The following is a 57145-nucleotide window of genomic DNA, read 5'->3' on the forward strand; positions in this document are numbered from 1 at the left end:
CAACAGCAACAGCAACAGCAACAGCAACAGCAACAGCAACAGCAACAGCAACAGCAACAGCAACAGCAACAGCAACAGCAACAGCAACAGCAACAGCAACAGCAATAGCGATAGCAACGGCAACGGCAACGGCAACGGCAACGGCAACGGCAACGGCAACGGCAACGGCAACGGCAACGGCAACGGCAACGGCTAGTTGTATGGGACGATTTTATTATCGCCCTGGCCATGGCTCATCCTCTGCCAGCCCTGGTGAATCGTCGTGCTCGTTCGTTCATGTAAAAAAGCGGCGGATAAGCCGCGATCACGCCTAGGACGAACGGACACGCCATGACACTTCGCAACCAGTCAATTCCCCTTGCCCAGATGTTACGCCTAACCTTGCTAGGCATTGCTCTCTGGCCCCTTGCTCACCAGCCCGCCCTGGCAGCTGATCAGGTGCAGACGATCTCCTTCGACATCGCCCCCGGCCCACTCGGCAGCATACTGAACGAATACGCCCAGCGCGCCGCCATCTCGATATCGTTCGAGCGTACCGCCCTCGCCGGCCTTCGTTCAAACGGCCTGCAAGGACGCTATGGCGTATGGGAAGGTTTAAATCACCTGTTGCAAGGCACTGACCTGCGCCTTAGTCGCGACACCAACGGTGGCTACCTTGTGCTCCCACCTGCCCCAAGCACCAGCGGGGCGATGGAACTGACCGCCCTGAGCATTTCCGGCAAGGCCCCCGGCGCACTTACCGAGGGTTCGGGCGCCTACACCACCGAATCGTCCAGCAGCTCTACGCGCCTGAACCTGTCACTCAAGGAAACCCCACAATCGATCACGGTTTTGACGCGCCAGCGCCTGGACGACCAGAAGCTCGATACCCTCACCGACGCACTGGACGCTACCACCGGCATCACCGTCATTCGCGAAAGCCTGGGGGCCGACAGCACGGCGTACCTGTCCCGGGGCTTTGCCATCCGCAACTTCGAGATCGACGGCGTCCCCACGTCGGCGAACATGGACAACTACACCCAGAACACAGCCATGTACGACCGCGTGGAAATCGTGCGCGGCGCCACAGGCTTGATCAGCGGCATGGGCAACCCATCGGCCACCATCAACCTGATCCGCAAACGCCCCACCGTTGATCCTCAAGTGCAGTTGAGCGCAGAGGCCGGAAGCTGGGACCGCTACGGCCTGGGCGTTGACGTGAGCGGCGCGCTCGATGAAAGCGGCAGGCTGCGTGGCCGCCTGGTGGCCGATCACAAGGACCAGCACGCCTGGATCGACCGCTTTGACCAACAGCTCTCGACCCTTTACGGCATCACCGAACTGGACCTGGGCGACGAGACCCTGCTGACGGTGGGCCTCAGCCATCAGGTCACCCACAGTACCGCACCCATTCGCACCGGCTTCCCGCTGTTCACCACGGACGGGGCGCGCACGCATTTCTCCCGCTCGTTCAATACCGCGCCAAACTGGAGCTATTACGATCGGCAGCAAAGTACCCTCTTCACCTCGCTAGAACATCAGTTCGCCAACGGCTGGAGCGGCAAGGTGGAGTACAGCCATGCGCGCAACGACTACGACTCCGTGATCGCCTACGTCGATGGCGAAATCGACCCAACAACCGGTGCCGGGGCTACGATCAACCCGACCCGCTGGAAGGCCGCGCCCACCCAGCACAGCCTGGATGCCTACCTCACCGGCACCTTCGACGCCCTGGGACGCGAGCACGAAGTGATCGGCGGCGTGACCCTGTCACGGACCGAGGAAAGAGGCACATCCAACTTCGGCGGCTGGCAGAGTGCCCGAACGGGCTACGACGACACCATCGACAACATTTTCAACTGGAACGGATCGTCCCCCAAGCCGGTGTTCACCCAAATCGGCACCACCGACATGACCGAAACCCAGTACGCAGGCTACCTGACCTCGCGGCTGCACCTGAGCGATGCCGCCAGGCTGATCCTCGGGGCGCGGGTGGTCGACTGGAACAGGGTGAACAAGAGCGCGCTCTATACCGGCTCGCGTCAACGTACCGAGCGGACCGAAAACGGTGTAGTGATCCCCTATGCTGGCCTGGTCTATGACCTGAACGATACCTGGGCTGTCTACGCCAGCTACACGCAAATCTTCAACCCGCAAGGTAACCAGATTCGCGACGTCAAGGGCTCGCCCCTTGACCCGCAAGAAGGCACAGGCTACGAAGTGGGGTTGAAAGCCGATCTGCTCGACAAACGCCTGACCGCAAGCCTGGCCCTGTTCCGGGTGGAGCAGGACAACCTGGCAATCGCCGATGGGCGCTTGCTGCAGCCCAACGGGTTTCAGGCGTATCGCGCCGAGAGCGGCACCACCAGCGAAGGTGTTGAGCTTGAGCTCAACGGTGAGCTGGCCGAAGGCTGGCAGGTCATGGCGGGCTATTCCTACAACGTCAGCTTCGATACCAACGACCAGCGCATCGTTACCGAGATTCCGCGCAATAGCGTGAAGCTGTTCACCACATACCGCCTGCCGGGCGAGCTGGACAAATGGACTGTCGGCGGCGGGATCAACTGGCAAAGCGAAACGGGCTATGCCCTGAGCTACGCCACCACCCAGAGCAGTTATGCGCTGGTCAACCTGATGACGCGCTATCAGGTGACGCCGCAGCTATCAGCCAGCGTGAACGTCAACAACCTGTTCGACAGGCACTACTTGACGACCACGGCAGGCGGGATCTACGGCGCCCCACGCAACGTCATGACGACGCTGCGCTACAACTTCTGAGGCCCATACCCGTCGGCGGATAAGCGGGCCCGTCAATGACGGGCGCCGTTGTCACGCCAATTCTCCCTCCCAGGGATGCTCCAGCAGCAGCCGCAAGGTCAACGACAGTGTCAGCTGACGCTCGGCCGCGCTGCGCTCATCGGCCAGGTTACCCACGGCCTCGAGGATCTGCTGCTCGGTCATACCTTCCTGGCCCTGCAAAAGCCCCTCGAGCCGGACGTGATAGGGCTGGTTCAGCGTCTCGTACTCGCCCGCATACGAAGTGCGCAGAAAATCGATCCAAAACGTGCGCTGCAGCAGCGAATCGGCGATCCGCGCATTGCTTTCTGCAAGCAGAATGCTGCGCGCGGCATCACGTAGACGCACATCGTTGACGTCGGAAAATACCCGGTGATACATGTAGCGCGACTGAGCCGGCAGCCCCAACGGCCGGACCAATCCTGCCCGGTACGCAAGATGTATCTCCACTTCATCAATCAGTCCGTAGGGGTTGATGGCCCGCTCCCTGGAAATGTGCTGGGCTGCGACGCGATCCACCTCATCGAGGCGATAGAGCTCGCGACCAATGCGCACCAGAGCAGGCGCCATGTCTGCGGCGGCAAGCCCTGCGGTGCGGGTCGTGACCAGGGCACGCACCTCGAACAGACTGAGCATCAGCAGCATCTGGTCAGCACAGGTGCGCGGGCCTGCTGCCTGTTGGAAGACAGCTTCACGGACTTGCGAATTTTCAACACAAACCTCGATCAACGCCCAGATACGCCTACGTAGATCGATGCCTTGAAAGTCATAATCGTTCGAACGCCCGAGGTCGTTGAAAAACCGCATCAGGTCATCACTGCCAGGTTCGTCGGTCAGCGCCGTCCAGTGCTCGGAGCGGATCACACGCTCCTCAGGGCTAGAGTCCGCCAACCAGCGTTCAAGGGATTCTTGCCCGCCAGGGCCATGACGGCGCAAAGGCAACGCCGTTGCCCCGGCCTCGCCCAGAGTGCTGCGCAGCGCGGTCTGGGTGGGTTCGGGTACAGGGTTATCGTGCAGGCTCAGCCCAGCCAGACGCCGGTGGGAGTGAGCAAGGGTCGGGCTCATGTCCGCGATACGGTTGTCGCGAAGGTCGATGTCCTCCAAGGCAGGGTGCATATAAAGCTCTACTGGCAACGCCTCCAAGCCCGTGTCACGCAAGTGCAGACGCTGTAGATCCAGCAGTCGAACCAGGGGTGGCAGTTGCCCGATCGGGTTGTGCGACAGGTCAAGCACGCGCAATTTGGTCAACGCGCTGAGCCTGGCAAGGCCTGCGTCGTCGATCACGATCTGGTTACGCGTCAGGTGCAGCTCGGTGAGCTGCGTCAGTGTCTGGATGCCCTCAGGGACACTGGTCAGCATGTTGTGGCTCAGGTCCAGTGTGCGCACATTAGGGAACCGCTGGAGAAACCCCTCAGTGATGCTCGACAAGTGTGCGCGGCGCAGTGTCAGGTGGGTGACGTGATCGAATGACGCTTGCTCAGGCAGCAGCGGAAGGCTATCGATGCGCTCGCTGTCAATGACCAGGCGGTATTCGCCGTTGGCATCGGGTCGCTTTCGCCGCCAACATTGGCGGATGCGACGGGCAATCTGTCGACGGCGCTCGGGCAAAGGCGCAGTGGTGGCTTCTCGGCGCCAGGCTGCCAGGTTGTCACCCAGATCGACAAGGCACTGCTGCAATTGGCGCAGATGGTCCCACGGTTGCTCGCCCTGCAAGCGCACCCGCTCAAGATACACTTCGATTTCCATGTCGCTCAGCGTCGGGAAGATCTGCTGGTAGCCGCGAAGCATGGCCTGCCGCGACCCTTCCGGTCGGCCACTGAGCACGTAGCCGATGCGTCCATCGCCAAGGCGCATCGGAGGCCTTGGCTTGCCAACCGGTGTCATGCCCAGGAGCCGCGCAGCCTGAGTCCGGTCTGCAAAAGCACGGTCTGCCAGCGCGCTGGCAAGATCGGCGGGCGCCTTTGAGGCGACCCCCATCGCAACGCGCTGCTCTGGGTCAAGGGTGCGCAGCAATGCCTGGAAAAATCCGTCATTGGCCACAGCACCGGGCAAGGGACGTCCTGCATGATCGGTTGCCAGATATCCTTGTGCCGTGTGAATCACGCAGCGGGTCTCGGGTGCCATGTCAGCGCCCACGCTGGCTCGCCTAGCGCCACCCAACTGCGCCTCGTGCACTTCTATCTTGACTGACGCAGCCCAAGGCCAGTCGCGGTGCAGCAATGCCAAGGCCAACCGCTCGGTATCGCTGTCAACGGCGTTGGGCTGCTCGAAGCCGGCACATGCACGGTCCAGGCGTGCGTCATGCAGCGCCCATCGCGCCCGCTCGGCCAGTGCAAGCGGCACTTTGCGTTGCTCCAGCAACTGGCTGAGCTCGGTATCGCTGGCGGCCGCGAGCAACTCCCGGCCAGCGCGCGTGGAAAGCCCCGGAAAATCCCGGTGCAGCGGCTCTGCCGCAAGCGCGGGGACTCCCTGGGCCTCATGCCATTGCGCTTCGAAGGCTTGTCCACGCAGGCGGGGGAACGCGCGATGCAGCTCGTATCTTTGCAAGGCATCACACAACCGCGCGGGTGCAGGTGCATTTTCAAGATGCAAGCGTCGCAGCGCGGCTTCGTCCAGGCCGACACTGCGCAGCACCGCGCGCGCCGCTGCAGGGCTCACCGAACCCAGGTTCGAACCCAGACGCGCTACCAGCATGCCGACGTTGGACCACGCCTGTGGACGCTCCAATGCATGGCGCACCCCGCCCGCCTCGTTGTCCTCCAGGATAATTTCAGGAGCTTGGCCACGCTGCGGATGCTCAATCGTTGGCCGTTGCTCATCAATTCCCAACCTGTAGCCACTATCCTCGATGGCCACGTGTGGGCGCCCATTGAGCAAACCCCGTTGCCCCGCCATCAGGTTCGTGTCGGGAACCGCATAACCCGGCAAGTCGGCCCGGGCCAGGCGCTGTTCGCCCGTAGGCGTCAGTACAGGGGCCAGTTCATCGATGATGCCTTCTCGCGCCAGCATCCGGCCCGCGGCTGCACCGGCAGCTGCACCTACCCCAATCATGACGACGTTCTGCGCCACCGCTATCAGATGACCGAGCGCTGCCTCTCGATCGCCAAGCGCCCACTCGTGGTAGCCATCGATCACGTCATCGGTAATCTGGCGCGCCGCCAGTGCGAGCAAGGGCAGCCCGAGCTCGGGCACGAAGAAACTGGCCAACCCCAGCATGTCCAGGCCGAACCCCTTGAGTAAGTGTGTTCGACGGTCTCGCGCCTGGCTGTCCACCGCCGTGTTGGGCACAGCCAGGGCCTGCGCGTCCTCGAGCAGGGTATCGACCTGGACGCTGCGCAGGTGTGCGACCAGTGCGCCGTGGATGACTTGATGGCGCCCGTCCAGTTCAAGGGGGTCCTCAGTCTTTGCGCTGCCCAACAGATGCCGGAAGCGCTGGCTGAAATGCAGGCGATCATGCTCCTTGATGAAGCGTTGGAAGAACTGCCGGTACGCAGGGTCGCGCAAGCGAGTGCCAAGGCTGCGAAACAACTGCGACCACGATGGATAAGTGCCAATGGCGCCGTAGGGATCGTCGGGTATCCACACGATCAGGTCCCGCGGTGCGGACGAGGCTTGGTCAGACGCTGGCTCGAAAACCGTGATACCGGTCACCACTCGGCCCAACAGGCGAAGTTCGCTGAATGCGCCGGCTGGTGGCTCGCTGGCGCCGGCTACGGCACTGACCAGGCGATCGAGAGCCCCACCCTTCACAACGCCCTGTAGCCGCGCGAGCTCTATAGCGGCCAGCAGGCTGCGGCGCCACCCCTCTTCAAGCACCGCGCTGACCTCGCGTCGGCGCTTGTCGTCGGCAAATAACACCTGCTTGAGGTGCTGCTGATAAGCCGCGCCCAGGTCCAAGGACCGACACACCCCCGCGAAAGCCCGCGGGCGCAAGGGAAGCACCGTCCCATCTGCATCCAGCACGTTCGACTGTGGCAACCAGGCGACCTCGGCGGTCTCTCGCCGATCGAAATTGTGCAACGCACAGGCCAGCAAGGGTTGCTCCAGTGTGGTTGGAACCACGCGATCAGGGACGGTTGTAACACCGGATGGGTAACGTACATGCACAACTCGACGAAGTTTGGCTGCTCGGACGTCCACCGGCCGGTGCAAGAGCCTCTGCAAAGCCGCTTCCAGCAATGGACTGGCGAATTCGTCAAGAGGCTGCACCTGAGCGAACACGGCCTGCACCTGCTCACGCGCCCGTTGCTGGTCGAGCAGCGCCCGGTGCAGGCCCTGGAGTTGCTCTACCGATGCATTAGCCATCCAAGGCGGCAGTCGGTCGGCAATGAACGCGTCAACGGAGTCGTCGGGGAACGGCGTATTTTTCATGGAGCACCTGTGAGTTGCAAAACCGCCACTCAGCCAGCTTCGGAATCCGTTCTTGAGGTAGTTGTCTAACACCCACGAGCGCAGCGCCGTGCACAGCTCCAACGCCCTCAATCTCCCCACGCGTGGCCACTTGCGCTACAATCGCGCCCGGGTGCTAGCTGCTTGGGGCAGTGAAGCAGGTTAAAAAAGCTACGCAGGTCGGGCCGCCATGCGGGAGTCATTGCGCCTATGCAAAACACCAAGGTCCCCAAAGCACAGCAACTGGCCGAGCGTGCGCTGGCCAGCCTCGAACGTTTTCTGCACATCGAAGCCGTCAGTGGTGTGGTACTGCTGATCGCCGCCATCGCTGCCCTGATCTGGGCCAATTCCCCGGCCGCCGCCAGCTACGACGCCCTCTGGCACACACCGATCACGCTGGGTATCGGCTCGCTGGTCTATTCCCAGTCCCTGCATTTCTGGATCAACGACGGCCTGATGACGATCTTCTTCCTGGTGGTCGGGATGGAGATCCGCCGCGAGATCCATGAAGGTGCCCTTTCCAGCCTGCGCCAGGCATCCTTGCCCATGGTGGCAGCCATGGGCGGCGTGGCCGTGCCTGCCATGGTTTACCTGGGCTTCGGCCATGCCCCCAGCGAGCAGCAAGGCTGGGCCGTGCCGACAGCCACCGATATTGCCTTCGCGGTCGGCGTATTGGCATTGCTGGGCAAGTCGATCCCGTCGAACATCCGCGTCTTTCTGCTGGCACTGGCGATCATCGACGACATCATCGCGGTGCTGATCATCGCCGTTTTCTACTCCGGTGGCCTGGACTACCTGGGCTTTGCTGTCGCGGCAGTAGGCCTGCTGCTGGTCCTGCTCATGCAGCGCATCGGCGTGGGCTCGGCCTTTGCCTATGTCATCCCAGGCGCGATCACATGGGTGGGTGTGCTGATGACCGGTGCCCACCCTACCCTGGCAGGCGTCGTCCTGGGGCTGATGACCCCCGTCACCAGCCGCCCTATGTGGGAACGCCCCGTAGAGGCCGTGTCGCGCCTGAGCGAAGAAGTGGTCGGCCGGGCCAAAGCCGCGACCCAGGACGCCAGCCAATTGCTGACGCCTCTCAAGCACCTGCGCGTGGCGCAACGTGAAGTGCTGCCGCCGGTGGTGCGTGTGCAGAGCGCGCTGCACCCTTGGGTGGCATTCGGCATCATGCCGCTGTTCGCCTTGGCCAATGCCGGGGTTAGCCTGTCGGGCGTCAACCTGGACAGCGAAACACCGCGCTGGGTGATGGAGTCGGTGATGGCGGCGCTGGTCATCGGCAAACCGGTGGGTATCGTCGGCATCAGCTGGCTGATGGTGCGCCTGGGGCTCTGCTCGTTGCCGCCAGGGGTCAACTGGAGCGGCATCACCTTGATCGGGCTGCTGGCAGGCATCGGCTTCACCATGTCCATCTTCATCGCCAACCTGGCATTCGCCAGCCCTGCGGCGCTGGGTGCGGCCAAGTTGGGCGTGCTGGCAGGTTCGGTGGTTGCGGCCTCGCTGGGCCTGGCATGGGGCGCATGGCGCGTGCGCGGTAAACACCGATAGCGCCCACGCTGTTTCCCCATGCTCAAGCGCATGGGGAAACACGCTGAAGGGTTGCCCACGGCCGCTCGTCGTCCCAATCGTCGATCCAACTCAACCCAGGGCAACGGGACCTTTCGAACAGGTACGAGCATTCTCAACTGCAGGAGCTTCTACCATGCGCGACTACCCTACCCCGCCCTTTCCCTCTCAGCCCCAGACCGTACCCGGCTCCCAGCCGAAAATGGACCCGGTACCGGACTGCGGCGAGCAGACCTACGTCGGCCATGGCCGGCTCGAAGGCAAAAAGGCGCTGATCACCGGCGGCGACAGCGGCATCGGCCGCGCGGTGGCCATCGCCTATGCCCGTGAAGGCGCCGATGTCGCCATCTCCTACCTGGATGAACACGAAGACGCCGAAGAGACCAAGCGCTGGGTGGAGGCAGCCGGACGCAAGTGCCTACTGCTGCCAGGCGATCTGTCGCAGAAGCAGCAATGCCACGCGATCGTGGAGCAGACCGTGGCCGAGTTCGGCCGCATCGACATTCTGGTGAACAATGCCGCGTTCCAGATGGCCCACGAAACGTTCGAGGAAATCGAGGACGAGGAATGGGTAAAGACCTTCGACACCAACATCACGGCCATCTTCCGCATCTGCAAGGCCGCCTTGCCGTCCATGCCCAAAGGCAGCTCGATCATCAACACCAGCTCGGTCAACTCCGATGATCCGTCTTCCTCGCTATTGGCCTATGCGGCGACCAAAGGCGCCATTGCCAACTTCTCTGCAGGGCTTGCGCAACTGCTGGCCAAAAAGGGCGTGCGCGTCAACAGCGTTGCGCCAGGCCCGATCTGGACGCCGTTGATCCCCGCGACCATGCCCGACGAAGCCGTCAAGAATTTCGGCTCCAGCTACCCCATGGGCCGCCCTGGCCAACCGGTGGAAGTGGCGCCGATCTACGTACTGCTGGGTTCGGACGAAGCCAGCTACATCAGTGGCTCGCGCTATGCGGTCACAGGCGGCAAGCCCATTCTCTGACTGACGCGGGGCTCTGCACGAGCAGAGCCCCTGCGCCACCTCACGGCATCAGGATCGCCTGGGCGCGGTCGATGGAAGGCACTGGCATGCTGTCCCTGCTCACCATGAGCCACTGACGCATGCGAGCAGTGTCGAATATCTGGCCTTCTTCCATCATCGTCAGAATCAATGCCTGGGACATTCGGTAACACCCACACTGCGCGCACTGGCGCTGCTCCCACCCGCCGGCACATTCGATGGACTCTGCTTGTCCTGCGCATATCAGACAGCTCATATAAGCCCCCTTCTTGTTCTTGTTCACCAGAGCGTGGTCGCATGACCTACCCAACCCGGACATGGCCAACTTCCATGAGATATCCGTGCCAATGCTTAAATTCAGTGAAATGCGCTGCCCGATTGTCGGTTAGGTCAGCAGTTGACTGAGCACCGCGCGCAGTTTCCCGGGTTTGACCGGTTTGTTCAGCACCGGCATGCCCAGCGCCTGCAACGCCTGCCTGCCTTCGTCGCTGCGGTCGGCGGTGATGATGACGGCGGGGATCGTGCACCCGAACTGCTCACGTAACCGCTCCACCACGTCGCACCCCAGAATGCCGTGGTCCAGATGGTAGTCTGCCAGGATCAGTTCCGGCGGCTGACCTTGCAGCGCGTCCAAGGCTGCATGCTGATCGATGGCCGTGACGACCTTGCAGCCCCACTGCCCCAACAGGGCGCCCATGCTGTGCAAGATACTCGACTCGTTGTCCAGCACCAGCAGCCGCCGCCCCGGCAGGGGGTCCCCCATGCTCGGCTGCGGTAGCGCCACTGCCGTGGCCGCTGGCAGGCAGCTTGCCATCGGCACCTGAATCGTGAACACCGACCCTCGCCCTGGCCGTGAGCGCACCCGTACCGGATGCTCGAGTATCTTGGCGATGCGCTCGACGATCGCCAGGCCCAGCCCAACCCCCTTGCGCTCGGCTGCCCGGCCCACATCCAACTGGTTGAACTCGAGGAAGATCGACTCCAGGCGATCGTCCGGGATACCGCGCCCGGTATCCCACACCTGCAGCTCGAGGTCAGGGCCACGCCGCCGCGCCGCCAACAGCACGCCGCCCTTTGACGTGTAGCGGCAGGCATTGCTGAGAAAGTTGCGCAGGATGCGGGTCATCAGCCGCACATCGGTGCCCATGGCAACGTCGGGAATACGCGACCTGAGCTTGAGGCCTGCGGCTTCGGCCACCGATTCGAACTCGGACACCAGTGGCGCGAACAGGGTGCTCAGGTGGTACACGCCGATGTCAGGCTTCACGGCGGCCTGATCAAGTCGCGAGATGTCCAGCAGGTCGGTCAGCAGGTCTTCGGCCCCTTCCAAGGCCTGATGAGTGCGTTCCACCAGCAGTTGTTCGGCCTGCGCGAGCGGCCGCTCGCGCAGGGTCGAAATCAGCAAGCGGGCGGCATTGAGCGGTTGCAGCAGGTCATGGCTGGCCGCCGCCAGGTATTTGTCCTTGCTGCGGTTGGCCAGTTGTGCGGCGTCCCGGGCATCGCGCAGGGCCCGGGCAATCTGCTTGCGCTCGGTGATCTGCTGGTGCAGGTTGCTGTTGGCTTCGAGCAGTTGATCGGTGCGGTCAGCCACCCGCTGCTCAAGCTCATCGTTGAGTTGCTGCAAGTGCTGCTGCGCCAGCTTGCGCTCGGTGATATCGGCCACGAACCCTTCCACCAAGCCTTCATGCCCAGGTTTGCGCAGCAGGTTCATGAGCACGTCGATGTGGCTGCCATCGCGGCGGCGCAGGCGGGTTTCGTAACCGTGCAGGCTATGCTCGCGGGCCAAGGTCGTGGTGATGGTGTGCAGTTCCTGAGCGCCCCCGACGAAAAGGTTGGCGGCAAGGTCGGTCAGCGAAAACAGTACGGCTTGGGGGTCGTCATAGCCCAGCATCCGCGCCAGGGCCGGGTTGGCGGCGCGCATGCCGTCCTGCAGGCTGGCCTGGAAGATCCCGTGAACGGCATTTTCGAACAACCACTTGTAGCGGTTGCGCTCAGCTTCCAGTTCTTCCAGCCGCGCAGCCAGTTCCGGGTAATGACTCTTGCGCGCGGACTGGTCGCCCAGCCCCAGCAGCCCGGCCAGGGCTCGCTGCTGCGCTTCAGAGGGCTTCGCCATAAACGACCTCGACGTCGCGCTGGCTGGAGGCGCGTGGGTTGGTCAGGATGCACGGATCGTCCATCGCGTGTTGCGACAGGAATGGAATATCGCTGGTGCGCACACCGTGCAGCCCAAGGGTTTCATGAAAACCCATGGCGTATTTCAGGGCGATCAGGTGCTCGACCAGTCGCGCGCAGATCTGCCGGTGGTTCAGGCCCCGGCAATCGATGCCCATCACTTCGGCAATCACCTTGAAGCGCTCGGGCGCCGAACTGTAGTTGAAAGCCACCACATGCTCGACCAGCACGGCATTGCACAGGCCGTGGGGCAGATCCAGGAAGCCGCCCAGGCTGTGGGACATCGCGTGCACGGCACCGAGGATGGCATTGGAAAAGGCAAGCCCCGCCTGCATGCTGCCCAGCATGACTTTTTCGCGCAGGCTGATGTCGGCCGGATTGGCGATCATCTGCACCAGGTTGCCGTTGATCAGGCGCATGGCCTCAAGGGCATGCGGGTCGGTCAAGGGGCCGTGGCCAGTGGAGACGAACGCCTCGATGGCGTGCACCAGGGCATCGATCCCGGTACAGGCCGACAGGAATGGGTCCATGCTCAGGGTGGTCTGCGGATCGATCAACGACACGTCGGGCACCACCGCCTTGCTGACGATGGAGAACTTCATGCGTTCTTGCTGGTTGGAGATGATCACGAACTGCGACACATCCGCCGAGGTGCCGGCCGTGGTCGGGATCAGGATCAGCGGGGGGCTGGGCACGCGGATCATGTCCACGCCCTCGAACTCGAGGATGCTGCGCCCGTGCGCCACCACGATGCCGATGGCCTTGCCGCAGTCCATCGGGCTGCCCCCGCCGACTGCGACGATGACATCGCAATGGTTTTGCCGGTAGATCTCGGCGCCGAGCATCACCTCCTCGACCCGGGGGTTGGGCGACACCGCGCTGTAGAGGCAATAGTCGATGCCCTGGGCTTGCAGGCTGGCCTCGACGTCGGCCACCCACCCGGCAGCGATCACCCCAGGGTCGCTGACCACCAGCACCTTTCGGGCCCCGAAGGTCTTGGCGTAGTTGGCCACGTTATGCCGGCAGCCGGCACCGAAGATGATTTCAGGCGAAACGAATTTGCGAAGCGGGCTGAAACTCTGGCTCATGGGCAAGCCTGTTCTTATTGTTCTGGAAGGTGAGTGCCAGCGTAATGCATCCATCGACGAAAGCAACCAGACCTAGGTGGCATCGTGTTCACTCGACCCAGGCCCTGGCCCTGGCGAGCTCGAGAAAGCCCAGCACGTCTTCCTCAAGGCCTTGCACATCGGCAAAGCGCTGACGCAAGCACTCGATGACACCCGCCACGCTGAGCTGACCGTCCAGCAGTTCCAGCACCCAGCCAGCACTGCCGTTCAGTTCGATGACCACGCCCGGGCACTGCAGCACATGCATGCCTGTGCTCGGCTCCCAGCGCAAGCGGGCCCGGCGGTGCACTTGCAAGGCCTGCTGACGGGTGATCGGCTCCACGGCCCAGACTGTTCCTGGCGGGGTAGAAAGACACCGGCCACCGCTTGGGTGGCCGGAGGGCGGATCAACGGTTAGCGAAGTACATCGTCACTTCAAAGCCAATGCGCAAGTCGGTAAAGGCGGGTTTGGTCCACATGGCGTGTCCTCTTCTTGTGCCGGACGATTCCGGTACAGCCATTAATGCACGGGCAGCCGCAGGGCCAAATGCTACTTTGGAACGAACTCACGGCGCACATGGACGACAGTGCCTGGGCCTTAGAAGAAGCCCAGTGGATTGATGTCATAGCTCACCAGCAGGTTCTTGGTCTGCTGGTAGTGGTCGAGCATCATCTTGTGGGTTTCACGGCCCACGCCCGACTTCTTGTAGCCCCCGAATGCAGCGTGCGCCGGGTACAAGTGGTAGCAGTTGGTCCAGACACGCCCGGCCTTGATCCCGCGGCCCATGCGGTAGGCACGGTTGATATCGCGGGTCCACACGCCGGCTCCCAGCCCGAATTCACTGTCGTTGGCAATGGCCAGCGCCTCGGCTTCGTCCCTGAAGGTGGTCACGCCCACCACGGGCCCGAAGATCTCCTCTTGGAACACGCGCATCTTGTTGTCGCCCTTGAGCAGCGTGGGCTGGATGTAATAGCCGCTGGCCAGGTCGCCCTGCAGGCGCTCGGCAGCGCCGCCGGTCAGCAACTGAGCGCCTTCGTCCTGGGCGATCTGCAGGTAGGACAGGATCTTGTCGTACTGCTGTTCGGAGGCTTGCGCGCCGACCATGGTCTCGGTATCGAGCGGGTTGCCACGGCTGATCTTGGCGATCTTCTTCATCACCTCAGCCATGAACGGCTCGTAGATCGATTCCTGAATCAGCGCCCGCGACGGGCAGGTGCACACCTCGCCCTGGTTGAAGAAGGCCAGCACCAACCCTTCGGCAGCCTTCTCGATGAAGGCCGGTTCGGCCTGCATGATGTCCTCGAAGAAGACGTTCGGCGATTTGCCGCCCAGCTCTACCGTCGAGGGAATGATGTTGTCCGCGGCGCACTTCATGATGTGCGAGCCCACCGGCGTGGAGCCTGTGAAAGCGATTTTGGCGATGCGCTTGCTGGTGGCCAGGGCCTCCCCGGCTTCACGGCCAAACCCCTGGACGATGTTGAGCACGCCAGCTGGCAGCAGGTCGGCGATGAGCTCGGCGAAGACGGTAATCGACAGCGGCGTCTGCTCGGCGGGCTTGAGCACCACGCAGTTGCCGGCGGCCAGTGCCGGGGCCAGCTTCCAGGCGGCCATCAGCAAGGGGAAGTTCCAGGGGATGATCTGCCCCACCACACCCAGCGGTTCATGGAAGTGGTAGGCGACGGTGCCCTCGTTGATCTCGGCGGCGCCGCCCTCCTGAGCCCGGATGCAGCCGGCGAAATAGCGGAAATGATCCGCCGCCAGCGGCACGTCGGCATTGAGCGTTTCACGCACGGCCTTGCCGTTGTCCCAGGTTTCGGTGATCGCCAGTACCTCCAGGTTCTGCTCGATGCGATCGGCGATGCGCAGCAGCATCAGCGCGCGGTCCTGCACCGAGGTCCTGCCCCAGGCATCGGCGGCGGCGTGGGCGGCGTCCAGGGCCTTGTCCACGTCCTGGGCCGTGGACCGAGGAAATTCGGCGATCGGCTGGCCGTTGACCGGCGAGCTGTTGGTGAAATACTGCCCCGCCACCGGCGGTACGAACTGGCCGTTGATGAAGTTGCCATAGCGTGGCTTGAAGGACACGACGGCGCCTGGGGTTCCGGGTTGTGCGTAGATCATGCTGAGCCTCTGCGGGTCGATGCCTGCCTGCGACAGGCGATACGACGATGGTAAAAAGCCCCGCCTGCCAGGCGAATGCATCGTTGGCAGCGGGGCGCTCGTCATTTGGTAGTAGGGTTCAGCGCTGCGCAGTCGCGCTAGTGCCTTGCAGGTGCTTGGGCAGCTTGAAGGTCCAGAGCATGCCGCCCTGGTTGAAGTCCTTGACCCGCTTGGCCACCTCCCCGCCCCACAGCGGCACTGCGCCGCCCCAGCCGGAGACCACCGAGACGTACTGCTCGCCGTCCATTTCCCAGGTCACAGGTGAGCCGAGCACACCGGAGCCGGTCTGGAACTCCCACACCTTTTCGCCAGTCTTGGCATCGAAAGCCTGGAGGAACCCCTCAGGGGTGCCGGTGAAGACCAGGTTGCCCTTGGTGGTCAGCACCCCACCCCACAACGGGGCGTAGTTCTTGTGGCGCCAGACTTCCTTGCCGCTGACCGGGTCGATGGCACGCAGCACGCCGATGTAGTCCTCGTTGAGCGGCTTGATGGTGAAGCCTGCGCCCAGAAACGCTGCGCCTTTCTTGTAGGCGATGCCTTCGTTCCAGATGTCCATGCCCCATTCGTTCGAAGGCACGTAGAACAGCCCGGTGTCACGGTTGTAGGCCATGGGCATCCAGTTCTTGGCGCCCAGGAATGCTGGCGCGACGAAGACCGAGCTGCCCTTGGCTTCGCTGCCCGGTGCACCCGGGCGACTGGCGTCGTTGTAGAGCGGGCGGCCGTCCTTGTCCAGGCCCGTGGCCCAGGTGATCTTGTCGACGAAGGGGAAGCCGCGGATGAACGTGCCGTTGGTGCGGTCGAGCACGTAGAAAAAGCCGTTGCGGTCAGCCGTGGCGGCGGCCTTCACCTCCTTGCCCCCGTCCTTGTAGTTGAACGATATCAACTCGTTGACACCGTCGAAGTCCCAGCCGTCGTGGGGGGTGCTCTGGAAGTGCCACTTGATCGTGCCATCGTCCGGGTTCAGCGCCAGGCGCGAGGACGAATACAGGTTGTCGCCGGGACGCAGGTGCGAGTTCCAGGGCGCGGGATTACCGGTGCCGAACAGAATCAGGTTGGTTTCCGGGTCGTAGTAGCCGCCCAGCCAGGGAGCAGCACCGCCGGTCTTCCACAGGTCGCCCGGCCAGGTCTTGCCGGCTTCACCGCCCGAGATGCCGTTCTCGATGGCCTTGCCGTCCTTGTAGACATAGCCCATGTGGCCCTCGACGGTGGGCCGCATCCAGAGCAACTCGCCGTTCTCCGGGTTGTAGGCCTGGATCTTGCCCACCACCCCGAACTCGCCTCCGGCAACGCCGGTAATGAGCTTGCCGTTGACGATCATGGGTGCAGCGCTGATGGAGTAGCCTTCCTTGTGATCGGCCACCTTCTTGCTCCACACCACCTTGCCAGTGTCCTTGTTCAGGGCCACCAGCTTGGCATCCAGGGTGCCGAAGAAGACCAGGTTGCCGTACAGCGCAACACCTCGGTTGATGACATCGCAACAAGGGCGGATATCGTCGGGCAGGCGGGCGTCGTATTGCCACAGTTTCTTGCCGGTGCGTGCGTCCACGGCAAATACCCGTGAGTAGGAGCCTGTGAGGTACATGACCCCATCCTTGATCAACGGCTGCGCCTGCTGGCCGCGTTGCTTCTCCCCGCCGAAGGAGAATGCCCAAACCGGCCGCAACTCCTTGACGTTGCCGGTGTTAAGCATGTCCAACGGGCTGTAGCGCTGGCCCTGCACGCCCAGCCCGTTGGTCACGATCTGCTGGGGGTTCTTGGGGTCTTGCAGGATTTCGGCATCGGTGACGCCGGCATGGGCTGCGCCGGCGAGCAGCAAGGCGCTGAACACAAGGCTCAAGGCAAACACGGGACGACATGGAGTACGGGTCATGGCAGCTACCTTTGGCTTTTTGTTATGCCGGGAAATTTTCCCGGTGTGGCGGGAATTCTTGTTCCCGCCCTGGCTGCCAGCAATTGACCGCAATACGCAAAACCCTAGTTCCTTGGTACAAGAGCACTAGCCCTGGCCGTTATCAGGGCCTGAGATCCACCCGTTGCATCACCTGCTTTTCGTAGCGCGGGTACAGGTGGCTGACACTTCGAATCAGCTCATAGCGCGTCAGGCTGATCGCGGCAAACCGCTCAGGCACAGGGCTGCGGATCAGCTCGACCATGTCGGCGCCCCGCTCGGCGCCTTCGCGCATCAGGCCGTCCAGCCAGCCCAGGTATTCGTGCATCTGGACAAAGGGCCTGGTATCGCTTGCGACAGGGCCATGGCCCGGTAACAGTTGTTTCCAGGGCAAGGCCTGCAACGTGTCCAGGTCACGCTGCCAGACGTCCAGCCCCGGGCTGTTGGGCGTGGTCAGGGCACGCTCGTAGAACACCAGGTCACCAGCGAATAGCACGCCGGTCGTCTCATCGAAAATGGCCAGGTCAGCGCCGGTATGCCCTGCCAACCCCAACAGGCGCAATCGATGCCCGCCCACTTCACGCACGCCGGGTTGGACCACCTCGGTGGGCAAGAGCACTTCGGTGCCACGCATCCAGTCGCCGACCAAACGGTACATGTTCTCGGCCATCGCATCGCCCTGCTGGCGCAACAGCTCGGTCGTACCGGCCAGCGCAGCGATCGGCACATCGGCGAACGCTTGGTTACCCAACACATGATCAGGGTGGTGGTGAGTCAACAGGACTTCGATGACAGGCTTGTGCGTGACCCCGGCGATTGCCTGGCGCAAGGCCTCCCCATAGCGCTTGGACGGCCCGCTGTCGATCACCACCACGCCAGCGTCGGTCACGATGAACGCCGTGTTAACGACATTGCCGCCGTTGGTCTTGGCGAAATTGTCGGTACTGCCTTCAAGCACCCAGGTGCCCTGGGCGATCTGGCGCGGCGCCAGCCGGTAGTCGAAGTCGGCCAGCGCCGGCAGGCACACGCCCAGCAGCAAGAGCATCATCCATCGCATCAGGTGCCTCCCATCGAGCATGAAAACAAGCCGGCCACGTTCAGGGCACGGCGGCTTCGAACCGATTGCCGCTGTTGTCCTGCAGCACCAGGCGGGTAGGCCCCGGTGCGCGTACATCGAACCCAAGGCTTGGGTTTTCACTCACCGCCGGATAAAGCACCAAAGCCGCCAACCGCTGCCCATGTCCATCCAGTAGCTCAGCTTGGTTGATGAAAAATTCCGGAATCCCGCTGACCAGGCCATTGTCCATGGGGTGAGCGATCTGCAAGCGCAAGCGGCTGCCGTCCTGGCGCCGATAGCGCCCGCCGAGCACTTCGCCCAAGTGCTCTTCCCACCCTGGCTGGGTGCGCACCACGCTGGGTGCGGTGCAACCTCCACCGGCTGCGTCGACCAGGGCCGACCCCACATGCCAGATGCCGTCGCGGGTCAACGCAGCTGCCCGTAACGGCGTGGCCTGCTCGACCCGGATGCGCACCGACAACCAAGGCATGACCTGTTCCCCTGGTTCGAAGTCGACGATGCGCGGCAATGGATTGAGCTCGGCCCAGGCCAGAATCCGCACCACATCAGGCAAGGCCCTGGCATCGATCTCCAGCGGGACCTGGCGGGCATCCTCGGCAAAAGGCGGCGACAGCAGTTTGACCCGATCATCGAAGACGAACGGCGCCTGGTTCAGGATCTGCTTGTGGTAGAACGCCCACATCACCGAAGGGACAGGGTCGGCATTGCTGGCAGGCGCATCGCCCTGCCCATAAGCCGACCAGCCCAGGATGCACACCAGCCCCAACCCCGCTCGCCAGTTCATCGCTCGCTCCTATTGGTACATCTCCGGGACCTCATAGCGCAGCCCGTAGTGCGCGTAGAGCGCCTGCATGCGACCCTCGCGGATCATCGCTTCGAGGGTTTCTTCCAGGGCGTAGGCCAGCTGCCGGTTGCTTTCATGCACCGCCATTCCGATTTCCCACACCTGCTTGCCCAGGCTGGGGTAGGCGTTTTCAGCCACCTGCAGATGCGGGTTGCGGGCCTGGTGCAGCTGCCAGTCCACTTCACCGCGCATGGCCATCACCGCATCCACCTCGCCCTGGCCCAGGGCCGCAAACGCCCGCTGCACGCTGGGGTAGTGGCGTGCGCTTGCACGCAGTAGCCCGTCGAACACCGATGTCAGGTAGAACGAAGGCACGCTGTCTACCTCGACTCCGACCGGGTGGCCCTTGAGCGTCGCGATACTGCCAACCGACGGCAGGCGCCTGCGATCGAACGCCACCTGCCAGCGCTCCTGCTGGTAAGGGCCGAACATCACCACCTGGCCATTTTCCAGCTCGCCCATTTCGTTGCGCTTCTGGGTATACGCCTGGTCGTAAGGCACGCGCATCATCACATCGGCCAACTGCTGGTGACGCAGCGGACTTGCTCGCCAGATGTAATCGCGCAGGTCGTCGTCGAGCTTCTCGCCAGGCGGCGCCCAGATCAGCTGCAGCCGCACGCCCATCGCATCGGCAAGCGCCTGCGCCAGCTCCACGTCCACCCCACGGGCCTGGCCATGGTCCTGGAAACTGTAGGGGGCAAAGTCCTTGTAGACCGCGACCTTGAGCTCGCCTGCGGCGATGATCGAATCGTAATTGCGCACCTGCCCCTGCACCGCCGCCCCCCACAGCAGCAGGCCGGCGATGGCGCAAAGCCTGGCTGCCCAGTGGCGCACGACGTTCATTCGTCCACGTGCACGCTGTCCAGGTAGGTGCGCACCGCCCATAGCGCTTCCTGGCTCAGGTAGTCCGCCATCTTGGGCATGTACACGCGGCCATCGCGCACGGCACCGTGACGCACACGTTCAACAAACCACTCATCGCCCGCTTCGCCGACGTCGAGCATGCGCAGGTCAGGTGCGATGCCGCCGGACTTGGCTTCCAGACCATGGCACGCTGCGCAGTTCTGGTTGTACGCCGACGCGCCGATTTCCACCGCCTTGTCGTGCTCGGGAGACTCCCGGTAAGGGTTGACCGCCGCCCAGCCATCGGCATCCAGGCTCACGCCGGCATCCTTGATCGGGGTCAGCCCCTGGGTTTCCACCGCCTGAGGCACCACGTTGCCGTGGGCCCAGGCCGACCCGGTCAACACGGCACCGGCCAACAGGCCTGCAGCAAGCACGACGTTGCGTTTGATTGTCATTGTTATGCCCTCACGGTTGCACGCAAGGCCTCAACCACAGAGGCCGTGCCGCCATCTTAGAAACCGCAGCGCCGGGGCCGTATGCTGCTTTGGTGGTCGGGTGTTCGTTCCTTGGTAGTAGGGCTTGCGACGAAGTGCGAAAAGAGGTTGGCGCTGGGAAGTTTTCCCGGCCACGGCGGGATTTTCTCCCTGTTGCGCAGCGCCCAGGCGGACCACGCTGTGCGGGCCAAACTCCACAGGGAATCGCAACCATGACAACAAGATCGCTACCCGCCCCGTCTCCCCTGGCCCTGAGCGTGAGGGCCCTGCTGCTGGCCGCCAGCCTGGCCACCGGGACAGTGGCCACGGCGGCAACCACAAGCCCGGCACCTGCCAGCAAGAACGTGACCTGGGAAGACATCGCCAACGACCACCTCACGCCTGGGGATGTGCTGCAGTACGGCATGGGCACCAACGCCCAGCGCTGGAGCCCGCTGGCCCAGGTCAACGACAAGAACGTGTTCAAGCTGACCCCGGCCTGGTCCTACTCCTTTGGTGACGAAAAGCAGCGTGGCCAGGAGTCCCAGGCCATCGTCAGCGACGGGGTGGTGTACGTTACCGGCTCCTACTCGCGGGTATTCGCCCTCAATGCCAAGACCGGCAAACGCCTGTGGACCTACAACCACCGCCTGCCGGACAACATTCGCCCGTGCTGCGACGTGGTCAACCGAGGCGCTGCCATCTACGGCGACAAGGTCTATTTCGGCACCCTGGACGCTCGGGTCATTGCGCTGAACAAGAACACAGGCAAGGTGGTGTGGAACAAGAAGTTCGGCGACCACAGCGCCGGCTATACCATGACCGGGGCGCCCGTGCTGGTCAAAGACAAGACCAGCGGCAAGGTGCTGCTGATCCACGGCAGCTCGGGCGATGAATTCGGTGTGGTGGGCCAGCTGTTCGCCCGTGACCCGGAAACCGGTGAGGAAGTGTGGATGCGCCCCTTCGTGGAGGGCCACATGGGCCGCCTCAATGGCAAGGACAGCACCCCCACCGGCAACGTCAAGGCACCGTCCTGGCCGGATGACCCGACCACCGAAACCGGCAAGGTGGAGGCCTGGAGCCACGGCGGCGGCGCGCCCTGGCAGAGCGCAAGCTTCGATGCCGAGACGAACACCATCATCGTCGGTGCCGGTAACCCCGGCCCCTGGAACACCTGGGCACGCACCGCCAAGGACGGCAACCCGCACGATTACGACAGCCTCTATACCTCCGGTCAGGTGGGCGTGGACCCCAGCACCGGCGAGGTCAAATGGTTCTACCAGCACACCCCCAACGACGCCTGGGACTTCTCTGGCAACAACGAGCTGGTGCTGTTCGACTACAAGGACAAGCACGGCAAGGTGATCAAGGCCACGGGGCATGCCGACCGCAACGGCTTCTTCTACGTGGTGGACCGTAACGACGGCAAGCTGCAGAACGCCTTCCCCTTCGTCGACAACATCACCTGGGCCAGCCACATCGACCTCAAGACTGGCCGCCCCGTGGAAAACCCAGGGCAACGGCCCGCCAAGCCGCTGCCGGGTGAAACCAAGGGCAAACCGGTGGAAGTGTCGCCACCCTTCCTGGGCGGCAAGAACTGGAACCCCATGGCCTATAGCCAGGACACCGGGCTTTTCTATATCCCAGGCAACCAGTGGAAAGAGGAGTACTGGACCGAGGAGGTGAACTACAAGAAAGGCTCCGCTTACCTAGGCATGGGCTTTCGCATCAAGCGCATGTACGACGACCACGTAGGCACCCTGCGTGCCATGGACCCAACCACCGGCAAGCTGGTGTGGGAACACAAGGAGCACCTGCCGCTGTGGGCCGGGGTGCTGGCGACCAAGGGCAACCTGGTGTTCACCGGCACCGGTGACGGTTTCTTCAAGGCGTTCGACGCCAAGACCGGCAAGGAGCTGTGGAAATTCCAGACCGGCAGCGGCATCGTTTCCCCGCCCATTACCTGGGAGCAGGACGGGGAGCAGTACATCGGCGTCACTGTCGGCTATGGCGGCGCGGTACCGCTGTGGGGTGGCGACATGGCCGAACTGACCAAGCCAGTTGCCCAGGGCGGTTCGTTCTGGGTGTTCAAGATACCGAGCTGGGATAACACGACCGCTCACCGTTGACCGACAGCGGGGTGCGGTCTGGCTGCGCCCTGCCCTTTTCCGTCTGCCCAGAGAGCTCGATCATGACTTTTCTACCCCTGGCCTTGTTGCTGGCCGTCACCCCCGCCATGGCGCTGGCCACTGACATCGACGACAGCGACACGCCGTTGAGCATCAACGGCTGCGTGATTGCCGAAGCCAGCCAATGCCCCGGCGCCGACCTGCGGGGCGCCAAGCTGGCCAACCAGGACCTGCGCAAGATGAACCTGGCCGGCGCTGACCTGCGCGATGCCGACCTGCGCCACGCCCGGCTGGACCTGGCCAACCTCGAAAAGGCCCGGTTGCAGGGCGCCAACCTGACCCGCGCCAGCCTGCAGCAAAGCAACCTGCGCCTGGCCAACCTGAGCGGCGCACGGCTGATAGCGATCCAGGGCTGGGGGTTGTTCGCCCAGGGCGCCCAGTTCGCCAACGCCGATCTTAGCGCCGCCTACCTGCAATTCGCCCGGCTCTCCGGTGCCCGGATGCAGCAGGCCAACTTGCAGGCTGCCGACCTGGAAATGGCCTGGCTGAGCAAGACCGACTTGCGCGGCGCTCAGCTCAATGACGCCAACCTCCAGGAAGCCAAGCTCGGCCAGAGCAACCTCGAACAAGCCCATCTGGAGGGCGCGCGCCTGCACTACGGCAACTTCCAGGACGCCAACATGCAAGGCTGCACCGGCTGCCCAGCCACCTGGGAACATTGATTTCTGGCACCCGCCTAACCCGCTATACGTACCAGACCCAGGTCGATACCCACGTGCACGAGTTCAGCATGGGAGCCGACCTCAAGTTTGCTCTTGAGCGTGGTCAGGTGATTGGAGACGGTCTTTGCGCTGATGCACAGCTGCTCGGCGATCGACCGGGCCGGTGTGCCACGAACCAGCATCACGAAAATTTCCAGTTCACGCTGGGTCAGGCGTTGCAGCCTGGGGTCACAGGCATCGTGCGTCGTGCTGCAGGCCAGCTGCGTGGCCAGCCCCTGCTCGATGTAGGCGTGCCCGGCAAGCACGCGCTGTACGGCCTCGACCAACACTTGCGGGGCCGAGTTTTTGGTCAGGTAGCCGGCGGCGCCGGCGTCCAGCGCCTGGCGCACCAGTGGCAGCTCGTCATGCATGCTGAAGAACAGCACCCGCAATTGCGGCAGGCGCTGGCGCAGGCGTCGGGTGGTTTCCAACCCACTGATGCCGGGCAGGCCGAAGTCCATGATCACCAAGTTCGGTACCTGCTCCTGCACCCGGGCCAGGGCTTCTTCACCGCTGGCAGCCTCGCGCACCTGCATCGCTGGCAACACGGCGCGCAACAGGCTGGCGTAGCCCTGGCGGACCACGGCGTGGTCGTCGACCAGCACGATATTCATGACACCTCCAAAGGGATCGTCAGGGCCAGTGCCCACCCGGCACCAGGATGGCTGAGTATGCGCAACTCACCGCCCAGGCTGCGGGCGCGCTCGGCCATCGAATGCAGGCCTACCCCTGGGCGCCCAGGCTGGCTGGCACCACAGCCATCGTCGCGAACCAGCAGGCGCAGCCCGTTGGCGCCGCGTTGCAGGCGTATCCGCACCTGACGGGCGCGGGCATGACGGGCGACGTTGGTCAGCGCTTCCTGCAACAACCGGTACAGATGCGTGCGTCGAGTGGGTGACAGCGCCGGCAACTGGGCGCCGACCAGCAACTGGCACTCGATGGCCTGGCTGGCACGCCATTGGCTCACCAACTGGTTGAGCGCCTCCGCCATGGGCAGGTGCTGCAGCGCAACCGGGTACAAATCCCGTACCAAGGCGCGGAAACCGAACTGCAAGCCTGCGCAATTGCTCTCCAGCGTCTGGGTGGTTTGCCGCACCTGCTCAGGCTGGTGGGCACACAATTGCAACAGGCACACCTGGGCGCGGATGCCGGCCACGTACTGGCCCAGGTCGTCGTGCAACGCCTGGGCCAGTCTTGTCCGCTCCTGCTCCTGAACCGCCAGCAAAGCGCCGGTCAGTTGCCGGTTGTCGGCCTGGGCCTGCTCGATCGCAGCAGCCATCTGGTTGAAGTGCCCGGCCAACTGGCGCGCTTCCGGGCCACCGGCCTCTTGCAGGCGCACGTCCAGCTGGCCTCCCGACACCTGACGCAGTGCACACAGCAGCGCGGCCAGCAGGCGCAGCCCGCGCCGCACGGCCCAACTGATGGACAGCAGGCTCACGGCCAACGCGACAACACAGACCGCCAGCAACTGTTGCAGCGAATCCCAGACTTCGTCCACCTCATCGCGGGCGTCCACGCTCAGCGCGACGCGCCGGCCGTCATCGAGGGCCAGCAGGCGCGTGCTGTCGTAGTGCTTGCCTGCCAGCACCGCGCCCAACCAGCCGTCGAGCCCGGCCGCGAACGGCACCGCCGCCTTTTCAAGCTCGCCAGGCTTCAGCCACTGCACGCGCACGTGGCGCAGGTGCTCGGTCAGCGCAGGTTGCAGGCTCGCCGGGTTGTGGATGGCGGCTTGGGCCATGTATGCCATTACCGCTTCGGCCGACTGCAACTCCCGTTTCACATCGGCTGATGCCTGATGCAGCACGACCCCCGCACAGGCCAGGGTCAACACCGCGAAACAGCCGGTGACCCACAGGTTGATACGCCATAGGGCAGATAGATTGGCAGCGTGCATGACCGGACTCCAGGGCAACTGCTGCCATCCTAGGGCCCGGCGCGGACGCATCGGCTACTACCTTGGTAGCGGCTGGGCGCTACTTTCTGCATATTCCCCGGCCCCGGCAGGCTTTCTATGCTGGCGCCATCTGCCGTGGAGTGCGATATGCGCCAGCCTGCCCACCTTGTCCTGACCTGCCTGCTGAGCTTGTTCGCGCCGACGGTTTGGGCGCAAGACCAGCAGGCTGACACCTGGGCTGCGAGCGCGTTGCACATCCGCATCGGCTACTTGGGCTATCGCCCTGACAGCGGGCCGCTGTTGTCCAACATCCTGCCTGAACCGGACGATGCCGGCCTGCAAGGGGCGCAACTGGCCATTGCCGACAGCAACAGCACCGGGCGGTTTCTCAAGCAGCAGTTCGAGCTGGTCAGCGCCCGTGCCGACTCCGCCGAGCAACTGCTGCATGCTGCCCAGGCCCAGCACGGGGAAGGCGTGCGGTTGTTCGTCGTCAATGCGCCGGTCGCCAGCCTGCGGGCCTTGTCTGCGGCCCTGCCCGACAGCCTGCTGTTCAATGCCGGCAGCCCGGATGACGCCGTACGCAGCACGCAGTGCCTGGGCAATGTGCTGCACGCCCTGCCTGGGCGGGCGATGCTGGCCGATGCGCTGGTGCAGTTTCTGGTGCTGCGCAAATGGCAGCGCGGCTTGCTGATCATCGGGCAGACCCCGGACGATGAAGCCTACGCCGCCGCACTGCGCCGCGCGGCGAAGCGCTTTGGCCTGCACCTGGTGGCCGAGAAACGCTGGACGTTCGACAACGACCAGCGCCGCAGCGCCCAGGCCGACATGCCGCTGTTCACCCAGGCGCGTGAATACGACGTGGTGCTGGTGGCTGATGAACGTGGCGACTTCGGCGAATACGTGCCCTACCAGACCTGGTTGCCCCGCCCGGTCGCCGGCACTCAGGGCCTGACGCCCACTGGCTGGCACAAGACCGTGGAAACGTTCGGCGCCGCGCAATTGCAAAAACGTTTCCAAGCGCAGGCCGGCCGCTGGATGAACGACCGTGACTTCGCAGCCTGGATGGCGGTGCGCAGCATCGCCACGGCGGTTAGCAAGCTGCGTGAGGCCAAGCCCCAGGCCTTGCAGCAGCTGCTTGTCAGCGAACAATTGCCACTCGATGGCTTCAAGGGGCGCAAGCTCAGCTACAGGCCCTGGAATGGCGAGCTGCGCCAACCCATCCCCCTGGTGCAGCCCAGGGCCCTGGTCAGCACCTCACCGCAGGAAGGCTTCCTGCACCCTTCCAATGAGATGGACAGCCTGGGGTTCGACAAGGCCGACGTGACCTGCACGTACCCCTGAAACGCCCACACAATAACAAGGAACCTGCCATGCGCCGCCTCCCCTCACCACGCAGCCTGCTGTGCGCCCATCTGCTGCCGGCCGTGCTGGCCATAGCCTGCGAGCCTACCCTGGCCGCCACCGCCTGGGTGTCCAACGAGAAGGACAACACCCTGAGCCTGATCGACCTGCAGACCTTGACGGTAACCGACACCCTGCCCGTCGGCCAACGCCCGCGCGGCCTGCTGCTGTCACACGACAACAAGCTGCTGTACATCTGCGCCAGCGATTCGGATCGGGTGCAGGTGATGGACGTGGCCAGCCGTACCCTCGTCAAGGAACTGCCCTCAGGCAAAGACCCCGAGCAGTTCGCCCTGCATCCCAATGACCGTTGGCTGTACGTGTCCAACGAAGACGATGCCCTGGTCACAGTTATCGACACCGTGACCGACAAGGTGCTGGCCCAGGTGGAGGTGGGCATCGAGCCTGAGGGCATGGCCGTGAGCCCGGATGGCAAATGGGCGGTCAATACCAGCGAAACCACCAACATGCTGCACTGGATCGACACCCAGACCCAGACCCTGGCCGACAGCACGCCGGTGGACCAGCGCCCGCGTTTCGTGGAATTCAGCCAGGACGGCAAGCACCTGTGGGCGTCGGCGGAAATTGGCGGGACCGTCACCATCCTGGACGTGGCTTCGCGCCAGGTGCTCAAGACCCTGAACTTCGCCATCAAGGGTGTGCACCCTGACAAAGTCCAGCCGGTGGGCGTCAAGCTCAGCGCCGATGGCAAGTACGCGTTCGTAGCGCTGGGCCCGGCCAATCATGTGGCGGTGGTCGATGCCAGGACATTCGAGGTGCTGGACTACCTGCTGGTGGGGCGCCGCGTCTGGCAGCTGGCCTTCACCCCTGACCAGCAGCAGTTGCTGGCCACCAATGGCGTGAGCGGCGACGTGTCGGTGATCGAGGTGGCCAGCCTCAAGGTGCTCAAGTCGATCAAGGTCGGCCGCTACCCATGGGGTGTGGTGGTCACGCCATGAACGCACTGCACGTAACGGGGGTCAGTTTCGCCTACGGTCAGCGCGCAGCGCTCAGGGACGTGACCTTCAACCTGGCGCCGGGCCAATTTACCGCCTTGCTGGGGCCCAATGGCGCCGGCAAGTCGACCCTGATTGCCTTGATGACCTGCCTGTATGACTTGCAGCACGGCGATATCCAGGTATTGGGCTGTTCGCTGCGCCACCAGCCGCGGGCGGCCTTGGGCCAGTTGGGCGTCGTGTTTCAGCAGAGCACGCTGGACCTGGACCTTGGCGTGGAGCAGAACCTGCGCTATCACGCGGCGCTGCATGGCCTGCCCCGACGGGAAGCCCAGCGCCGCGTGGACGCCGAGCTGGCCCGCCAAGGGCTGGGGGAACGGCGCCGTGACCCTGTGCGCGAACTCAATGCCGGGCACAGGCGCCGCGTCGAAATTGCCCGGGCATTGCTGCACGGGCCCCGCCTGTTGCTGCTCGACGAAGCCAGCGTGGGCCTGGACCCGGCCAGCCGGCAGGCGCTCAACCAGCACGTGCGTGACTTGTGCCTTAGCGATCAGCGCTTGAGCGTGCTGTGGACCACTCACCTGCTCGATGAAGTGCAACCGGCCGATGACTTGGTCATCCTGCACCAGGGCCGGGTGGTGGCAAGTGGACCTGCCGAAGCCACGATGCAGCCCCACGGCGGCGACCTGGGCCGTACGTTCGCCCATCACACGCGCGACATGGCCGGAGCACCCACCTGATGAACGCCTACTGGTACTGCTTCAGCGGCATCCTCATGCGTGAAGCCCTGCGCTTCGTGCGCCAGCGCACGCGCCTGTTGAGCGCACTGGTGCGCCCTTTGCTGTGGCTGGTGGTATTCGCTGCCGGGTTTCGTGCGGCACTGGGCATCGCCATCATCGAGCCCTACGACAGCTACATTCCCTACGAGGTCTACATCGTGCCGGGCCTGGCCTGCATGATCCTGCTGTTCAATGGCATGCAGGGTTCGCTATCGATGGTCTACGATCGGGAGATGGGCAGCATGCGGGTGCTGCTGACCAGCCCGCTGCCCAGGGCGTTCCTGTTGTGCAGCAAGCTTATGGCGACGTCGCTGATCTCTGTGTTGCAGGTGTACATCTTCATCGCCATCGCCTGGCTTTACGGTATTGAGCCGCCGGTAGGCGGCCTGGGGCTGGCCCTGCCCGCAGTGCTGCTGGTGGGGTTCATGCTCAGTGCACTGGGGCTGTTGCTGTCCAATGCGATCCGCCAGCTGGAGAATTTCGCCGGGGTGATGAATTTCGTGATCTTCCCTCTGTTCTTTCTGTCGTCGGCGCTTTATCCGCTGTGGAAAATGCAGGAGGCCAGCCAGTGGCTGTACTGGCTGTGCGCGGTCAACCCGTTCACCCATGCGGTCGAGCTGGTGCGCTTTGCGCTCTACGAGCGGCTGAACCTGCTGGCGCTGGCGGTATGCCTGGCGCTGAGCGTGCTGTTCACGCTGCTGGCCATCGTCACCTTCAACCCGCAGCACGCCGCCCTGCGCAAGCCACGGTGAGCCAGGCCCTCGCCTCTACTACTTTGGTACTGCCCAGGGTGTCTATGGTCGCATTCACAAAGCCACGGCACTGGCATGTAATGCGCCTATAACAAGAAGGAACAGACCATGCCACGTGCCCTCCAAAGGCTGCCCCTGCGTTTGCTGGCCGCCGCCTCGCTGAGCCTTCTGCTGGGCCATGCCCTGGCCGACACCCCACCGACGTTCACGCCAGATGGCTACCGCGCCGCGCTGTACCGCAGCCCCACCCCGCCACAGGTCGAGGGTGGCAAGGTGATAGACACTGCCGCACTGCAGGCGATGATGCGGGGCCATCCGGCGCCTGTCCTGATCGACGTTTACCGCCGTCAGTGGCTGCATGAACGCTTCATCGAAGATGAACCCCATGCCAACCTGCCCGGTAGCCTGTGGCTGCCCAACACCGGGGACGGCGTGCTCAGCCCAGACTGGCAACGTTACTTCGAGCATCACCTGCGTCTGGCCACAGGGGGCGAGCCTCAGTACCCCGTCGTTTTCTACTGCCGGGCCGATTGCTGGTTGAGCTGGAACGCGGTAAAACGCGCAGCACACCTGGGCTACACCAACCTCTACTGGTACCGCGACGGGCTCGACGCCTGGCAACAGGCCAACCTGCCCGTGCAGGCGGCCCAGCCGGCAGCGTTTCCCTGACCGGGCACTTGCCCCTGCGCGCTCAATCATTCAAACAAGAACAAGGTGAATAGGCCATGTACAAAATCTTGATCGCCGACGATCACCCGCTGTTTCGCGAAGCGATCCACAACGTCATCAGCGACGGGTTCCAGGGCAGTGAAATCATGGAAACCGCTGACCTTGAAAGCGCGCTGACGCTGACCAAGGACCACGACGACCTGGACCTGATCCTGCTCGACCTGAACATGCCGGGCATGCATGGCCTCAATGGGCTCATCACCTTGCGCAACGAAGCGCCCACCACCCCGGTGGTGATCGTCTCGGCCGAGCAGGAAAAGCAGATCGTGCTGCAAGCCATCACCTATGGCGCGGTGGGCTTCATCACCAAGTCCTCGCCGCGCGCGCAGATGATCGAAGCGATCGAGCAGATCCTCAACGGCAATGTGTACCTGCCGCCGGATATCATCCGCGCGCAGAAAAGCAGTAGCCGCCGCTTGAGCGATGCCCCAAGTTTCCCGCCGGAAATGCTCCAGGCCCTGACCCGCAAGCAGTTGCTGGTGCTCGAGCGCATGACCAAGGGCGAATCGAACAAACAGATCGCCTATGCCTTGGATATCGCCGAAACCACGGTCAAGGCCCACGTCTCGGCCATCCTGCGCAAGCTGAACGTGCACAACCGGGTGCAGGCCATCCTCAGTGCCGGCGACATCGACTTCGCTGACTACCTACGACGCTGATCCCTTGGGGGCCCGGGTGGCCAGCAAGTGGCTCATGGCAGTCTTGAGCTTCATGGGTCGTACAGGCTTGTGCATCAGCGTATGGCCCCGCTCGCGGATCTGCTGCTTGAGTTCGTTGCTGTAGTTGGCGGTGATCATCAGCGCCGGCAGCGCCCTGGCGCGGCGGGCATTGATGCGTGCAACGGCATCGACCCCATTGCAATCGTCGTCGAGGTGATAGTCGGCAATCAGCAGGTCGGCATCGGCATGGTAGTTGTCCACCTGACGGGCCAGGTCCTGCTCCGACAGTGCCGTGATCACGCAACAGCCCCAGCCTTCCAGCAACGTGCGCATGCCGGCACAGATGGCAGCGTCATTGTCCAGCACCCACACTCGGGCCCCGCGCAGGCACTCGAGCATCGACTCGCACACGGCATGCTGGGCCCTGGCAATCGGGGCGGTGGTGCTCAATGGCACTTCCACACTGAATACCGACCCCTTGCCGGGCCGGGAGCGCACGGCAATACGGTGGCCGAGGATGCCCGCAATCTTCTCGACGATGGCAAGCCCCAGGCCCAGGCCGCGGTCCTGATCCGGCCGCTGCACGGCGCCACGCTTAAATTCCTGGAACATTTCCTCCAGGTGCTCCTCGGCGATGCCGATACCGGTGTCCCACACCTCGATGCGCACGCGACCCGGCTGGCGGCGACAGCCCAGTACCACGCGTCCGCTTGGGGTGTAGCGGATGGCGTTGCTGAGCAGGTTGCGCAGAATGCGCGCCAGCAGTTGGATATCGCTGCGCACCACGACCGAGCAGCCTATGAAGTGCAGGGCCAGCCCTTCGCTGCGGGCGACCTGGGTATATTCTGCTGCCAGGTTGTCCATCAGTTCCGCCAGGGCGAAGGGTGCCACGTCGGCCATGATGACACCGGCATCGAGCTTTGAGATATCCACCAGCGTTCCCAGCAGGTTCTCGACGTCTTCCAGCGAGTTGCTGACGTTACGCACCAGCTGTGCACTGGCCTGCGGATCACGGCGCTCGAGCAAGGCGCTGGTGAACAAGCGCGCCGCGTTCAGGGGCTGCAGCAGGTCATGGCTGACCGCAGCGAGAAACTTGGTCTTGGACAGGTTGGCCTGGTCAGCCTCATGCTTGGCCTCGCGCAAGCGCGCCTCGGCACGTCGCCGCTCCTCGATTTCCCTCAGCAATTGTTCGTTGAGGCTGGTCAACTCGGCCGTACGTTCCCTGACCCGCAGCTCCAGGTGCTGATAAGCCTGGTGCAACGCCTGGGCGGTGTTGCGCCGTTCGGTGATGTCACGGATCAACACGAAGATACCCACCACCTCGCCGGAGGCCAGCCGGTTTGGCACATAGGAGCGCAGCATGTGGCGCTCCTGACCGTTGATGTTGGTTTCCGGGAATTCGAACGTAACGCTCTCCCCTGCCAGCGCCTGCGCCACGTAGGCTTCCAGGCGCTGGTAATGCTGTTCGCTATGGGCCTGGCGCAGGCTCTGGCCCAGCATCAGCCCACTGGGCCAGCAGTACCACTGCTCATAGACCTTGTTGGTGAACTCATACACCAGATCGGCGTTCAGGTAAGCGATCAGCGCCGGCACATGGTCCGTGATCAAGCGAATCCAGCGCTCGCTTTCGCTCAGGGCCTCGGCATGCAGGTAGCGTTCGGTGATGTCGGTAAAGGTATTGACGAATCCGCCAGTGGGCAGTGGATGCGTGCGGATCTCCAGCATGCGCCCGTCGAACAGGCGTTGCTCGCACTCGTGCACGACACGCCCGCTGTCGTCGCGGCTTTCGGGGGTGAGCAAACGCAGCTCGCTGTCGGCAATCACGTCGGCGAAGGGACGGTGGGCGGCAACCGGAGCCAGCCCGCTCAGCTCCAGGAACCGGCGGTTCCACAACTCCAGCACACCGTCCGCGTTGACCATGGCCACGCCCTGGGACAAATTGTCCACCGCCCGCTGCAACAGGTGCGATTTCTGCGCCACAGCCTGTTCCCTGCGCAGGGTTTCGCTGAGTTTGACCTCGGTGATGTCGGTGAACAGGATCACCCGGCCACCCTCGCAGGTGGGCCGCTCATTGACCTGCAGCCAGCGGCCGTTGTGCTGTCGGTACAACAGGCGTTCGTCGGTCGGGCTGCGCGGCTCCTCGCTGAACAACCCGCTGCTGGTCATCAGCCTGCGCACTTCGGCCAGGCGCATGCCGGGAATGATGCGCACGCGGCGGTTTTCCCAGAAGGCCTTGAAGCGGCTGTTGCACAGCACCATGCGCAGGTCTCGGTCGAACAGGATGAATGCGTCGGAAATGCTTTCAATGGCATCGATCAGGTGCTGGTGCGCGGTTTCGGCGCGCAGACGCGCCTCGCTGAGCAGTTGGTTGCCCGCCTTGAGCTCGGCCATGGCCTGGTTCAACGCGTCAGTGCGCTCGCGCACCTGCTCGGCCAGCACCACCGAATGCTGGAACGCCGCATAGGGGTCGCTGCCGCGCGTCACGCCCGACTCGATGCGCTCGATCAGCGCGGCGTTGATCCGCTGCAGCTTGCGGTTTTCGTAGCGAAGCTGCGCCAGTTCGGTTTGCGCCTCATTGGCCGTGGCGGGTGCGGTTGCGGGCAATGGCAACCCCGGTGAAGGTCTGGTTGATGTGCATGCCATTGAACTGTTCTCCATAGGTGTTGAAGCCCATCACCCGCTGCTCACGCAGAAAATCACCCACTGCCTCAAGACCTTGCTGGGTCTCAAGCTCCAGGCGGCGCAGAAAGCAGTCGCAACCGATGGTAAGCACCAGCGGACCCAGGCGCTGCTGCAGGCCATCGAACAGATCCTGCAGGTTCGGCAGCAACGGGCCGGGCGTCATGGGCGTGAGCACGATCCCGTTCTCTACCGCACAGTAAAAGCTCAGGCTCAGGTCGGCATGCACCTGCTGGATGGCCCGCACGTAGTACCGATCGTGCATGCGCACGGCCAGCGGGTGGGCGGCAAACAGCCTGTGGTCCAGGGCGCTGACCGGCACCCCGATATGGCGTGCATATTCTTCGGCAGCAGGCTCGGCATTGAGCTCGTAGACCCGCCGCTGGGCGCTGTCGGCGCCGGTGACCACCAGTTTTTCCTGCCGTGGCTCAAGGTGGTGGGTGGTGAACACTTCGAAGTCCAGCCAGGTATTGACCAGCACCACCACGGCAGCACCGTGGTGAAACGCCCCGCCGTAGAAGACGTGGGTCTGGGTCAGGTAGTTGTCGTCCCCGGCCGAGCCACCAAAATGCGGGATATCGCCTAACGCTGCGCTCAGGGCCGCAAGCACCGTCTCTTCACGGCTGGACAAGCCATCGAGCAAGGTCAATGCAAAGCTGTGCCCCTTGATTTGAGCCAGGGCATTCCCACGACAGCTGCCGACCAGTCGTTCGACCATCTGCTGGGCGTCGATCAGGCTGAAACGCTCCATTTCGTCGATCAGTTCGGTGGCGATGGAAAAGTGCCGATGATCAAAACCCACGGCCGTCACGCAACTGCGCCCATAGCCCAGCGGTGTGATCTCCCCCGCGCTTGTGCACCCTACCAACGGTATGCCGCCAAAGCTTTGTTCAAGGGCCTGGCCCAGGGCCTGCAGGTCGTACTCGGCGGTGCAGAAGAACAGCACGAAGCCCAAATGCGGATGCAGCAGTTGCCGCGCAAGCTCCTGAGCCGCCACGCGTGCATCGCTGGCCTGGGACATGGCGCTGACCACGCCCTCGTTATGTGCCTGCTGCATCGGGATCTCCGGCAAGGGCTGGCTGAGCGCTGAGTGTACGAAGCGTGGGCTGGGGTTCGAATGCTACTTGGGTCGCGGGTGCACGCTTCGTTGGGCGTAGTCGGCACAGGAGCCTGACCCTGAAGGTTTCGAATACCGCGCAAGCCCGTTGAACGCCAGGCCTGCGCCAGATCGCTACCAGGTCAGCACCGCACCCACGGCGAAGGTATCGGTGTCTTCGTTCTGCGCGCGGGTGTCATGACCCTCAATGGAAAACTGGTTGTACTCGGCCACCAGCTTGAGGTTGTCGTTGATGTCATGGAACAGCGCCACCCCGCGGGTTTCATAATCGGCACCACTGCCTACCGCGCCGTTGCCGTCGTCCTTGGTCTTGCCGTAGGAAAGCGCAACCCGGTTCTTGCCCACCTTGTAAGAGGCTTGCAGCAGGTAGCCATCGCTGTCCACGTTGCGCAACACCGGCTCGCCAGCATTGTTGGTGAAGAACGGGTTGATGCCCTTGGCCTGGAAACCGGACCCGGTAAGGGACAGCCCACCCAGCTTGGCCTGCACCCCGTAGCCAAGGCCCTTGGAAGTGACTGACCGGACCGAGTCGTCGGTGTTGTCGGAGGTCTGGTAGCTGCCGTTTAGCCAGCTGTAGATTTGTGCACCTGCCAGGTCGAACTGGTAGGTGATCTCGGACTCGGTGCGGGGGTTCTTCTGGTAGGCCTTGCCCGTGGGGCTGCTGTCGTTGGTGTCGACCGGGTCCATGATCCCCACGGCGATCCGCAGGCCCTCCATGACCGGGGTACGGTAGGTGATCTGCGAGGTCGGGAACGGGTATGGATAGCCGCTACCGATGTTGCCAAACGACACCCCACCGCCATCGACAAGACCCAGCGTGTCACTGACCTGGCCGTAACCGGCGAGCAACTCGTCAAGCAGGATGTTCGAACGGGCGAACAGCCCGAAGTCCTTGCCGATGAGCACCTCGCCCCATTCGGGGTTGGCTACGGTGCCGTAGAACTGCCGGACATCGATGGCCGTGTCGGTACCGTTGCTTTCGCTGTCGTTGATGGTGACCCAGAACGAAGCACGGGCCCCGAGCTTCAGGTCGTTGACCTGCTTGCCCATGTTGAAACCCAGGTAATTGGGCAGGAAACCCATTTTCACCCGGGACTGGCGGCGGTCGAATTGTTCACCTTCACGGTCGACCTTGCTGTTGACGTAGAACGCGTTGATATAGCCGTCGGTGGAAAAGGTGGTCTGATTCTGGTCGTACAGCATGATCTCGGCCTGCGCCAAGGAACTCAGGCTGACGGCCGCGAGGCTGGCGATGGCAACTGCCAGGTACTGAGGCGGCAGAGACTTGTTTTTGTTGTTGTGCATGGCGCGCTCCAAACGGGGACAAAGTGTCGGAGGCGATTATCGAAAGCTGGGTAGTGGTCAGAAACGCTGCTTTGGCGCAGCATCGAGCCTGCTTGCGAAGGGCGTGCAAGGCCCGGTGGTTTGGGACCACTACGGGCTGTGCGGGGTAGTGCGACCTAGGGCTTACGCATCAATGATGGACACCGAAGACCGGCAGGCAGGTAGCCAAGCGTATGAACGGGAACGCCTACCAGTTGTAGCCTGCCTTGCCTCTGGCGGGTCAGGAAGCGAGCATCGATCCGCGCTGCGCACGTGCTGTGCTGAAGCGATGAGGTTGCTGCCAAGCCAGCATGGCCTGAACATCGGTAGCCGCCTGCTTGACCTTCTGCGTCCATTGGTCGTCCTTGGGGCACACCACTACCACGCGAAAACCATGTTCAAGTCCCTCGAGCCGTACACCGTCGGAGTCGTCCACATGCAGGTCGATGTCGAACGCCGAAGGCAGCTTGGACGGGGAATTGACCAGCCCCCGCTGGCCCAGCATATGCTGGTGGCGGTCGCTGTTGACCACGCCATCGACACGGATACCGTACAGCAGCAACCAGCGGCGGATATAGGCCGGTGTGCGTCCGGAGGATGTGTAGATCCACACGCTGCAACCCTGGCGGCGCAGGTCGCTGATCAGTTCGCGAGTACCGCTGCGCAGGGGCTCGCCCAACCAGCGGTGGACGAAGCTCGGCAGCCGGTCCGGCTCGGCTTCGGCGTGTTCGGGCAGGCAGGCCAAGGTATCGTCGATGTCGAAGGAGATGCGCACTTGGGCTTGACGTGTAGCGCTGTCGAGCACCGCTCGGCAGCGCTGCCAGGCTGATCTGCGACTCATCGAAGGCTCCTCTCGCGCAGGGGGGTTGGCAGGAAAAACGTGTTGGGCGCCGGTGCATGGGCTTCCAGGAACGCGGCGTACTTTTTCTTGATCTTGGGCAGCTCGTACAGCGCCTTGACGCCATGCTTGGCCGAGTTGCGGATGACTGACGAAGGATTGAAGTAGCCTTCGGCGTTCTCGAGCGACAGCACAAATGGCGGCAAGCCTGCACGCATCAGCAGATAGCTGACGATCAGCGAGCCGGTACGGTTATTGCCTTCGATGAACAGCTGCGGCTTGCTGAGGATACGCACGTACACGCCGGCAGCCCGCTTCCATACCGAATCGCTGCCATAACCGCAGTACCAGTTGTACAAGTCCTTGATGCCGCCTTCGACGTTGTTGAAGAAATGGGCTTCGGTAGCGGCCAGGTGCGCGGCGAACTCCTCGCGACGGGCGGCGTCGCTGCCACAGAGCACGGTGGCATTGATTTCCAGCATCAGGTTCACCTGCTGCAGGTGAAACAGGTCGATGCCGCGCGCCACATAGTGATCGACCAGCGCGTAGCCCTCCAGCACGTTGCACAGCACCTCGTCCGTGAACGGGTCGCGAGGCTCGGTGAAGTGGCGGCTGAGCTCGGCAAAATGCGCCTGCACTTGGCGCAGGGCGTGCTCGACGGCATTGAGATCCAGGCGGGGTGTCGCTGGCATCGGATGTCCCTGATTACGGTATTCGAGTAAAGGCAACCGCGAGCCTCGGCCGTCCTGGCACTGGCGCGCGGGCGTTCTCAAGCGAGGGTCAGCTGAACTTGCCACTGATGTAGTCGGCCGTCAGCTGTTCACGAGGGTCTTGGAAGATCTGGGTGGTGGGACCCATCTCTACCAGATAGCCCGTGCGGGTGCCTTGGGAAATGTCGACCGAAAAGAACGCCGTGGTGTCGGCCACGCGAATGGCCTGCTGCATGTTGTGGGTCACCAGCGCAATGGTGTAATCCTTTTTCAACTCCACCATCAGCTCCTCCACCCGCCGGGTCGCGATCGGGTCCAGGGCCGAACAGGGTTCGTCGAGCAACAACACTTCGGGTTCGGTGGCGATGGCCCGGGCAATGCACAAGCGCTGCTGCTGGCCACCGGACAGGGACAGGCCACTGACCTTGAGCTTGTCCTTCACTTCATCCCACAACGCAGCGCCTTGCAGGGCATGCTTGACCCGGTCGCCGATGTCGCCCTTGTAGCGGTTCAGGCGCAGGCCGAAGGCCACGTTGTCGAAAATGCTCATGGAGAACGGGTTGGGCTGCTGGAACACCATGCCGATGTAGCGACGCACCACGACTGGATCGACCCCTTTGCCGTAGACGTCCTGCCCCAGAAAGTGCACATGCCCTTCGAAGCGAAAGCCCTTGACCAGGTCGTTCATGCGGTTGAGGCTGCGCAGCACGGTGCTTTTGCCACAACCGGACGGGCCGATGAATCCAGTGATCTCGTTCTTGCGGATCGGCACGTGGCTGTCGCGCACGGCCATGAAGTTGCCGTAGAAGATCTTGTCCAGCTTGCAATCCATGACGATGGGGGTTTCGCTGGCCAGGGGAGCGACTCTTTGGGCGGTGGATACGTTCACGTCGAATGCTCCCTATCAGAACTTGGGCTTGCCGAATACTCGGCTCAGAATGTTGATGACCAGCACGATCATTACCAGAACCAGCGATGCCGCCCAGGCGAGCTCCAGCTGGTTGTCGAACGGCATGCCGGAGAAGTTGTAGATCAGCACCGCCAGCGAAGCGGTCGGGTTCATCACCGCCAGGCTGCCATCGTGGTAGATCCAGTAGTTGCTGAACAACGCGGTGAACAGCAGCGGCGCGGTTTCGCCGGCCGCCCGGGCCACGGCCAGCATGACTCCGGTCAGGATGGCTGGCAGGCCGGTGGGCAGCACGATCTTCCAGATCACCTGGGCCCGGGTACAGCCCATGCCGTAGGCGGCGTCCTTCATGATCTTGGGCACCATCTTCATGGCTTCCTCGGCGGTCAGGACCACGATTGGCAGCATCAGGACGGCCAACGCCACGCCGCCTGCCGGCGCCGAGTAGGTCCCGGTGGTCATCACCACCAGGGCATAGGCGAACACGCCGGCCAGGATGGACGGCAAGCCGGTCAGCATCCTGGCGGCGAAACGTGCGGCGTTGGCCAGCTTGCTGTCAGGCCCAAGCTCGGCCAGGAACACGGCCGCCAGGATGCCCACCGGCACAGCGATGGCCGCTGCAATGCCGACCATGACCAAGGTACCGGCCATGGCGTTGCCGAAGCCGCCCCCCATTTCGAAGCCAGTTGGCGGCAGCTCGGTGAACACTTCCAGGTTCAGCCGTGCGCCACCCCGGGTGATGAGCATGTACAACACCGAAATCAGGGGCACGCTGGCCACCAGCGCGGCGAGCCAAGCCAATGTGGTCAGCAGTACGCTGCGCAGCGCCCGTCCTTCGAGCTTGCGCTGCAGGCTTGGCAGCGCGGCCACTGGCGTGGAGAGATCGGTCATCAGCGGTTACCTCGTTGCGCGTAGAGCATGATCATCGAGCCCAGTACGTTCACCAGCAGGGTGATGAACATCAGCACCAGGGCGGCGTACATCAGCACCTCCACCTCATTCGGTCCGGCTTCGGGGAAGTTCAAGGCCAGCAGCGCTGCCAGGGTATTGGCCGGCGCGAACAGTGACAGGGAGATGGTGTTGGCGTTGCCCACCAGCATCGCCAGGGCCATGGTCTCCCCTAGGGCGCGGCCCAGGCCCAGCACCAGCGAGCCAAAGATGCCGGTCGCGGCCGAGGGCACCATGACTTTGAGAATCGCCTCCCAGTGCGTCGTGCCCATGCCGTAGGCGGCTTGCTTGGTTTTCATCGGCACACTGGTCAACGCGTCCTGGGAGACGGCGGCGATGGTCGGCAGAATCATGATCGCCAGCACCAAGGCTGCCGGCAGCAACCCCGGCCCGCTCAGGGACGTGCCGAAGAACGGGATCCAGCCCAGCTCGCTGTTGAGCCAGGTGGTCAGGGGCCGTATGGCTGGAATCACCACGTAGATGCCCCACAACCCGTACACCACGCTCGGGATAGCGGCCAGCAGCTCGACAATGGTGCGAAAGACTGCCGCGAGCCTGGCCGGTAGGAAATCCTGGGTCAGAAAAATGGCCATGCTGACGCCGAAGAAACCGGCGATCAGCAAGGCGATGAATGCGCTGTACAGCGTCCCCCAGATGGCCGGAAGAATGCCGTACTTGCCTTGGTTGACGTCCCAGACGCTGCCCAACAACACGTCGAAGCCATGCTTCTCGATGCCTGGCAAGGCCTTGCGCCCCACTTCGTAAACCAGTGCGAAGACCAGTGCCAGTACCAGCACAACCCCGATGCGGGCCAGCGCACGGAAGGTGCGGTCCACCAGTACGTCCTTGACAGACGGCGGCCGGCAGGCGGAATGGGGGTTATCCGGTAGGTCGAAAGGTGTATTCATTGGCAGGTTCCGGGACAGGGTGCTGACACCCCCGGCGTGTCAGGCGCACGCCAGGGGCGTCGGTATCACTTGATGTTGGCGGAGGCTTTGCGCACTTGCTCGACCACCGAGGGCGGCAGCGGGATGTAGCCCATCGAGTCGGCGATCTTCTGCCCTTCGGTGAGGCTGTACTCGACCATGTCGCGCATGGCCTTGGCCTTGGCGGGGTTGCCATTGTCCTTGCGGAAGATCATCCAGGTGTAGGAGGTGATGGGGTAGGACTTGGCGCCGTCCGGATCAGGCAGCCAGGCCACCAGGTTTTCCGGCATGTTCACGGCGGCCAGGGCCTCGGCGCCGCTTTCGGCATTGGGCACCACGTACTGCCCAGCCTTGTTCTGCAATTGGGCGAAGTCCACCTTGGCCAGCTTGGCAAAACCGTACTCGATGTAGCCGATGGCGCCTGGGGTCTGGCGTACGGTGGCGGTCACGCCATCGTTTTTCGGTGACTTGATGAACTTGTCAGTAGCCGGCCAGTTGACGGTATTGCCCTCACCCAGCTTTTGCTTGAAGTCGGCATTGATGGCCGACAGGTGCTTGGTGAACACCGCTGTCGTGCCGCTGGAGTCGGCACGCACCACGACGGTGATGGGGGTGTCGGGCAGCTTGAGTTCGGGGTTGGCGGCTGCGATTTGCGGGTCGTTCCAGCGCGTGATGTTGCCAAGGAAGATGTTGGAGTACACCTCGCGCGGCAGCTTGAGCCCTTTTGGGTTGCCTGGCAGGTTGTAGGCCAGCACGATCTCGCCGGCAGTCATGGGCAGCAGCTGTACGCCCTCGCCCACCTTGGCCATGTCGGCCTCGCTCATGGCCGAGTCGCTGGCGGCAAAGTCAACGGTCCTGTTCAGAAAATCCTGCACCCCGGCGCCGCTGCCCTTGGACTGGTAGTCGACGGTCACACCCTCGGATTTCTTGCTGAAGTCCTTGAACCAGGTCAGGTAGATGGGTGCGGGGAAGCTGGCCCCGGAACCGGTCAGGCGAATGTTTTCTGCGGCGATCGAAGCCGATGTGGCGCAAAGGGAGACCGCGACGGCGAGTGCAGCAGACTTCATCAGGCGTATCATTGAAAGCGCTCCGTGTGATGGCCGGCACACTTTGCATCAGCTGTGTTACAGCTTTGTGACCGCCGCATGGCACCGAGCTCTTCACTACGCCAGGCCATGTCCTACGCCCCGTTGAACCGTAGCGTCGGCAAGCCTGACGCTCACCTCCATGGAACGCTGACCGTTTGCCGCACTCCCACCCTTTATCAGGGCAGCAGCCCTGCACATCCCGAGCTGGAGGACAGACCTGCATGAAGAAGATCCTGATGGTGTTGACGTCCCACGATCAACTGGGTGACACCGGCAAGAAAACCGGCTTCTGGCTGGAAGAGTTCGCGGCACCTTATTACGCATTCGTGGATGCCGGAGCCGACGTCACGCTTGCCTCGCCAAAGGGCGGACAGCCGCCGCTGGACCCGAAAAGTGACGAAGACGATGCCCAGACCGAGGCGACCCGACGCTTCGCCAAAGACACCGAGGGCCAGGCTGCCCTGGCCGATACCGTACCCCTTGGCGAAATCGACCCTTATGATTTCGACGCCGTGTTCTATCCAGGCGGCCACGGCCCCCTGTGGGATCTGGCCGAGAATCAGGACTCGATCGTTCTGTTGCAAGCCTTTTATGCCTCCAACAAGCCCATCGCAGCGGTATGCCACGCCCCAGGTGTTCTGAAGAACGTCAAAGCGCCTGACGGTCACCCTGTCGTCAAGGGCAAAAAGGTCACTGGCTTTACCAACAGTGAGGAGAAAGCTGTAGGCCTGACCGACGTCGTTCCGTTTCTGGTGGAAGATATGCTACGTGACCACGGGGCGAACTACGCCAAGGCCGATGACTGGGCAAGCCATGTGGTCGAGGATGGGCATTTGATCACAGGGCAGAACCCGGCATCGTCAGAGGCAACTGCCAAGGCATTGCTGAAACGGTTAGCCCAGGAACCCGGCGCCTGACCCCTGATTTCTGCGCTGGTGAAAAGGCAACTGCTCAGAGACGGAATTTTTTGCTACAGCCCGAGGTCATAACGGTAGCGCACAGCTATCGCTTGCACCTCTGGCTGCAAGCCTACATCGGATGTTCCCTTTATTCAGCGTGCGCAGAGCCAGAGTATTGCCATGAAAACGTGCGAATTCCCCAGCTGTCCGACCGTTCTGCTGGTTGAGGACGAACCTATCATCCGTGAGCTGATCGCCATTGCCCTTGAGGATCTGGGCGCAGCGGTAACCAGCGTGGAAACAGCACAAGAAGGCCTGGAAATTACTTCGCGCTCGGCTTTTTCGATGCTTTTGACCGATGTTCGCACCCCTGGCGCGGTGAACGGCCTGGAGCTGGCCTATCAAGTGGGCCAATCGCAGCCTGACACTCGCATCGTGGTCATGAGTGGTTATCACGACCCGTCAAGTCATGCCCTCCCCTCTGGCGCCGTGTTCTTGCCCAAGCCCTGGACGCTGGATCATTTCATTGGCGTGATCAGTGATCAGCTTGCGCGTTCAGCGTCGCTGCGGACGCAGCCTGCGGCTTGACTCTGGTTCAGTAAGGTCGGGTCGGCCGCATGCCGCCGGCCTTGTGAAGTGAGTATCCCTCTAGCGCTATCGAGCCTTTTCAGCGGATGACCTCCGCTGCCCGCTGCAATGACCTGTCAACCAGTTGTCGAAGATCCCGCCACTGCTGCCAAGCGATCAGTTCGAGACGTTTCATCTCGTCTGCCTGGCGCAGCAATTCCTCGCGGTAGGCACTGGGGCATGCGTCGCGTAACGCGTGATCATCAAAGGTCGAGAACCAACGGTTGATCGCCTCCAAGTGCATCAGGTCAGTGGTAGGCTGCTCAATGAATGCCGTCATGCCAGTCTCCCTGTGCTCGCTTTTTCAATCGAGCCCAGGGAGCAACCAATGGTTCACTTTGATCGGGGCTCGAGCGAGCCGACCTCACACAATACCCGTATGACCATCGAGTACCTGCCGCACACGGCGTGCCAGATCATGGGGCTGGCAGGGCTTGGAAATCACATCGAATTCAGAGCCGCCGATGTCGGTGCGTTCAATCGAGTTTTCCGCGTAGCCGGTGGTGAGCAGCACCTTGATCTGCGGCTGCAGGCGACGCACCTCGCGCGCCAGCATCACACCATTCATGCCCCCGGGCATGATCAGGTCGGTGAACAACAAGTCATAGCGCTCACCTGCTTCGATGAGTTTTAGCGCTTCGCGTGCGTTGAGCACCATGTCGGCGTCGTAGCCATAGTTTTCCAGCACCATTTTGGCCAGCTCGGCGACATCAGGGCGGTCTTCGACGATGAGAATCCTCTCGGTGCCGGAACTGCGTTCAACCAGCTTCACGGGCTTTTCCTGAATCGGGCTGGCTTCGTCCACCGGGAAATACAAGCGCAGCGTGGTGCCTTCGCCCTCTTCGGTGTAGATCCGGGCCGCACCACCTGACTGACGCGCGAACCCGTATACCATGGACAGCCCAAGCCCTGAACCCTTGCCCTCCTCCTTGGTGGTGAAGAAAGGATCCATGACACGATCTCGAATGCTGGCAGGCATGCCGATGCCGTTGTCGGTAATGGAGATGCTCACGTAACTGCCCGGCAACAGGCCATCGAAGGACAGATTAATATCGCTTACATGCACGTTTCGCGTTTCGATGAATACATAAGGCCGCTTGCGGCCGATCAAGGCGTCTCGGGCGTTCATGAAGATGTTCAACAGCGCCACCTCGGCCTGGGTCGGGTCGATGCGACAGTTTCGCAAGTGCTCTTCCAAGTCGTATTCGATCGTCACCTCGGCACCGAAGGTGCGCTCGATGATAGGGACAACGTCATCGAGCAGATGATTGAGGTTAAGCACCCGACCGTGCAATTTCTGCTTGCGGGCAAAGGCCAGCAACTGCTTGGTAAGGGTGCTGGCACGATCGACCGCCGTTTGCGCGTGCCCGACGCTTCGGCGAATGCGGCTCAGGTCAGGCTGCGCCTTGTCGGTCTCGCTGGCCACCAGGCCCATGTAGCCGCCCATCACTTGCAGCAGGTTGTTGAAGTCGTGGGCGATGCCGCCTGTCAGCTGACCCAGGGCTTCCATCTTCTGCGCCTGACGCAGTGCATCCTCGGCATCGCGACGACGGCTGACGTCCAGCTGCGAGGCGAAGAAGTAGATCAGGTCGCCACGCTCGTTGAAAATCGGCGAGATGAACAGCGCATTCCAGAAACTGGAGCCGTCCTTGCGGTAATTGAGCACTTCGGTGGCGATGTCCACGCGCTTCTCGATCGCCTCACGGATGGCGTCCACCACTGTTCGCTCGGTTTCCGGGCCCTGCAGGAAGCGGCAATTTCGCCCCATGATATCGCCGGCGTCATAGCCGGTCATTTCCAGAAACGCGCGGTTGGCAAAGATGATAGGATTGTCGTCGCGGCTGGGATCGGTCACGATCATGGGCATGCGCGTCGTTTGCACGGCAGCAAAAAACATGTCGTGCGGCAGGTTGGATATGTCTCCGGTCGCCTGATTGCTGACGCGGGCCTTCTTGTCCGTCACGTGACTCTCCTGGTTGGGCAATGATGCAACTGGTCACTTCTTGACAACGCCAAGCGGCAAATTGCTCCACCAACAGGGGCTGCTTACGAAACTATTGTTCAATGGCCAATGTCGATTCGTCATCTTGAGCCTACGCTTGCTGTTAAGCGGTAGCGTCAACTGCCGACGATGGCCAAGCATGCCCTACCCACCCTGCCACGGATGCTGCAGAGCCTCTTGGAAAGCCATGACCTTATCTAAGCGTAACAACGTGCGCATTGCGGGCGCAGGCCCTGTCACGTTGATCTTTTCCCACGGTTTTGGCTGCGATCAATCGATGTGGAAGTACCTTTTACCGCATTTTCAAGCGCGCTTTCGCACCGTGACCTACGATCTGGTCGGCGCCGGGCAGTCGGACCTGACTGCCTATGATCGCGTTCGCTATGACTCCTTGGCAGGTTATGCGACGGATTTGAACGAGATAATCACCGAATATGGCCAAGGCACCGTGATTCTGGTCGGCCACTCGGTCAGCGCCATGATTGGCGCACTGGCGGACAGGCAGCAACCGGGTCGCATTGCGGCCCATGTGATGGTGGGTCCTTCCCCGTGCTATATCGACGATGGTAATTACATTGGCGGTTTCAAGCATCAGGATATCCACGAACTGCTTGAAACCCTGGACAGCAATTACCTGGGCTGGTCGAGCACCATGGCGCCAGTGATCATGGGCGCCCCGGGCCAGCCGATGCTGAGCGAGGAGCTGACCAACAGCTTCTGCCGCACCGACCCAGACATTGCGCGTCAGTTCGCACGTGTCACGTTCCTGTCTGACAACCGGATGGATGTGCAAGGCTTGCGTACACCTGTGTTGATTCTTCAGTCCATCGACGATCTTATCGCCCCGGTTTCCGTGGGCCAGTACCTCAATGCAGTGCTACCCAACAGCACGCTGTGCATGATCGACAACATCGGCCATTGCCCCCACATGAGCGCCCCTACAGCCTGTTCCCAGGCCATGGATGCTTTCCTGCAACCCTGGGCACCGGGACCATGACTGGCGCGGGTGAGATACCGGCTGTCGAATCGTTGTTCGAAGGGGCACCCTGCGGCCTGGTGGTCACCACTGAGACAGGAATGATCGTGAAGGCCAACCAGACCTTCTGCAAATGGTTGGGCTACGCACCCCAGGACCTGACGCAGTGCAGGTTTCAGGAGCTGTTGACCATGGGCGGACGCATCTTCCATCAGACCCATTGGGCGCCGCTGATGAAAATGCAGGGTTCGGTGGCCGAGGTGAAGCTGGAGGTTCGGCACCGCACCGGTCACGTCATCACCATGTTGCTCAATGGCGTGCGCCGTCAATATGCCCACGGCGTGTTCCACGAACTGGCGCTGTTCGGCACCATCGAGCGTGATCGCTACGAGCGTGAATTGCTTACCGCCCGGCGCCGAGCCGAGCAATTGCTGGCGCAGACCACTGAGGCCGAAGCTGCATTGCAGCAGGCCAAGGCTGAACTGGCCGACGCCTACCAGAGCGCCCAACGACGTGCAGCCTTTGCCGAGCAGATGGTCGCCATCGCCAGCCATGACCTGAAAAACCCGCTAACCGCGATCAAGATGGCTACGCAGTTGCTCGAACGCGGCGAGCACAGGGACAAGGAAAGACGCCTGCTGGGCAGTATCAGGCATTCCTCGGAACGCGCCCGGCGCATGATCGCTGACCTGCTCGACTTTGCCTCGGTCAGAATTGGCCAAGGCATCACCATCCGCCGCCAACCGATAGACCTGTGTTCAACGGTCGATCAGAGCGTCAACGAATTGAGAGTCGCCTTCGCCCAGGCGCGCATTCGTCACCTTTGCAAAGGTAAAGGGCAACTTGCGCTGGACCCAGATCGCGTGCAGCAGATGATTGGCAATCTGGTGGCCAACAGCGTGGCCTATGGTGACCTCGCTCACCCCGTCACCGTTACCACGGATCTTCACGAGCATGGCGCCGTGGTCAGCGTGCACAACCATGGCCCTTGCATTCCCGACACCTTGCTCGCGTCCCTGTTTGCGCCCATGACCCGGGGCACGGACCGTGCCGACTCGGTGCGCTCTGTCGGCTTGGGGTTGTTTATCGTCAGCGAAATCACCCTGGCCCATGGTGGCGATATCACCGTCGATTCGGACGCCGCGCTCGGTACCACCTTCACGATACGCCTGCCGTTACTGGCAGCCTGAACAAGGAAGGTCCGGCATACACCGGTCGAGCTTTCGACCTGAACTTTTGTTTACCTTGTGGTTTCACCTGCATAGCACACCCGCCTTCGCAGGAGTTGAACCATGAGAGCATTGACGTACCACGGCGCACAGGATGTAAGGGTCGACACGGTTCCGGACCCCATCCTGCAAGACGCTGACGACATCATTCTGAGAGTCACGGCTACCGCTATCTGCGGGTCTGACCTGCATCTGTATCACGGCAAAATCCCACAAACCGAACACGGCGACATTTTTGGCCACGAGTTCATGGGGGTCGTCGAGGACGTCGGCCGCGCGGTGACCAATGTGCAAGTTGGCGACCGGGTGGTGATTCCGTTCGTGATCGCCTGCGGCGGCTGCTTCTTCTGCCAGCACGACTTGTTTGCCGCCTGCGAAACCACCAACACCGGCCGCGGCGCCATCATCAACAAGAAAGTCATTCCACCCGGTGCAGCGTTGTTCGGCTACAGCCATTTGTATGGTGGCATCCCGGGTGGCCAGGCGGACTATGTACGGGTACCCAAGGCCAATGTAGGCCCCTTCAAGGTGCCGACTTCGCTGTCCGACGACAAGGTGCTGTTCTTGTCGGATATTCTGCCCACCGCCTGGCAGGCGGTGACCAACGCGCAAGTGGGCCAGGGCTCGACGGTAGCCATCTACGGTGCAGGCCCCGTCGGCCTGTTGAGCGCGGCCTGCGCCCGCATGCTGGGCGCCCACACCATTTTCCTGGTCGATGACAACGACTACCGCCTGACGTTTGCCCGTGACGCCTATGGGGTCGTGCCAATCAATTTCGAGCAGGACGATGACCCTGCCGACAGCATCATTCGGCTGACCCCAGGCATGCGCGGCGTTGATGCCGTCATTGATGCAGTGGGCTTCGAGGCCAAGGGCAGCACCACCGAAACCGTCATGACAGCCCTCAAGATCGAAGGCAGCAGTGGCAAGGCGTTGCGTCAATGCATTGCTGCCGTGCGGCGCGGCGGGGTGGTCAGCGTCCCTGGGGTGTATGCAGGGTTCATCCACGGCTTCCTTTTCGGGGACGCGTTCGACAAGGGCCTGACGTTCAAGATGGGCCAGACCCATGTGCAGAAGTTCTTGCCAGAACTGCTTGAGCACATCGAGGCTGGCCGGCTGCAACCTGAACTGATCGTGACGCACCGGTTGGCGCTCGAGGAAGCGGCAATGGGCTACAAGATGTTCGATCAGAAAAAGGATGATTGCCGCAAGGTGATTCTGGTACCTGGGGCGGCAGCGGGTACATTGGCGTCTGAGGTAGCGATCTAAGCGGCACCGAGCCTTGTCAGGGCCTGGCCCGCTGCCCAGCGGGCCAGGCCAGACCTCAAGGGTGCATCAGGGTGATCAGGGCCTTGACCAGCGTCTGTTGATCGAACGGCTTGCTCAGCACCATGCCGCCGTGAGCAGGCCAGCTCTGCTGCCCAGGCGCGGGCGGTGCGTATCCCGTGATGAACAACACCGGTAGCCGCGGCCGTGTTCCCCTGGCAACGTCCACCATCTTCCTGCCGTCCAGCCCGCCAGGCAGTCCCACATCGGTGATCAACAGGTCGATTCGAGTGTCCGAGCGCAGCAATTGCAAGCCTGCCAGGCTGTCGGCTGCTTCGATGACGACGTAGCCCATACCACTGAGCGTTTCACTGACATACAGGCGAACTGACGCTTCATCGTCCACCACCAATACCGTTTCACCCGGCCGCGCCCGATGACTCACCACAGGGGCAACGCTGTCGCTGACCACCCGGGCAGGCCCACCGTGACTGGGTAGTTGCATAAATACCCGAGTTCCTTGTCCCGGTACCGAATCGATATGCACATGCCCGCCGGTCTGGCGGGCGAAACCGTACACCATCGAGAGGCCCAGGCCGGTCCCTGCACCCAGCGGCTTGGTGGTGAAGAACGGCTCGAATGCCCTGGAGAGCGTCTCGACATCCATACCAATGCCATCATCGGTGACGCAGATGCTCAGGTAATCGCCCGACGCGATCTCCGGGTCTGCATCACCGTCGATGTGCTGGTCCGCCGTTTGAATGCAAATCCGGCCGTTCCCGTCCATGGCATCACGCGCATTGATGCACAGGTTCAGCAAGGCATTTTCGAGCTGGGCGGGATCGACCAGGCAGGTGTGCAACGAAGCGGACAACTGGACCTCCAGCTTCACGCAGGGGCCTACCGTGCGACGCACAAGCTCAGCCATGCCATCGATCAGCGCGTGGACATCGGTCTGCACGGGCACCAGGGTTTGGCGCCTTGCAAACGCCAAAAGTCGGTGCGTCAACGCGGCGGCCTTGCGGGTAGCCCCGTAGGCCACGGTCATATACCGCTCCACATCCTCAAGGCGGCCCTGCGCCAGGCGAGACCTGATCAGGTCTAGACTGCCCGAGATGCCCGCCAACAAGTTGTTGAAGTCATGGGCAATGCCCCCAGTCAACTGCCCTACCGCTTCCATTTTCTGTGCCTGGCGCAAGGCGGCTTCAGCCTCCTCTCGTTCAGCTACCGCCTGGGCGATACGCGCCTCAAGTGTCCGGTTGAGCTCAAGGAGTTGCTCTTCTACCTGTCGGCGGGCGGTGACGTCGATCGAAGAGCCAACCAAGCCAATCACCTGCCCTTCGTCACTGAGCAGCGGCGCCTTGACCGATAGCCAATACGTGGCCGAGCCGTCTGGCATGTCCACCCGCTCTTCGACCTGGACGGCCGTCCCGCCGGCCATCACACGCTGATCGGTTTCCATCACCTGCCTGGCCTGCTCCTTATCTTCAAGGAACTCAAGGTCGGTCTTGCCCAGGTAGAACTCCGGCGGCTTGCCGATCAGCTGCGTGGCGCCGTGGTTGGCCACCAGCATGCGCCCCTCCAGGTCCTTGGCATACACCACGCCGGGGACCGCGGCGGTGAAGGTGCGCAGCAACGTGGACATGCGGTCGCGTTCGGCCTGGGCCTTGCGACGTGACTCGATGTTCATCAGCACGCCAGGAAAGCGCACCGCCACGCCCTGCTCATCGAGCTCGACCCGACCATTGGCCTCAACCCAGCGGTAGCAGCCGTCATCCTGGCGGACCCGGTATTCACAGCGAAACGGGCCGCCCAGGGCCATGGCCGCCTGGATGGCTTGAGCAACGCGTTGACGGTCATCGGGGTAAATGGAGGCGAACGCGTCAGCCAAAGGCATTCCGGTCAGGCAACTGGCCAGTGGCAAGCCGAACGAATGGGAAAAACGCTCATCGGCCGTCACCCTGTCGTTGGGTATATCCCACACCCATGTGCCGATGATCGCGCCCGCGTCCAGCGCAAGCTGCAACCGTTCTGCGGTTAGCGCGGCATCATCCTGGCCACTGGTAGCGACACCAGCGGTACATTGATTCATCGATCGACCTCGAACTTCCTGAAAACAAGCATCGGCTACAGGCACGTTAATTTGCGCAAAAGACGCCTATGATGAGCCTCAGGCCCAAGAGTTGAAAGGCCTGGTCTTTACGCCAACTGAATAAATACCGCGTACGACCCCAGCAAGACCCAGCATACGAGGAAAATCCAGGGCGTACGCAGCGAGAAAAGCAGGGACTTGCGATGGCCGGCCTGGGAGGTTTCCGTCTCGCTGAACAAGGGCGATTCGTCATAAGCCAGCCCCATCATGGGTTCGCTTCGCAGAAGATGACTTTGCTTGAGTTGCCAATGCTCGATGATCTTGTAGGCGGCGTGAATACCAGGCCAGGCGTTCAATGAACTGAGCACGCCAAGCAGCGCCAGAAAGGGCGGTACCACGAGCGTGAACATTTCGCCCCAGCTCTGATTGGTATTGCCCATGGCTGATGCATAAGCAATCACCAGGAAGGACTGGGCGGCCAGGTAAGCATCCGTACGGTTGGCGAGGATGCTCGTCTCGTACTGAATTTCCTGTCGGTAGAAGTCCAGCCGTTCCTTGGGCGAGCCGAACATGCGGGCGTTATGCTCCTGGATTTCATGCTCTGGGGTGGCTGGAGTGATGATACGTGGCACAGTACGGCTCCTAGAAATTATCCACGGGCAGGGCGCTTGCCCAAGCGCTCGTCAACGGTGCTCGGCTACCGTGGACATCGCGTGGTGTAGCGAAGCTAGCTGAGCATTGGTTTACGGCTTGTGCGCCGGTACATCCCTGGCGGTCTTCTGCGCCGTAGTGTCCTGCTCGGTGCCCGTAGACCCGTCTGGGCGCTGAGCGTCGTTGTCTCGCTCTTTTTCGCCCGTAGTGCGCGCTTGCTCAACGCGCTTGGCGTCCTGCTCATTTGATGTGCTCATGAAGACACCTCAGCCTTTACTATGTTCAGGGGAAGAAGGTCCGGTGCCGCGCTTGATGCCACGCGGCCCCCAAATACCCCAGATGGCCAGACCCGCCACGGGCAGCGCCAAGAGCAATAGCGCCCAGGCTGCTTTTGTGGCATCGGTCTTGTCGCTACGAAACACACTGACGATGGCCCACAGGTCCACCAGTAGGATCAGGACCGCCACGGCGATCCAGAAGTACGTCACAGGCTCGTTCATAACCGCTCTCCCTTTTTATCGGTTTTTCAACCTTCTTTAAAAAGGAAGCCTGGGAGCCCCGCTAAGTTCAGCTCGATTGCTGCACGATGGACGGGCGGACGCACTTGCAATGAACCAACAGCCTTGCGCTCGCGTCCACTGCAAAATGCTGCGCGAGTTACAGGTATGGCCATCGACACGATTGAGTCCGTCTTCGAGTACTTGAAAAAACATGACCTTGTTTTGACCACTGCCGAATCCTGCACTGCAGGCGCCATGGTAGCGGCATTGGCCGCCCTGCCAGGTACAGCCGAAGTGCTAGAAAGCGGCTATGTCGTTTACTCCCCCACTGCCAAACAACGCTTGCTGGGCGTTAGCCCCATGACCATCGAGCGCTATGGCCTGACCAGCGAGGCGGTTGCGTGGGAAATGGCATTGGGCGCATTGAAAGACAGCGACGCGACCGTCGCCATTGCCACTACAGGGGTCGCTGGGCCTGCCGCGCAAGGCAAAATCCCGCCCGGTACGCTGTGTTTTGCCTGGGCGTTCGCCGGGGAGCCGCTTGCCGTTTTCACTGCCACACAACGTTTTTTTGGCGAGCGTGACGAGGTGATGCGCCAGGGGGCGGCCTATGGACTGTCGCAACTTGCGCATTATCACAAACGTTGGCTACGCGGCGAACGGGCCTGATCACACCTCGATGAACGAGTACCCGATGACTTCCAAGCATTACCCAGCATCCGAAGGCGCCTATGCTCACCACCGCTTTGGGCGCGCCGGACGCTTCAAATGGCTTGCACTTTTACTGCCACTGGGCTTGGCGGTCGCCATGGTGCCGGCCAGCCCCTGGTTGATCGATGCCAGGGCGACCAGTGCTGATGGCAAGGTGCAGGTGCACTACAAACGACTGGGTCGCAGCGCAAGCCCTGTCGAGCTATCGATCAGCGTGAAGGGAGCGCCGAGCAAACCGGTTTGGGTTCAACTCGGCGGGAGCATGCTTCAGGAAACCAGCATCGAAACCGTGCAACCGCACCCGCTGCGCACACAAACCCAAGGGAAGGCGATGCTCATTGAAGTGGCGACCGACGAAGCAGGAATGGCCACTGTTCACCTCACCGTGCGCAATGACGCACCTGGCCAGGTTACAGGCCACGTGAGAGCCGGCGCCAACAGCGTCGTGCGACTGTCGACATTCTTGTACCCGTAGCCCTGCACGGTTGAGTACAGACGCTGGGACACGCCGGGGCATATGCCACCGGCGTGCGGATCATCGAATTCAGGACTTGTCGGTGGCAACCGCAAATTTCTTCATGTCCACCGCAGGCGCGACGAACTCAGGGCCTTTGCCCGAGACTCGCCACCGCACGTTGGTCAACCCATAGCGCTCGGCCATGGGCCTGCTGACTTTCTTGATCTTGTGCTGACCGAACCGCGGAATGATGCCGACACCTGCATCGCAGCTAGCCCAGTGCCAGGCCTCGGCGTTGTCCATGCGTTCCAGTCGAATGATGAAAGTCCTGAATTCTCCGTGTAGCTCGTACTCGATTACATACAGTTGTTGTCCTGCCATTGGACTCTCCTCCATCAAACTCAGCCTAATGGAGCCAGTGGCGTAACAAAAGATTCCATTTATTTTGACCCGACAGTCACCCTCTTGCCGTTACCCACGAGATGACGAACTGTTCTCGCTTCGCTTCAGTCACATCTCTACCAAAGGTGCAGGAGCTGCAATGTGGAAGACGTATCTGAAAGCCCGCGGCAATGTGCCGAGCCCCAACGGGACCCCGGTGGCTGGCTGGCGCTGGAGCAGTATGCAGCGCTTGGCGATGGGCGCTCGGTAGCGCTGGTAGGCCTGGACGGCTCCATCGACTGGTGGTGCGTGCCGCACATGGATTCGCCCCCTCTATTCGATCAACTGCTCTCGCCCAAGACCGGCGGTTTCTTCGCCATTACCCCGACCCAGCCCTATCAGGCAAAGCGTCGCTATCGCCCCGGCAGCAACGTGGTGGAGACCGAGTACATCACTGCAACCGGCCGGGCGCGGTTGACCGAATCGCTGAATAGCGGGCCTGCCGGGCGCCTACCTTGGGCGGAACTGGCCCGCCGTATCGAGGGCATCGAAGGGTCGATCGCGTTCGAAATCGCCATCGATTTCGGCACCCAAGCCGACACGGTGAGCCCGTACCTTACGCCCAACGACAATGGCTGCGTTTTTCACGCGGGCCATATCCTCGGGATGTTCCTGCATGATCAACAGCTCAGCGTGCGGCGCAAGGACGACATGGGCGTGCGCGCCACCCTCGACACCTCGCCTGGGCAACGTACCGTGGTGGCCTTGATCGCCGGTCACGACGAACCCTTGGTGGTGCCGCCACTTAGCTTGATCGATGACCGAATCGACGGCTCCGATCGCGAATGGCGGCAGTGGTCGCAAAGCCTCATCTATGAAGGCCCCTACCAGTCGGTAGTGGTACGCAACGCGCTGGCGCTCAAACTGCTGCTGTCATCGCCCAGCGGTTCGATCATGGCAGCTGCCACCACCTCGCTGCCAGAGCGCATCGGCGGCACCAAGAACTATGACTACCGCTTCGCATGGGTGCGCGATGCCGGGTATACCATCGAAGCCTTCCTCGGCATTGGCGCTCAGCCTGAAGCCAAGGCGGCATTTACCTGGTTGCTGCGCAGGCTGGCCGAGCATGGCGCGCAGGTCTTCTACACCCTTGACGGGGCCATGGGCGAATGCACACGCGCCATCGACCTGCCAGGCTACAAGCAATCGCCGCCCGTAGTGGGCAATGATGCCCGCGACCAGTTACAGCACGGCGTATTCGGCGACATATTCGAAACTGCCCGTTGCTTCATCGACACCGGCAACATCCTGGACGGCAGCAGTGCGATGCTGCTGTCACGCCTGGCAGATCAATGCGCCGACCAGTGGCGCCAGCCAGATGCCGGCATCTGGGAGCTGCCAGAAACGCGGCACTACACCTTGTCGAAGATCAGCTGCTGGCAGGCCCTGAGCCGGGCCATCGAACTGGCCGACGGCGGGCATCTGCCCACTACCTGCCGGCAGCGCTGGGCGCGCGAGCGTGACCGTGTTTTCGAGTGGATCGAAACCCACTGCTGGCATGAGGCCCGCCAGGCGTATGTGTTCTACCCAGGCAGCGACCGGCTGGACGCAGGCATCGCCCTGGCGGTGCGCTTCGGCTATCCGGCGCCTGAGCGGCTGCAGAGCACCCTGGACGCTGTGCAGCACAGCCTGTCGGCAGGACCTTTCCACTACCGCTACAGCGGTGCGGTCGAGGAGGAAGGTTGCTTCCTGGCGTGCACCTTCTGGCTGGTGGAAGCCTGGGTGCTGCTCGGTCAGCACGAACGGGCGCAGCACGCCTATGAAGCTGCCCTGCAAGGCCTTGACCATGGCGCAGGCATCTATTCGGAGATGATCGATCCTGACACCGCCGAGTACCTGGGCAACCTGCCGCAAGGCCTCACACACCTGGCGGCGCTGCGCGCAGCGTTGGCACTGGGTGGTCGCGCACCGTGTAGATGAGGGACACGCCAGGCACGTCATCTGCGCAGCGGAACTGATGGCCTGGCGCTCGACTCAACCCATGGCAACCGTGATTACAACAACCTGCAGAGGTGATCCATGAACGCCATCGAATTGCTGACCCAGGACCATCAGTTGGTCAAGAAACTGCTTGAAGAGCTGTCTTCGACAACAGAGCGCGCAGTGAAAAAGCGTGCCGACCTGCTGGAACGCATCAAGCAGGAAGTCACCATTCATACCGCTCTGGAAGAGGAAATCCTTTACCCAGCCATCAAAAAAGCTGGTGGTAAGGAAGAGGGAAAGATGTACTACGAGGCCAAGGAAGAGCACCGTACCGTCGATTCACTGGTGCTGCCTGACCTTGAAGGCACAGACACCGGCACGGTCGAGTTCGCAGGGCGGGTCAAGGTGATGAAAGAGTTGTTGGAGCACCACATCGAGGAAGAAGAAAGCGAGCTGTTCCCCACGGCACGCAAGCTGCTGGGTAAGCAGCAACTCGAGGAGATGGGCCAGGCGATGATGGCGCAGAAGAAATTGCTCAAGGGCAAATCGGAACAGCGCGCCGCGTGATCAAGCCTGCGCGCCCTCAAGGGGCGCGCAGCTCGCCCGTTATTCTGCCGGCGACTCGGCATCAACCATCGGCGGTACCGGGGCCAGGGCAAAAGCCCTGCGCTGCTCGGATCGACGTGCGAACGGCCGAGCGGGCAGTGGTTCGAGTCGTTGCGGTGTACCGGTTTCAAGCGCTCGCTTGATTGCCTCGACTACCCGTACATCACGCCACCCCTCTTCCCCATCGGGTTCAGGCGCGACGTTGTTGAGGATGCAATCGGAGAAATAGGCCGTTTCACCAGCAAATTGGTCCACCACAGGGTTGACGTGCACACGCGTCTCGCCATCGATGGTAGCCCTGTAGCTGATCGCTACCCCTTCCCCATAACCGAAGCACGGCGAAGCCTCGATCTCGCCCTTGGTGCCCAACAGCTGGAACCGCTCGGTAGACGGCAAGGTATAGCTGACGGTGAACTGCGCCAGCCGCTCGTCTTCGAAGCGCAGGCTCACGGTGACCGTATCCCAGGTATCCATGGTGCTGCCCGGCGAGCGAACCCCCATGGCCGAGACTTCAATGGGTTCGGCGTTGAACAACTGGCGGACCATGTTCAGGGGATAGGGGCCCATGTCCGGTACCGGCCCGGCCTCGAAACCATTCTGGGCACGGTGGTTATTGGGTTTGACCCGCTGCGTGAAGATGGATGTGAACAACCTGGGATCACCGAAATCGCCCTTGTGCACGCGCTCGATCATGTCCAGCGTGCCCGGCTCGCAGTGCAGGCGGTAGGCAACCATCAGCTTGGCACCCGTGCGTTTTGAAACCTCGATCATGGCTTTGCAATCGGCTTCGCTGATGCCCATGGGCTTTTCGAGCAACACATGGATACCGGCTTCGAGCGCCGGCACTACAAACTCGCGGTGACGGAAATTGGGCGTTGCAATGTACAGCGCATCCACCTCCCGCGCAGCGAGCATCTGAGCATACTGGTCGTAATGGTAGGTGCGCAGGGCATAACGCTCGCCCAACTGCCGGGCTTTTTCCTCATCCCCGGTGACCAGGACGGTAATTTCCGAGTTGTCGGTTTGCCCGATACCGGGCATGAACGCGCCCTGGGAAATCGAACCGCCGGCCACTACACCATAACGGACCTTGCGTGCTGTGCTGGGCATGACACCCCTCCTCTAGATTACGATTCAAAGCAATACTTCTGAAGTGGGCAAGCCGAGGCCGGGTGAGGTTCAAAAAAACGTTGGCGCACGCGCTGTCATCGCAAGGAGTGCCTGGGATACACGATCGATCTGAACCCGGCTTCGACTGGCCTGTCCCACGAACAAACCAGGACCGAGGACCGTTCGATGGAGGCTTGGATCGATTGGCTGGAATGGCCGGCCATGGTGCTGACGGTAGTGGCAGCATGGTGCATAGGCTCGCGGCGACCCGCCCGGCGCAAGGTCGGCTTCTGCTGCTTCATTGCAAGCAACCTGTTGTGGGCGGCCTGGGGCTGGCAAGCCGAGGCTTGGGCGCTGATCATTCTGCAGTTCACGCTGTGTGTCATGAATCTGCGGGGATGGAAAAAGAATACGATGATGGAGCCGGGTTGACGTAGGGCTCGTCAAGGCTACGCGCTGCCAGTGGGTGAGCGGCCTTGCCAGGGCGCCAGACCTGCCCCGACAACTCAAGGTGCGACGCTGCAATACCAGGCCGGAGCTCGAATCTTGGGGCCGCTTTGCGGCCCATCGCAGCAATAAGCCGCTGGCTTGAATTTCAGGAAAGCACAGCGCATGCAGCAAAACGACCCCATCGCTTAACGATTCAAGCGCTTCTCCACGTGCTCAGTCTGCTGCTCAATCGCCCGGGTCTGCTCCTCCAGCTCCTTGATGGAAGTTGGGGTAATAGCCTTGTCGATGGCCTCGGTGGCCGG

The 57145-nt window shown here is 62.4% G+C and carries 54 protein-coding genes (1 of these 54 cut by a window edge); 21 read left to right on the plus strand and 33 right to left on the minus strand.

Annotation, left to right across the window (positions count from 1 at the left end; translation table 11 throughout):
• A partial coding sequence (locus tag FS767_RS22780; protein ID WP_178102704.1) for a hypothetical protein occupies positions 1–189 on the minus strand: 189 nt, incomplete at its 3' end.
• 249 nt (positions 190–438) lie between these two features.
• Between FS767_RS22780 and FS767_RS02915 the strand changes: the two genes are divergently transcribed.
• Positions 439–2757, plus strand: coding sequence for a TonB-dependent receptor (locus tag FS767_RS02915; RefSeq protein ID WP_256674223.1), 2319 nt, complete (start codon positions 439–441; stop codon positions 2755–2757).
• A gap of 51 nt (positions 2758–2808) precedes the next feature.
• Here the strand turns inward: FS767_RS02915 and FS767_RS02920 are convergent, their stop codons facing one another.
• Complete coding sequence (locus FS767_RS02920) at positions 2809–7146, minus strand: NEL-type E3 ubiquitin ligase domain-containing protein (RefSeq protein ID WP_144964122.1); 4338 nt, start codon at positions 7144–7146, stop codon at positions 2809–2811.
• Positions 7147–7374: 228 nt separating this feature from the next.
• Here FS767_RS02920 and nhaA point away from each other — a divergent pair, with 228 nt between their 5' ends.
• Both nhaA and FS767_RS02930 read left to right on the plus strand, forming a co-directional pair.
• Entirely contained in the window at positions 7375–8712 is a 1338-nt protein-coding gene (gene nhaA / locus FS767_RS02925; RefSeq protein ID WP_144964123.1) for a Na+/H+ antiporter NhaA, read from the plus strand.
• A gap of 154 nt (positions 8713–8866) precedes the next feature.
• Entirely contained in the window at positions 8867–9724 is an 858-nt protein-coding gene (locus tag FS767_RS02930; protein WP_144964124.1) for an SDR family oxidoreductase, read from the plus strand.
• A 40-nt stretch (positions 9725–9764) separates the two neighbouring features.
• On the opposite strand, the gene FS767_RS22785 is transcribed toward FS767_RS02930, so the two are convergent.
• The 11 genes from FS767_RS22785 to pedF form a co-directional block, all read right to left on the minus strand.
• The gene (locus FS767_RS22785; RefSeq protein WP_167340226.1) at positions 9765–9905 is read right to left on the minus strand and encodes a hypothetical protein; all 141 of its coding nucleotides are present in this window, start codon (positions 9903–9905) and stop codon (positions 9765–9767) included.
• A 222-nt stretch (positions 9906–10127) separates the two neighbouring features.
• Positions 10128–11855: a NahK/ErcS family hybrid sensor histidine kinase/response regulator gene (locus FS767_RS02935; protein ID WP_144964125.1), complete on the minus strand. Its 1728-nt coding sequence runs from the start codon at positions 11853–11855 to the stop codon at positions 10128–10130.
• Positions 11839–13002 carry an alcohol dehydrogenase-like regulatory protein ErcA gene (gene ercA, locus FS767_RS02940; protein ID WP_144964126.1) on the minus strand — a complete coding sequence of 388 codons (1164 nt, stop codon included), beginning with the start codon at positions 13000–13002 and terminating at the stop codon, positions 11839–11841. Before ercA ends, FS767_RS02935 begins: the two co-directional genes overlap by 17 nt.
• An 88-nt stretch (positions 13003–13090) precedes the next feature.
• The gene (pqqD, locus tag FS767_RS02945) at positions 13091–13363 is read right to left on the minus strand and encodes a pyrroloquinoline quinone biosynthesis peptide chaperone PqqD (RefSeq protein WP_058637242.1); all 273 of its coding nucleotides are present in this window, start codon (positions 13361–13363) and stop codon (positions 13091–13093) included.
• 64 nt (positions 13364–13427) lie between these two features.
• Positions 13428–13499 carry a pyrroloquinoline quinone precursor peptide PqqA gene (gene pqqA, locus FS767_RS02950; protein WP_003253598.1) on the minus strand — a complete coding sequence of 24 codons (72 nt, stop codon included), beginning with the start codon at positions 13497–13499 and terminating at the stop codon, positions 13428–13430.
• A 119-nt stretch (positions 13500–13618) separates the two neighbouring features.
• Complete coding sequence (locus FS767_RS02955; protein ID WP_144964127.1) at positions 13619–15139, minus strand: aldehyde dehydrogenase family protein; 1521 nt, start codon at positions 15137–15139, stop codon at positions 13619–13621.
• A 118-nt stretch (positions 15140–15257) separates the two neighbouring features.
• Positions 15258–17048 carry a PQQ-dependent alcohol dehydrogenase PedH gene (gene pedH / locus FS767_RS02960; RefSeq protein ID WP_144964128.1) on the minus strand — a complete coding sequence of 597 codons (1791 nt, stop codon included), beginning with the start codon at positions 17046–17048 and terminating at the stop codon, positions 15258–15260.
• A gap of 142 nt (positions 17049–17190) precedes the next feature.
• Positions 17191–18123 (minus strand): quinoprotein relay system zinc metallohydrolase 1, encoded by a 933-nt coding sequence (locus tag FS767_RS02965; protein WP_144964129.1) that lies wholly within the window; start codon positions 18121–18123, stop codon positions 17191–17193.
• Between the two features lie 40 nt (positions 18124–18163).
• The gene (locus FS767_RS02970; RefSeq protein WP_144964130.1) at positions 18164–18928 is read right to left on the minus strand and encodes a quinoprotein dehydrogenase-associated SoxYZ-like carrier; all 765 of its coding nucleotides are present in this window, start codon (positions 18926–18928) and stop codon (positions 18164–18166) included.
• 9 nt (positions 18929–18937) lie between these two features.
• A complete protein-coding gene (locus FS767_RS02975; RefSeq protein WP_144964131.1) occupies positions 18938–19831 on the minus strand; it encodes an ABC transporter substrate-binding protein in 894 nt (297 codons plus the stop codon).
• Positions 19828–20289 carry a cytochrome c-550 PedF gene (gene pedF / locus FS767_RS02980; protein ID WP_058605249.1) on the minus strand — a complete coding sequence of 154 codons (462 nt, stop codon included), beginning with the start codon at positions 20287–20289 and terminating at the stop codon, positions 19828–19830. The genes FS767_RS02975 and pedF overlap by 4 nt, the downstream gene beginning before the upstream one ends.
• A 251-nt stretch (positions 20290–20540) precedes the next feature.
• Here pedF and exaA point away from each other — a divergent pair, with 251 nt between their 5' ends.
• Together exaA and FS767_RS02990 are read left to right on the plus strand one after the other, a co-directional pair.
• A complete protein-coding gene (gene exaA / locus FS767_RS02985; protein WP_144964132.1) occupies positions 20541–22436 on the plus strand; it encodes a quinoprotein ethanol dehydrogenase in 1896 nt (631 codons plus the stop codon).
• 62 nt (positions 22437–22498) lie between these two features.
• Positions 22499–23158 (plus strand): pentapeptide repeat-containing protein, encoded by a 660-nt coding sequence (locus FS767_RS02990; protein WP_144964133.1) that lies wholly within the window; start codon positions 22499–22501, stop codon positions 23156–23158.
• A 14-nt stretch (positions 23159–23172) separates the two neighbouring features.
• Here the strand turns inward: FS767_RS02990 and FS767_RS02995 are convergent, their stop codons facing one another.
• Complete coding sequence (locus FS767_RS02995; RefSeq protein WP_144964134.1) at positions 23173–23811, minus strand: response regulator transcription factor; 639 nt, start codon at positions 23809–23811, stop codon at positions 23173–23175.
• On the minus strand, positions 23808–25091 hold the full coding sequence (locus FS767_RS03000; RefSeq protein ID WP_144964135.1) for a histidine kinase: 1284 nt from the start codon (positions 25089–25091) through the stop codon (positions 23808–23810). Before FS767_RS03000 ends, FS767_RS02995 begins: the two co-directional genes overlap by 4 nt.
• Positions 25092–25238: 147 nt before the next feature.
• Between FS767_RS03000 and FS767_RS03005 the strand changes: the two genes are divergently transcribed.
• The 6 genes from FS767_RS03005 to FS767_RS03030 all read left to right on the plus strand — a co-directional run bounded on the left by FS767_RS03005 (position 25239) and on the right by FS767_RS03030 (position 30367).
• Positions 25239–26432 carry an ABC transporter substrate-binding protein gene (locus FS767_RS03005; protein WP_144964136.1) on the plus strand — a complete coding sequence of 398 codons (1194 nt, stop codon included), beginning with the start codon at positions 25239–25241 and terminating at the stop codon, positions 26430–26432.
• A 29-nt stretch (positions 26433–26461) separates the two neighbouring features.
• Positions 26462–27451 (plus strand): YVTN family beta-propeller repeat protein, encoded by a 990-nt coding sequence (locus FS767_RS03010; protein WP_144964137.1) that lies wholly within the window; start codon positions 26462–26464, stop codon positions 27449–27451.
• Positions 27448–28188 (plus strand): ABC transporter ATP-binding protein, encoded by a 741-nt coding sequence (locus tag FS767_RS03015; protein ID WP_144964138.1) that lies wholly within the window; start codon positions 27448–27450, stop codon positions 28186–28188. Before FS767_RS03010 ends, FS767_RS03015 begins: the two co-directional genes overlap by 4 nt.
• The gene (locus tag FS767_RS03020; protein WP_144964139.1) at positions 28188–28979 is read left to right on the plus strand and encodes an ABC transporter permease; all 792 of its coding nucleotides are present in this window, start codon (positions 28188–28190) and stop codon (positions 28977–28979) included. Before FS767_RS03015 ends, FS767_RS03020 begins: the two co-directional genes overlap by 1 nt.
• 108 nt (positions 28980–29087) lie before the next feature.
• Positions 29088–29648 carry a PQQ-dependent catabolism-associated CXXCW motif protein gene (locus FS767_RS03025; RefSeq protein WP_144964140.1) on the plus strand — a complete coding sequence of 187 codons (561 nt, stop codon included), beginning with the start codon at positions 29088–29090 and terminating at the stop codon, positions 29646–29648.
• A 56-nt stretch (positions 29649–29704) separates the two neighbouring features.
• Complete coding sequence (locus FS767_RS03030; protein ID WP_144964141.1) at positions 29705–30367, plus strand: response regulator transcription factor; 663 nt, start codon at positions 29705–29707, stop codon at positions 30365–30367.
• On the opposite strand, the gene nahK is transcribed toward FS767_RS03030, so the two are convergent.
• The 9 genes from nahK to pstS form a co-directional block, all read right to left on the minus strand.
• The gene (nahK, locus tag FS767_RS03035) at positions 30356–33010 is read right to left on the minus strand and encodes a hybrid sensor histidine kinase/response regulator NahK/ErcS' (RefSeq protein WP_144964142.1); all 2655 of its coding nucleotides are present in this window, start codon (positions 33008–33010) and stop codon (positions 30356–30358) included. The genes FS767_RS03030 and nahK overlap by 12 nt on opposite strands.
• Entirely contained in the window at positions 32940–34103 is a 1164-nt protein-coding gene (nosP, locus tag FS767_RS03040; RefSeq protein ID WP_144964143.1) for a nitric oxide-sensing protein NosP, read from the minus strand. Before nosP ends, nahK begins: the two co-directional genes overlap by 71 nt.
• 174 nt (positions 34104–34277) lie before the next feature.
• The gene (locus FS767_RS03045) at positions 34278–35468 is read right to left on the minus strand and encodes a porin (protein ID WP_144964144.1); all 1191 of its coding nucleotides are present in this window, start codon (positions 35466–35468) and stop codon (positions 34278–34280) included.
• A 259-nt stretch (positions 35469–35727) separates the two neighbouring features.
• The gene (locus tag FS767_RS03050) at positions 35728–36327 is read right to left on the minus strand and encodes a hypothetical protein (protein ID WP_144964145.1); all 600 of its coding nucleotides are present in this window, start codon (positions 36325–36327) and stop codon (positions 35728–35730) included.
• Complete coding sequence (locus FS767_RS03055; RefSeq protein WP_058605233.1) at positions 36324–37016, minus strand: hypothetical protein; 693 nt, start codon at positions 37014–37016, stop codon at positions 36324–36326. The genes FS767_RS03050 and FS767_RS03055 overlap by 4 nt, the downstream gene beginning before the upstream one ends.
• A gap of 88 nt (positions 37017–37104) precedes the next feature.
• On the minus strand, positions 37105–37866 hold the full coding sequence (gene pstB / locus FS767_RS03060; protein WP_042139286.1) for a phosphate ABC transporter ATP-binding protein PstB: 762 nt from the start codon (positions 37864–37866) through the stop codon (positions 37105–37107).
• A 72-nt stretch (positions 37867–37938) separates the two neighbouring features.
• On the minus strand, positions 37939–38832 hold the full coding sequence (gene pstA, locus FS767_RS03065; protein ID WP_144964146.1) for a phosphate ABC transporter permease PstA: 894 nt from the start codon (positions 38830–38832) through the stop codon (positions 37939–37941).
• Complete coding sequence (pstC, locus tag FS767_RS03070; protein WP_144964147.1) at positions 38832–39797, minus strand: phosphate ABC transporter permease subunit PstC; 966 nt, start codon at positions 39795–39797, stop codon at positions 38832–38834. Before pstC ends, pstA begins: the two co-directional genes overlap by 1 nt.
• Before the next feature lie 65 nt (positions 39798–39862).
• On the minus strand, positions 39863–40894 hold the full coding sequence (gene pstS / locus FS767_RS03075; protein WP_144964148.1) for a phosphate ABC transporter substrate-binding protein PstS: 1032 nt from the start codon (positions 40892–40894) through the stop codon (positions 39863–39865).
• Positions 40895–41124: 230 nt separating this feature from the next.
• Here pstS and FS767_RS03080 point away from each other — a divergent pair, with 230 nt between their 5' ends.
• Both FS767_RS03080 and FS767_RS03085 read left to right on the plus strand, forming a co-directional pair.
• Positions 41125–41820 (plus strand): type 1 glutamine amidotransferase domain-containing protein, encoded by a 696-nt coding sequence (locus tag FS767_RS03080; protein ID WP_144964149.1) that lies wholly within the window; start codon positions 41125–41127, stop codon positions 41818–41820.
• Between the two features lie 162 nt (positions 41821–41982).
• On the plus strand, positions 41983–42390 hold the full coding sequence (locus FS767_RS03085; RefSeq protein WP_144964150.1) for a response regulator: 408 nt from the start codon (positions 41983–41985) through the stop codon (positions 42388–42390).
• 79 nt (positions 42391–42469) lie between these two features.
• Here FS767_RS03085 and FS767_RS03090 read toward each other — a convergent pair whose 3' ends face one another.
• Both FS767_RS03090 and FS767_RS03095 read right to left on the minus strand, forming a co-directional pair.
• A complete protein-coding gene (locus FS767_RS03090; RefSeq protein WP_144964151.1) occupies positions 42470–42709 on the minus strand; it encodes a hypothetical protein in 240 nt (79 codons plus the stop codon).
• 84 nt (positions 42710–42793) lie between these two features.
• On the minus strand, positions 42794–44392 hold the full coding sequence (locus FS767_RS03095; RefSeq protein ID WP_144964152.1) for a histidine kinase famiy protein: 1599 nt from the start codon (positions 44390–44392) through the stop codon (positions 42794–42796).
• Between the two features lie 226 nt (positions 44393–44618).
• Here FS767_RS03095 and FS767_RS03100 point away from each other — a divergent pair, with 226 nt between their 5' ends.
• The 3 genes from FS767_RS03100 (at position 44619) to FS767_RS03110 (ending at position 47905) form a co-directional block, all read left to right on the plus strand.
• Positions 44619–45428, plus strand: a complete 810-nt coding sequence (locus FS767_RS03100) for an alpha/beta fold hydrolase (protein ID WP_144964153.1) — start codon at positions 44619–44621, stop codon at positions 45426–45428.
• On the plus strand, positions 45425–46597 hold the full coding sequence (locus tag FS767_RS03105; RefSeq protein ID WP_144964154.1) for a PAS domain-containing sensor histidine kinase: 1173 nt from the start codon (positions 45425–45427) through the stop codon (positions 46595–46597). Before FS767_RS03100 ends, FS767_RS03105 begins: the two co-directional genes overlap by 4 nt.
• A 102-nt stretch (positions 46598–46699) precedes the next feature.
• Positions 46700–47905, plus strand: coding sequence for a zinc-dependent alcohol dehydrogenase (locus tag FS767_RS03110; RefSeq protein WP_144964155.1), 1206 nt, complete (start codon positions 46700–46702; stop codon positions 47903–47905).
• Between the two features lie 55 nt (positions 47906–47960).
• Here FS767_RS03110 and FS767_RS03115 read toward each other — a convergent pair whose 3' ends face one another.
• The 4 genes from FS767_RS03115 to FS767_RS03125 all read right to left on the minus strand — a co-directional run bounded on the left by FS767_RS03115 (position 47961) and on the right by FS767_RS03125 (position 51145).
• A complete protein-coding gene (locus tag FS767_RS03115) occupies positions 47961–49994 on the minus strand; it encodes a PAS domain-containing sensor histidine kinase (protein WP_144964156.1) in 2034 nt (677 codons plus the stop codon).
• Between the two features lie 107 nt (positions 49995–50101).
• On the minus strand, positions 50102–50626 hold the full coding sequence (locus tag FS767_RS03120) for a hypothetical protein (protein ID WP_144964157.1): 525 nt from the start codon (positions 50624–50626) through the stop codon (positions 50102–50104).
• Positions 50627–50737: 111 nt separating this feature from the next.
• A complete protein-coding gene (locus FS767_RS22790) occupies positions 50738–50902 on the minus strand; it encodes a hypothetical protein (protein ID WP_167340246.1) in 165 nt (54 codons plus the stop codon).
• A gap of 9 nt (positions 50903–50911) precedes the next feature.
• Positions 50912–51145: a PLDc N-terminal domain-containing protein gene (locus tag FS767_RS03125; RefSeq protein WP_028687006.1), complete on the minus strand. Its 234-nt coding sequence runs from the start codon at positions 51143–51145 to the stop codon at positions 50912–50914.
• Positions 51146–51310: 165 nt separating this feature from the next.
• Between FS767_RS03125 and FS767_RS03130 the strand changes: the two genes are divergently transcribed.
• Both FS767_RS03130 and FS767_RS03135 read left to right on the plus strand, forming a co-directional pair.
• Positions 51311–51814: a CinA family protein gene (locus tag FS767_RS03130; protein WP_144964158.1), complete on the plus strand. Its 504-nt coding sequence runs from the start codon at positions 51311–51313 to the stop codon at positions 51812–51814.
• Positions 51815–51839: 25 nt separating this feature from the next.
• Positions 51840–52331 (plus strand): hypothetical protein, encoded by a 492-nt coding sequence (locus tag FS767_RS03135; protein ID WP_144964159.1) that lies wholly within the window; start codon positions 51840–51842, stop codon positions 52329–52331.
• 69 nt (positions 52332–52400) lie between these two features.
• Here FS767_RS03135 and FS767_RS03140 read toward each other — a convergent pair whose 3' ends face one another.
• Entirely contained in the window at positions 52401–52694 is a 294-nt protein-coding gene (locus tag FS767_RS03140) for a DUF6555 family protein (protein WP_144964160.1), read from the minus strand.
• Positions 52695–52919: 225 nt separating this feature from the next.
• On the opposite strand from FS767_RS03140, the gene FS767_RS03145 reads away from it, so the two are divergent.
• Both FS767_RS03145 and FS767_RS03150 read left to right on the plus strand, forming a co-directional pair.
• Positions 52920–54674, plus strand: coding sequence for a glycoside hydrolase family 15 protein (locus FS767_RS03145; RefSeq protein ID WP_144964294.1), 1755 nt, complete (start codon positions 52920–52922; stop codon positions 54672–54674).
• A 99-nt stretch (positions 54675–54773) separates the two neighbouring features.
• On the plus strand, positions 54774–55244 hold the full coding sequence (locus FS767_RS03150) for a hemerythrin domain-containing protein (RefSeq protein WP_144964161.1): 471 nt from the start codon (positions 54774–54776) through the stop codon (positions 55242–55244).
• A 39-nt stretch (positions 55245–55283) separates the two neighbouring features.
• Here the strand turns inward: FS767_RS03150 and FS767_RS03155 are convergent, their stop codons facing one another.
• Positions 55284–56393, minus strand: coding sequence for a Gfo/Idh/MocA family protein (locus tag FS767_RS03155; protein ID WP_058605216.1), 1110 nt, complete (start codon positions 56391–56393; stop codon positions 55284–55286).
• A gap of 186 nt (positions 56394–56579) precedes the next feature.
• Between FS767_RS03155 and FS767_RS03160 the strand changes: the two genes are divergently transcribed.
• A complete protein-coding gene (locus FS767_RS03160) occupies positions 56580–56825 on the plus strand; it encodes a hypothetical protein (protein ID WP_058605215.1) in 246 nt (81 codons plus the stop codon).
• A gap of 203 nt (positions 56826–57028) precedes the next feature.
• Here FS767_RS03160 and FS767_RS03165 read toward each other — a convergent pair whose 3' ends face one another.
• Positions 57029–57145: the 3' portion of a hypothetical protein gene (locus FS767_RS03165; protein WP_144964162.1), read on the minus strand. 108 nt of this gene lie beyond the right edge of the window; only the last 117 of its 225 coding nucleotides appear in the window; its start codon lies beyond the right edge, outside the window — the gene reads right to left on this strand; its stop codon occupies positions 57029–57031.

It is taken from the genome of Pseudomonas sp. DE0010 (assembly GCF_007680745.1).
GTDB lineage: Bacteria > Pseudomonadota > Gammaproteobacteria > Pseudomonadales > Pseudomonadaceae > Aquipseudomonas > Aquipseudomonas parafulva_B.

Coding starts and splice junctions, on each gene's coding strand:
- FS767_RS02995 (WP_144964134.1), bottom strand. CDS start 23,811: ATGAATATCGTGCTGGTCGACGACCACGCCGTGGTCCGCCAGGGCTAC.
- FS767_RS02935 (WP_144964125.1), bottom strand. CDS start 11,855: ATGGCGAAGCCCTCTGAAGCGCAGCAGCGAGCCCTGGCCGGGCTGCTG.
- FS767_RS03140 (WP_144964160.1), bottom strand. CDS start 52,694: ATGGCAGGACAACAACTGTATGTAATCGAGTACGAGCTACACGGAGAA.
- FS767_RS02920 (WP_144964122.1), bottom strand. CDS start 7,146: ATGAAAAATACGCCGTTCCCCGACGACTCCGTTGACGCGTTCATTGCC.
- FS767_RS03105 (WP_144964154.1), top strand. CDS start 45,425: ATGACTGGCGCGGGTGAGATACCGGCTGTCGAATCGTTGTTCGAAGGG.
- FS767_RS03080 (WP_144964149.1), top strand. CDS start 41,125: ATGAAGAAGATCCTGATGGTGTTGACGTCCCACGATCAACTGGGTGAC.
- FS767_RS03000 (WP_144964135.1), bottom strand. CDS start 25,091: ATGCACGCTGCCAATCTATCTGCCCTATGGCGTATCAACCTGTGGGTC.
- FS767_RS02975 (WP_144964131.1), bottom strand. CDS start 19,831: ATGAACGTCGTGCGCCACTGGGCAGCCAGGCTTTGCGCCATCGCCGGC.
- FS767_RS03010 (WP_144964137.1), top strand. CDS start 26,462: ATGCGCCGCCTCCCCTCACCACGCAGCCTGCTGTGCGCCCATCTGCTG.
- FS767_RS03085 (WP_144964150.1), top strand. CDS start 41,983: ATGAAAACGTGCGAATTCCCCAGCTGTCCGACCGTTCTGCTGGTTGAG.
- FS767_RS03110 (WP_144964155.1), top strand. CDS start 46,700: ATGAGAGCATTGACGTACCACGGCGCACAGGATGTAAGGGTCGACACG.
- FS767_RS02930 (WP_144964124.1), top strand. CDS start 8,867: ATGCGCGACTACCCTACCCCGCCCTTTCCCTCTCAGCCCCAGACCGTA.
- FS767_RS03055 (WP_058605233.1), bottom strand. CDS start 37,016: ATGCCAGCGACACCCCGCCTGGATCTCAATGCCGTCGAGCACGCCCTG.
- FS767_RS03005 (WP_144964136.1), top strand. CDS start 25,239: ATGCGCCAGCCTGCCCACCTTGTCCTGACCTGCCTGCTGAGCTTGTTC.
- FS767_RS02990 (WP_144964133.1), top strand. CDS start 22,499: ATGACTTTTCTACCCCTGGCCTTGTTGCTGGCCGTCACCCCCGCCATG.
- FS767_RS03155 (WP_058605216.1), bottom strand. CDS start 56,393: ATGCCCAGCACAGCACGCAAGGTCCGTTATGGTGTAGTGGCCGGCGGT.
- pstB (WP_042139286.1), bottom strand. CDS start 37,866: ATGGATTGCAAGCTGGACAAGATCTTCTACGGCAACTTCATGGCCGTG.
- FS767_RS03030 (WP_144964141.1), top strand. CDS start 29,705: ATGTACAAAATCTTGATCGCCGACGATCACCCGCTGTTTCGCGAAGCG.
- FS767_RS03045 (WP_144964144.1), bottom strand. CDS start 35,468: ATGCACAACAACAAAAACAAGTCTCTGCCGCCTCAGTACCTGGCAGTT.
- FS767_RS02965 (WP_144964129.1), bottom strand. CDS start 18,123: ATGCGATGGATGATGCTCTTGCTGCTGGGCGTGTGCCTGCCGGCGCTG.
- nahK (WP_144964142.1), bottom strand. CDS start 33,010: ATGGCATGCACATCAACCAGACCTTCACCGGGGTTGCCATTGCCCGCA.
- FS767_RS03130 (WP_144964158.1), top strand. CDS start 51,311: ATGGCCATCGACACGATTGAGTCCGTCTTCGAGTACTTGAAAAAACAT.
- FS767_RS03050 (WP_144964145.1), bottom strand. CDS start 36,327: ATGAGTCGCAGATCAGCCTGGCAGCGCTGCCGAGCGGTGCTCGACAGC.
- pedF (WP_058605249.1), bottom strand. CDS start 20,289: ATGACAATCAAACGCAACGTCGTGCTTGCTGCAGGCCTGTTGGCCGGT.
- ercA (WP_144964126.1), bottom strand. CDS start 13,002: ATGAGCCAGAGTTTCAGCCCGCTTCGCAAATTCGTTTCGCCTGAAATC.
- exaA (WP_144964132.1), top strand. CDS start 20,541: ATGACAACAAGATCGCTACCCGCCCCGTCTCCCCTGGCCCTGAGCGTG.
- FS767_RS03160 (WP_058605215.1), top strand. CDS start 56,580: ATGGAGGCTTGGATCGATTGGCTGGAATGGCCGGCCATGGTGCTGACG.
- FS767_RS22790 (WP_167340246.1), bottom strand. CDS start 50,902: ATGAGCACATCAAATGAGCAGGACGCCAAGCGCGTTGAGCAAGCGCGC.
- FS767_RS03025 (WP_144964140.1), top strand. CDS start 29,088: ATGCCACGTGCCCTCCAAAGGCTGCCCCTGCGTTTGCTGGCCGCCGCC.
- pstC (WP_144964147.1), bottom strand. CDS start 39,797: ATGAATACACCTTTCGACCTACCGGATAACCCCCATTCCGCCTGCCGG.
- FS767_RS03125 (WP_028687006.1), bottom strand. CDS start 51,145: ATGAACGAGCCTGTGACGTACTTCTGGATCGCCGTGGCGGTCCTGATC.
- FS767_RS03100 (WP_144964153.1), top strand. CDS start 44,619: ATGACCTTATCTAAGCGTAACAACGTGCGCATTGCGGGCGCAGGCCCT.
- FS767_RS03150 (WP_144964161.1), top strand. CDS start 54,774: ATGAACGCCATCGAATTGCTGACCCAGGACCATCAGTTGGTCAAGAAA.
- pedH (WP_144964128.1), bottom strand. CDS start 17,048: ATGACCCGTACTCCATGTCGTCCCGTGTTTGCCTTGAGCCTTGTGTTC.
- nhaA (WP_144964123.1), top strand. CDS start 7,375: ATGCAAAACACCAAGGTCCCCAAAGCACAGCAACTGGCCGAGCGTGCG.
- FS767_RS03015 (WP_144964138.1), top strand. CDS start 27,448: ATGAACGCACTGCACGTAACGGGGGTCAGTTTCGCCTACGGTCAGCGC.
- FS767_RS03135 (WP_144964159.1), top strand. CDS start 51,840: ATGACTTCCAAGCATTACCCAGCATCCGAAGGCGCCTATGCTCACCAC.
- pstS (WP_144964148.1), bottom strand. CDS start 40,894: ATGATACGCCTGATGAAGTCTGCTGCACTCGCCGTCGCGGTCTCCCTT.
- nosP (WP_144964143.1), bottom strand. CDS start 34,103: ATGCAGCAGGCACATAACGAGGGCGTGGTCAGCGCCATGTCCCAGGCC.
- FS767_RS03115 (WP_144964156.1), bottom strand. CDS start 49,994: ATGAATCAATGTACCGCTGGTGTCGCTACCAGTGGCCAGGATGATGCC.
- pstA (WP_144964146.1), bottom strand. CDS start 38,832: ATGACCGATCTCTCCACGCCAGTGGCCGCGCTGCCAAGCCTGCAGCGC.
- FS767_RS02955 (WP_144964127.1), bottom strand. CDS start 15,139: ATGATCTACGCACAACCCGGAACCCCAGGCGCCGTCGTGTCCTTCAAG.
- FS767_RS02970 (WP_144964130.1), bottom strand. CDS start 18,928: ATGAACTGGCGAGCGGGGTTGGGGCTGGTGTGCATCCTGGGCTGGTCG.
- FS767_RS03090 (WP_144964151.1), bottom strand. CDS start 42,709: ATGACGGCATTCATTGAGCAGCCTACCACTGACCTGATGCACTTGGAG.
- FS767_RS03020 (WP_144964139.1), top strand. CDS start 28,188: ATGAACGCCTACTGGTACTGCTTCAGCGGCATCCTCATGCGTGAAGCC.
- FS767_RS22785 (WP_167340226.1), bottom strand. CDS start 9,905: ATGTCCCAGGCATTGATTCTGACGATGATGGAAGAAGGCCAGATATTC.